Origin of the sequence: Sphaerisporangium flaviroseum (assembly GCF_039537005.1) — a bacterium.
Lineage (GTDB): Bacteria > Actinomycetota > Actinomycetes > Streptosporangiales > Streptosporangiaceae > Sphaerisporangium > Sphaerisporangium flaviroseum.
Genome location: NZ_BAAAZR010000006.1, coordinates 57,672 through 115,342, shown reverse-complemented (window position 1 = coordinate 115,342; position 57,671 = coordinate 57,672). Strand labels below are relative to the sequence as shown.

General features: G+C 70.0%; 49 protein-coding genes and 2 tRNA genes (2 of these 51 cut by a window edge). 21 read left to right on the top strand and 30 right to left on the bottom strand.

The genetic code is table 11. The features are described 5' to 3' along the window. Positions 1–390, top strand: partial view of a transcriptional repressor LexA gene (gene lexA, locus ABD810_RS14985; protein ID WP_344939361.1) — the 3' portion only. The gene continues 324 nt to the left of window position 1, outside the view; only the last 390 of its 714 coding nucleotides appear in the window; its start codon lies beyond the left edge, outside the window; it ends in the stop codon at positions 388–390. Positions 391–470: 80 nt separating this feature from the next. Here lexA and leuS read toward each other — a convergent pair whose 3' ends face one another. Then, positions 471–2,939, bottom strand: a complete 2,469-nt coding sequence (leuS, locus tag ABD810_RS14980; protein ID WP_344939359.1) for a leucine--tRNA ligase — start codon at positions 2,937–2,939, stop codon at positions 471–473. A gap of 470 nt (positions 2,940–3,409) precedes the next feature. Between leuS and ABD810_RS14975 the strand changes: the two genes are divergently transcribed. Beyond that, entirely contained in the window at positions 3,410–5,083 is a 1,674-nt protein-coding gene (locus tag ABD810_RS14975; protein WP_344939357.1) for a hypothetical protein, read from the top strand. A gap of 13 nt (positions 5,084–5,096) precedes the next feature. On the opposite strand, the gene ABD810_RS14970 is transcribed toward ABD810_RS14975, so the two are convergent. From ABD810_RS14970 to ABD810_RS14955, 4 genes are read right to left on the bottom strand one after another with little or no spacing between them, the layout of a single operon-like run. Next, the gene (locus tag ABD810_RS14970) at positions 5,097–6,377 is read right to left on the bottom strand and encodes a cytochrome P450 (RefSeq protein ID WP_344939354.1); all 1,281 of its coding nucleotides are present in this window, start codon (positions 6,375–6,377) and stop codon (positions 5,097–5,099) included. 46 nt (positions 6,378–6,423) lie between these two features. Next, complete coding sequence (locus ABD810_RS14965) at positions 6,424–7,284, bottom strand: alpha/beta fold hydrolase (protein ID WP_344939352.1); 861 nt, start codon at positions 7,282–7,284, stop codon at positions 6,424–6,426. 28 nt (positions 7,285–7,312) lie between these two features. Continuing rightward, on the bottom strand, positions 7,313–8,572 hold the full coding sequence (locus tag ABD810_RS14960; RefSeq protein ID WP_344939350.1) for a cytochrome P450: 1,260 nt from the start codon (positions 8,570–8,572) through the stop codon (positions 7,313–7,315). A 47-nt stretch (positions 8,573–8,619) separates the two neighbouring features. Then, on the bottom strand, positions 8,620–10,167 hold the full coding sequence (locus tag ABD810_RS14955; protein WP_344939347.1) for a GMC family oxidoreductase: 1,548 nt from the start codon (positions 10,165–10,167) through the stop codon (positions 8,620–8,622). Positions 10,168–10,347: 180 nt separating this feature from the next. On the opposite strand from ABD810_RS14955, the gene ABD810_RS14950 reads away from it, so the two are divergent. Continuing rightward, positions 10,348–11,901: a long-chain-fatty-acid--CoA ligase gene (locus tag ABD810_RS14950; RefSeq protein WP_344939345.1), complete on the top strand. Its 1,554-nt coding sequence runs from the start codon at positions 10,348–10,350 to the stop codon at positions 11,899–11,901. 139 nt (positions 11,902–12,040) lie between these two features. Beyond that, entirely contained in the window at positions 12,041–13,348 is a 1,308-nt protein-coding gene (locus ABD810_RS14945) for a M14 family zinc carboxypeptidase (RefSeq protein ID WP_344939343.1), read from the top strand. Between the two features lie 208 nt (positions 13,349–13,556). On the opposite strand, the gene ABD810_RS14940 is transcribed toward ABD810_RS14945, so the two are convergent. Together ABD810_RS14940 and ABD810_RS14935 are read right to left on the bottom strand one after the other, a co-directional pair. Then, positions 13,557–14,816: a class I SAM-dependent methyltransferase gene (locus ABD810_RS14940; RefSeq protein ID WP_344939341.1), complete on the bottom strand. Its 1,260-nt coding sequence runs from the start codon at positions 14,814–14,816 to the stop codon at positions 13,557–13,559. A 13-nt stretch (positions 14,817–14,829) separates the two neighbouring features. Beyond that, positions 14,830–16,179 (bottom strand): FAD-binding oxidoreductase, encoded by a 1,350-nt coding sequence (locus tag ABD810_RS14935; RefSeq protein WP_344939339.1) that lies wholly within the window; start codon positions 16,177–16,179, stop codon positions 14,830–14,832. A gap of 278 nt (positions 16,180–16,457) precedes the next feature. Between ABD810_RS14935 and ABD810_RS14930 the strand changes: the two genes are divergently transcribed. Next, on the top strand, positions 16,458–17,585 hold the full coding sequence (locus ABD810_RS14930; protein ID WP_344939337.1) for a CaiB/BaiF CoA transferase family protein: 1,128 nt from the start codon (positions 16,458–16,460) through the stop codon (positions 17,583–17,585). A gap of 114 nt (positions 17,586–17,699) precedes the next feature. Continuing rightward, positions 17,700–18,878 carry a cytochrome P450 gene (locus ABD810_RS14925; RefSeq protein ID WP_344939335.1) on the top strand — a complete coding sequence of 393 codons (1,179 nt, stop codon included), beginning with the start codon at positions 17,700–17,702 and terminating at the stop codon, positions 18,876–18,878. Positions 18,879–18,929: 51 nt separating this feature from the next. Here ABD810_RS14925 and ABD810_RS14920 read toward each other — a convergent pair whose 3' ends face one another. Beyond that, positions 18,930–19,436, bottom strand: coding sequence for a GyrI-like domain-containing protein (locus tag ABD810_RS14920; RefSeq protein ID WP_344939333.1), 507 nt, complete (start codon positions 19,434–19,436; stop codon positions 18,930–18,932). A 196-nt stretch (positions 19,437–19,632) separates the two neighbouring features. On the opposite strand from ABD810_RS14920, the gene ABD810_RS14915 reads away from it, so the two are divergent. The 5 genes from ABD810_RS14915 to ABD810_RS14895 all read left to right on the top strand — a co-directional run bounded on the left by ABD810_RS14915 (position 19,633) and on the right by ABD810_RS14895 (position 27,665). Next, positions 19,633–21,072 carry a GuaB1 family IMP dehydrogenase-related protein gene (locus ABD810_RS14915; RefSeq protein WP_344939331.1) on the top strand — a complete coding sequence of 480 codons (1,440 nt, stop codon included), beginning with the start codon at positions 19,633–19,635 and terminating at the stop codon, positions 21,070–21,072. Between the two features lie 591 nt (positions 21,073–21,663). Beyond that, positions 21,664–23,748: a general stress protein gene (locus ABD810_RS14910; RefSeq protein ID WP_344939329.1), complete on the top strand. Its 2,085-nt coding sequence runs from the start codon at positions 21,664–21,666 to the stop codon at positions 23,746–23,748. Positions 23,749–24,251: 503 nt separating this feature from the next. Continuing rightward, a complete protein-coding gene (locus ABD810_RS14905; RefSeq protein ID WP_344939327.1) occupies positions 24,252–24,626 on the top strand; it encodes an FKBP-type peptidyl-prolyl cis-trans isomerase in 375 nt (124 codons plus the stop codon). Positions 24,627–24,865: 239 nt separating this feature from the next. Further along, complete coding sequence (locus tag ABD810_RS14900; protein WP_344939325.1) at positions 24,866–26,404, top strand: ATP-dependent DNA ligase; 1,539 nt, start codon at positions 24,866–24,868, stop codon at positions 26,402–26,404. 532 nt (positions 26,405–26,936) lie between these two features. Then, positions 26,937–27,665 carry a septal ring lytic transglycosylase RlpA family protein gene (locus ABD810_RS14895; RefSeq protein WP_344939321.1) on the top strand — a complete coding sequence of 243 codons (729 nt, stop codon included), beginning with the start codon at positions 26,937–26,939 and terminating at the stop codon, positions 27,663–27,665. A gap of 94 nt (positions 27,666–27,759) precedes the next feature. Here ABD810_RS14895 and ABD810_RS14890 read toward each other — a convergent pair whose 3' ends face one another. Beyond that, positions 27,760–28,293 (bottom strand): magnetosome magnetite crystal formation protein family, encoded by a 534-nt coding sequence (locus ABD810_RS14890; RefSeq protein ID WP_344939318.1) that lies wholly within the window; start codon positions 28,291–28,293, stop codon positions 27,760–27,762. A gap of 218 nt (positions 28,294–28,511) precedes the next feature. On the opposite strand from ABD810_RS14890, the gene ABD810_RS14885 reads away from it, so the two are divergent. Next, positions 28,512–28,856: a hypothetical protein gene (locus ABD810_RS14885; protein WP_344939315.1), complete on the top strand. Its 345-nt coding sequence runs from the start codon at positions 28,512–28,514 to the stop codon at positions 28,854–28,856. Between the two features lie 297 nt (positions 28,857–29,153). On the opposite strand, the gene ABD810_RS14880 is transcribed toward ABD810_RS14885, so the two are convergent. From ABD810_RS14880 to ABD810_RS14850, 7 genes are all read right to left on the bottom strand, one after another. Beyond that, complete coding sequence (locus tag ABD810_RS14880) at positions 29,154–29,849, bottom strand: lipase family protein (RefSeq protein WP_344939312.1); 696 nt, start codon at positions 29,847–29,849, stop codon at positions 29,154–29,156. Between the two features lie 267 nt (positions 29,850–30,116). After that, complete coding sequence (locus tag ABD810_RS14875) at positions 30,117–31,199, bottom strand: DUF4192 domain-containing protein (protein WP_344939309.1); 1,083 nt, start codon at positions 31,197–31,199, stop codon at positions 30,117–30,119. A 229-nt stretch (positions 31,200–31,428) separates the two neighbouring features. Continuing rightward, positions 31,429–32,220 (bottom strand): EI24 domain-containing protein, encoded by a 792-nt coding sequence (locus ABD810_RS14870; RefSeq protein WP_344939306.1) that lies wholly within the window; start codon positions 32,218–32,220, stop codon positions 31,429–31,431. Between the two features lie 49 nt (positions 32,221–32,269). Next, positions 32,270–32,872, bottom strand: a complete 603-nt coding sequence (locus tag ABD810_RS14865) for a Maf family protein (RefSeq protein WP_344939303.1) — start codon at positions 32,870–32,872, stop codon at positions 32,270–32,272. Positions 32,873–33,234: 362 nt separating this feature from the next. Further along, positions 33,235–34,329 carry a hypothetical protein gene (locus tag ABD810_RS14860; RefSeq protein ID WP_344939300.1) on the bottom strand — a complete coding sequence of 365 codons (1,095 nt, stop codon included), beginning with the start codon at positions 34,327–34,329 and terminating at the stop codon, positions 33,235–33,237. A gap of 184 nt (positions 34,330–34,513) precedes the next feature. Further along, on the bottom strand, positions 34,514–35,221 hold the full coding sequence (locus ABD810_RS14855) for a peptidyl-tRNA hydrolase (RefSeq protein ID WP_344939297.1): 708 nt from the start codon (positions 35,219–35,221) through the stop codon (positions 34,514–34,516). A gap of 229 nt (positions 35,222–35,450) precedes the next feature. Next, on the bottom strand, positions 35,451–36,986 hold the full coding sequence (locus tag ABD810_RS14850) for an MFS transporter (protein WP_344939294.1): 1,536 nt from the start codon (positions 36,984–36,986) through the stop codon (positions 35,451–35,453). A 71-nt stretch (positions 36,987–37,057) separates the two neighbouring features. On the opposite strand from ABD810_RS14850, the gene ABD810_RS14845 reads away from it, so the two are divergent. Next, positions 37,058–38,077: a GlxA family transcriptional regulator gene (locus tag ABD810_RS14845; RefSeq protein WP_344939291.1), complete on the top strand. Its 1,020-nt coding sequence runs from the start codon at positions 37,058–37,060 to the stop codon at positions 38,075–38,077. Between the two features lie 37 nt (positions 38,078–38,114). After that, complete coding sequence (locus tag ABD810_RS14840) at positions 38,115–39,995, top strand: propionyl-CoA synthetase (protein ID WP_344939287.1); 1,881 nt, start codon at positions 38,115–38,117, stop codon at positions 39,993–39,995. Positions 39,996–40,053: 58 nt separating this feature from the next. Here ABD810_RS14840 and ABD810_RS14835 read toward each other — a convergent pair. Next, positions 40,054–40,126, bottom strand: a tRNA-Ala gene (locus ABD810_RS14835). A gap of 175 nt (positions 40,127–40,301) precedes the next feature. Between ABD810_RS14835 and ABD810_RS14830 the strand changes: the two genes are divergently transcribed. Both ABD810_RS14830 and ABD810_RS14825 read left to right on the top strand, forming a co-directional pair. Continuing rightward, entirely contained in the window at positions 40,302–40,997 is a 696-nt protein-coding gene (locus ABD810_RS14830; RefSeq protein WP_344939283.1) for a tRNA-dependent cyclodipeptide synthase, read from the top strand. A gap of 40 nt (positions 40,998–41,037) precedes the next feature. Further along, complete coding sequence (locus ABD810_RS14825; protein ID WP_344939280.1) at positions 41,038–41,586, top strand: EF-hand domain-containing protein; 549 nt, start codon at positions 41,038–41,040, stop codon at positions 41,584–41,586. 87 nt (positions 41,587–41,673) lie between these two features. Here the strand turns inward: ABD810_RS14825 and ABD810_RS14820 are convergent, their stop codons facing one another. Continuing rightward, a complete protein-coding gene (locus tag ABD810_RS14820; RefSeq protein ID WP_344939277.1) occupies positions 41,674–43,176 on the bottom strand; it encodes a vWA domain-containing protein in 1,503 nt (500 codons plus the stop codon). Positions 43,177–43,360: 184 nt separating this feature from the next. Here ABD810_RS14820 and ABD810_RS14815 point away from each other — a divergent pair, with 184 nt between their 5' ends. Beyond that, complete coding sequence (locus ABD810_RS14815) at positions 43,361–44,758, top strand: selenium-binding protein SBP56-related protein (RefSeq protein ID WP_344939274.1); 1,398 nt, start codon at positions 43,361–43,363, stop codon at positions 44,756–44,758. A gap of 12 nt (positions 44,759–44,770) precedes the next feature. Beyond that, positions 44,771–45,373: a hypothetical protein gene (locus ABD810_RS14810; protein WP_344939271.1), complete on the top strand. Its 603-nt coding sequence runs from the start codon at positions 44,771–44,773 to the stop codon at positions 45,371–45,373. A 48-nt stretch (positions 45,374–45,421) separates the two neighbouring features. Here the strand turns inward: ABD810_RS14810 and ABD810_RS14805 are convergent, their stop codons facing one another. From ABD810_RS14805 to ABD810_RS14780, 6 genes are all read right to left on the bottom strand, one after another. Continuing rightward, entirely contained in the window at positions 45,422–46,261 is an 840-nt protein-coding gene (locus tag ABD810_RS14805) for an SCO6745 family protein (RefSeq protein ID WP_344939268.1), read from the bottom strand. A 5-nt stretch (positions 46,262–46,266) separates the two neighbouring features. Then, positions 46,267–47,055 (bottom strand): SDR family oxidoreductase, encoded by a 789-nt coding sequence (locus ABD810_RS14800; protein ID WP_344939265.1) that lies wholly within the window; start codon positions 47,053–47,055, stop codon positions 46,267–46,269. A gap of 147 nt (positions 47,056–47,202) precedes the next feature. Further along, positions 47,203–47,856, bottom strand: a complete 654-nt coding sequence (locus ABD810_RS14795; RefSeq protein WP_344939262.1) for a class I SAM-dependent DNA methyltransferase — start codon at positions 47,854–47,856, stop codon at positions 47,203–47,205. A gap of 259 nt (positions 47,857–48,115) precedes the next feature. Beyond that, a complete protein-coding gene (locus ABD810_RS14790) occupies positions 48,116–48,940 on the bottom strand; it encodes a GNAT family N-acetyltransferase (protein ID WP_344939259.1) in 825 nt (274 codons plus the stop codon). Between the two features lie 81 nt (positions 48,941–49,021). Beyond that, positions 49,022–49,582, bottom strand: a complete 561-nt coding sequence (locus ABD810_RS14785) for a GntR family transcriptional regulator (RefSeq protein WP_344939256.1) — start codon at positions 49,580–49,582, stop codon at positions 49,022–49,024. Between the two features lie 121 nt (positions 49,583–49,703). Continuing rightward, a tRNA-Ala gene (locus ABD810_RS14780) sits at positions 49,704–49,776 on the bottom strand. 129 nt (positions 49,777–49,905) lie between these two features. On the opposite strand from ABD810_RS14780, the gene ABD810_RS14775 reads away from it, so the two are divergent. The 3 genes from ABD810_RS14775 (at position 49,906) to sigJ (ending at position 52,892) form a co-directional block, all read left to right on the top strand. Next, entirely contained in the window at positions 49,906–51,348 is a 1,443-nt protein-coding gene (locus ABD810_RS14775; RefSeq protein ID WP_344939253.1) for a hypothetical protein, read from the top strand. 71 nt (positions 51,349–51,419) lie between these two features. After that, positions 51,420–51,812: a hypothetical protein gene (locus ABD810_RS14770; protein ID WP_344939250.1), complete on the top strand. Its 393-nt coding sequence runs from the start codon at positions 51,420–51,422 to the stop codon at positions 51,810–51,812. 93 nt (positions 51,813–51,905) lie between these two features. Continuing rightward, on the top strand, positions 51,906–52,892 hold the full coding sequence (sigJ, locus tag ABD810_RS14765) for an RNA polymerase sigma factor SigJ (protein WP_344939247.1): 987 nt from the start codon (positions 51,906–51,908) through the stop codon (positions 52,890–52,892). 134 nt (positions 52,893–53,026) lie between these two features. Here the strand turns inward: sigJ and ABD810_RS14760 are convergent, their stop codons facing one another. From ABD810_RS14760 to ABD810_RS14735, 6 genes are all read right to left on the bottom strand, one after another. Continuing rightward, the gene (locus ABD810_RS14760) at positions 53,027–54,265 is read right to left on the bottom strand and encodes an MFS transporter (RefSeq protein ID WP_344939244.1); all 1,239 of its coding nucleotides are present in this window, start codon (positions 54,263–54,265) and stop codon (positions 53,027–53,029) included. A 205-nt stretch (positions 54,266–54,470) separates the two neighbouring features. Next, positions 54,471–55,208: an SRPBCC family protein gene (locus ABD810_RS14755; protein WP_344939241.1), complete on the bottom strand. Its 738-nt coding sequence runs from the start codon at positions 55,206–55,208 to the stop codon at positions 54,471–54,473. 56 nt (positions 55,209–55,264) lie between these two features. Beyond that, positions 55,265–55,654, bottom strand: coding sequence for a hypothetical protein (locus ABD810_RS14750; protein ID WP_344939238.1), 390 nt, complete (start codon positions 55,652–55,654; stop codon positions 55,265–55,267). Beyond that, positions 55,651–56,013: a hypothetical protein gene (locus tag ABD810_RS14745; protein WP_344939236.1), complete on the bottom strand. Its 363-nt coding sequence runs from the start codon at positions 56,011–56,013 to the stop codon at positions 55,651–55,653. Before ABD810_RS14745 ends, ABD810_RS14750 begins: the two co-directional genes overlap by 4 nt. A 114-nt stretch (positions 56,014–56,127) precedes the next feature. Continuing rightward, entirely contained in the window at positions 56,128–56,994 is an 867-nt protein-coding gene (locus tag ABD810_RS14740) for a hypothetical protein (RefSeq protein WP_344939233.1), read from the bottom strand. Between the two features lie 121 nt (positions 56,995–57,115). After that, positions 57,116–57,671, bottom strand: partial view of an aldehyde dehydrogenase family protein gene (locus ABD810_RS14735; RefSeq protein ID WP_344939230.1) — the 3' portion only. 1,022 nt of this gene lie beyond the right edge of the window; the window shows 556 of its 1,578 coding nt (coding positions 1,023–1,578); its start codon lies beyond the right edge, outside the window — the gene reads right to left on this strand; its stop codon occupies positions 57,116–57,118.

Sequence of the window (57,671 nt, the reverse complement as noted above, 5' to 3'; positions counted from 1 at the left end):
CTGGTCAGCCGGCCGACGGCCACGTTCGTCCCTCTCGTGGGGCGCATCGCCGCCGGTGGGCCCATCCTGGCCGAGGAGCGCGTGGAGGACGTCTTCGCCCTTCCCAAGCAACTCGTGGGTGAAGGCACGCTCTTCCTGCTCCAGGTCGCCGGTGACTCGATGATCGAGGCGGCCATCGCCGACGGCGACTGGGTCGTGGTGCGCCAGCAGCCGGTGGCCGACAACGGCGACATCGTCGCGGCCATGATCGACGGCGAGGCCACGGTGAAGACCTTCAAGCGCAAGGACGGCCACGTCTGGCTGGTCCCCCACAACGCCAACTACGACCCGATCCCCGGCGACGAGGCCACCGTCCTGGGCAAGGTCGTGGCGGTCCTTCGCAAGCTCTGACCCGCCCGACCCCGCACCTGCCCCGCCCCCGCCTGAGCGCCCACCCTGGGTGAGCGCTCGGGCGGTCGTGCTTTGGGGGGTCAGGGAACGATGTTGACCAGCTTGGGGGCTCGGACGATCACCTTGCGGGGAGCCCCGGTCAGGTGCGAGCGCACCTTCTCCGAGGCCAGCGCCAGCTCCTCCAGGTCCGCCGCGGAGATCGACGGAGCGACCTCCAGGCGGTCCCTGACCTTGCCCGCCACCTGCACGACGCAGGTGACCGAGTCCTGGACCAGCAGGGCGGGCTCGGCGACCGGCCAGCCCACCCGCGAGATCGTGGGGCCGTGCCCCAGCCGCTCCCAGCCCTCCTCCGCGACGTACGGCGCGACCAGCGACAGCATGACCGCCAGGGTCTCGGCGGCCTCGCGCACGGCCGGGTCGGCCGCCCCCGGGCCGGAGTCGATGGCCTTGCGGGCCGCGGAGGTCAGCTCCATCATGCGGGCGACGGCCACGTTGAACCGGTAGGAGTCCAGCAGCCGGGTGACCTCTTCGATGGTGCGGTGGGTGACCTTGCGCAGCTCCACGTCGCCGGTGGCGAAGTCGACGCCGGACGCCGAGGCCGCGCCGGCCTCGGTCATCACGCGGAACGCCCGGGCCAGGAACTTCTGCGAGGCGGCAGGCGAGACGTCGGCCCAGTCGATGTCGTCTTCGGGCGGGCCCGCGAAGACCATGGTCAGGCGGACGGCGTCGACACCGAACGCGTCGATCTGCTCACCCAGGTCGACGCCGTTGCCCAGCGACTTGGACATGGACTTGCCCTGGTTGATCACCTGGCCCTGGTTCAGCAGGCGCAGGAACGGCTCGGTGAAGTCGACCATGCCCATGTCGTGCAGGACCTTGGTGAAGAACCGCGCGTACAGCAGGTGCAGCACGGCGTGCTCGACGCCGCCGACGTACTGGTCGATCGGGCCCCAGCGCCTGACCTGCTCGACGTCGAACGCGCCGTTCTCGAAGCGCGGCGAGCAGTACCGCAGGAAGTACCACGAGGAGTCGACGAAGGTGTCCATGGTGTCGGTGTCGCGCTGGGCGCGGCCGCCGCACTTCGGACAGGAGACGTTGACCCACTCGGTGGCGCTGGCCAGGGGCGAGACGCCCTTGGGAGCCAGCGCCTCTCCGCGCAGGTCGGGCAGCGTCACCGGCAGCTGGTCGTCGGGGACGGGGACCTCACCGCAGTCGGGGCAGTGGATGATCGGGATCGGGGTGCCCCAGAAGCGCTGGCGGGACAGCAGCCAGTCGCGCAGCCGGTAGTTGACGGAGGCCTTGCCGGTGCCGCGCTCGCGCAGGATCTCGGTGATGCGGGTGATCGCCTCGGCCTTCGACAGGCCGTCCAGCGGCCCGGAGTTGACCAGCCGGCCCTCGCCGGCGGTCGCGGCCCCGCTCTCGCCCGGGTCGGCCAGCCCGGTGTGCACGACCACCCGCACGGGCAGGTCGAACTTCAGCGCGAAGTCCAGGTCTCGCTGGTCGTGCGCGGGCACCGCCATGATCGCGCCGTGGCCGTAGTCGGACAGCACGTAGTCGGCGGCCCAGACGGGCATGCGCTCGCCGTTGACCGGGTTGACGGCGTACCGCCCCAGGAAGACGCCGGTCTTCTCCTTGTCGGTGGCCAGCCGCTCGATGTCGCTCAGCTTGGCGACCTCGGCGCGGTAGGCCTCCAGGGCGGGCAGCTGCTCGGGCGAGCAGATCTCCTCGGCCAGCTGCGCGTCGGCGGCGACCACGAAGAACGTCGCGCCGTACAGGGTGTCGGGGCGGGTCGTGTAGACCGTGACCGGCTCGTCGCGGCCCTCGATCTCGAACTGGACGTCGGCGCCCTCGGAGCGGCCGATCCAGTTGCGCTGCATGGCCAGCACGCGGTCGGGCCAGCCGTCCTCCAGGCCGTCCATGTCGTCCAGCAGCCGGTCGGCATAGTCGGTGATCTTGAAGTACCACTGGGTCAGCTCGCGCCGGATGACCTCGGACCCGCACCGCTCGCACCGGCCGGCGACGACCTGCTCGTTCGCCAGCACGGTCTGGTCCTTCGGGCACCAGTTGACCAGGCCGCCCTTGCGGTAGGCCAGGCCGCGCTCGAAGAAGCGGTTGAACAGCCATTGGTTCCAGCGGTAGTACTCCGGGTCGCTGGTGTGCAGGCGCCGTGACCAGTCGAAGGAGATGCCGTACCTCTTGAACGAGGTCGCCTGGGTGTCGATGTTGGCGTAGGTCCACTCGGCGGGGTGCGCGTTGCGCTTGATGGCGGCGTTCTCCGCGGGCAGCCCGAAGGAGTCCCACCCGATGGGGTGCAGCACGTTGTAGCCGAGCTGAAACCAGTAGCGGGCGACCACGTCGGCGATCGCGAAGACCTCGCCGTGACCCATGTGCAGGTCACCGGAGGGGTAGGGGAACATGTCGCACATGTACCTGCGGGGGCGCTCGTCATCCGCGTCCTCGCCCGCACGGAACGGGTCCAGTTCCTCCCACCGCGGCTGCCACTTCGCCTGCAGCGCCTGCGGATCGTACTGCTCGTCACTCACGGCCATGTCCCTCGGTTGACTCAGCGCGGATGGCTCGACCAATAAAGAAACCCCCCGTGTCCACGAGGGGCAGCCGCGTCGACCGGTGTCTCACCTCGGTCGCCGCGGCCCGCCAAGAAGCAGGGTCCTGCCACGCATAGCTCAAGGGTAGCGCAGCGAGCAATCGGTCCTCGTACGGATTTCGCCACATCCCTGGTGGCTACGGGAAACAGTCACAGGGAGACCCGATGGTGATAGATCCGTTGTGACCTCATATGTCCCTTTAGTTTAACCTTTTCGCCGTGGTGAACTCGTATGAACCGGAGCCCAGCCCGGAATCCGCGGTCCAGGGCCTGCCGATGCAGGATCCGCCGACCGACCCGACGGGCCTGCAGTTCCGCGGGGCTTTCTCGGATTCTCCTGCGGACACCCCCGCTTCGCATGAGATCATGCCGAGCACCCCCAATCCGGGCATGATGTCGGGAGGTTCGCCAGCGATGGCTCCTGAGCACACCAGCCAGCCCACGCGGCCTCCGGCATGGCCGGAGAACCCACCGGCATGGCCGGAAATGCCCCCGCCACCGCCCCCGCCCCCGCCGGCGCCCTCCGCGTCCGTGTTCGACCCCGCTCCGTACGGCAACCGCACGACGTCCGACCCCTCCCACGAGGTCTCGCAGTACGCCCCTCAGGGGCACACGCAGACGTCGTTCCCCCCGCCGCCGCCGATGCCCTCCTCCCCGTACGCCCCCCAGCCCACCGGCCCTCAGCAGTACGCCCCCCAGCCCACCGGTCCCCACCAGTACGCCCCGCAGCCCGGTGACTCCCGGTCCACCGGCCGGCGGCAGTACGAACCTCAGAACACCGGGCCGGAGGCCATGGGCCCCCAGCAGACGGGCCCCCAGCAGACGGGCCCCCAGCAGTACGCGCCCCAGCCCGCCGGCCGGCCGGAGTACGCCCCCCAGGGCACCGGGCCGCAGCCATCCGGGCACCAGCAGTACGCTCCCCAGCCGTACGCGCCTGCGGCCACCGGGCCTCAGGTGTTCCCCCAGCAGGACCCCGGCCGGCAGGTCGCCGACCGGCAGGTCGCGGGCCATCAGCAGTACGCGCCCGAGGCGCCGGCGCACTCCTCCCGGGTCGCCGACGAGCCCGCGCCCGCCTACACCCCGCCCGGCACCGAGACCACCGTCCGGGTGTCCGCCCCGTCGTCACCTGAGCAGCCGCGCGGGCGAAGGGGGCAGCGCCATGCGGCGCCTCCCCGCGAGCCCGACGATCCCTACAAGCCGTTCGTCACCGCCGGTCAGATCAGCGGGCCCAAGACGCCTCCTCCCGAGCGTCAGCAGGAGCTCTGGAACACCGTCTTCGGTGACAACTACGAGGCGATCGGCGACGAGGCCGAGGCCGCCGGGGGCGGCAAGCGGGTGTGGCTGTTCGCGCTCGTCGCCTCGGTCGGGGTCGCCCTGGTGGCGGCCCTGCTGTGGGCCGTCCTGGCGGGGCCGTTGCGCTCGGCGCCGGCCGAGACCGAGGCGAGCAAGGGGAAGGGCACGCCCAAGGCCTCCACCTCGTCGGCGGGCAAGGCGGGCACCGGCACCACCAAGCCGCAGTCCATCGGCAGGCTGCCGAGGTATCCCGGCGACGCCTCCCCGCGCGCCGGCGTCCTCACCGACAAGGTGTCGGCCATCAGCCTGGCCAGGCTGGGCGGTCCGTGGCGGCTCGACCTGGACACGCAGCGCGTGCAGTCGACCTATGGCTTCAGCACCAGGCAGTACGTCGCCGCCGGGACCGACGCGGCCGGTACGCCCCGGTTCGCCCAGGTGATGACCGGCCCGCTGGCCACCGCCCTGGCCGGCAAGTACTCCGCGTCCGCGCCCGGCAAGCTCACTCCGGTGATCAGCTCCGTCGCGTTCGCGGCCCGCAACAAGTTCTTCCCTCCGGGGAACAAGGTCGTGAAGACCGCCGAGCAGCGCCTGTCCGCCGGAGGCCGCCCCGCGCGCGTCGTGGCGTACCAGATCCTGGCGGGCCGCACCAAGACCACGCTGGTGGTCGGCGCGGTGAGCACGGGCGCGGAACGGCCGGTGATCGTCTACATGTCGGTGCCGGACAGCAAGAAGGAGCTGCTGCCCGACATCAACACGATCTTCTCCTCGATCCGGCCGGTGGCCACGGCCTCCTAGCGACGCGCCGCGGCTAGAAGTCGCAGGGCAGGTGCTTGATGCCGTTGATGAAGCTGGAGAACAGCCTCTTCGGGCGGCCCGCCTGGATCTCCGGCACCCGGTGGAGCAGCTCGCGGAACATCACCGTGATCTCCCGCCGGGCCAGGTGCGCGCCCAGGCAGAAGTGCGGGCCGGGGCCGCCGAACCCGACGTGCGGGTTGGGGTCACGGGTGATGTCGAAGCGGTACGGGTCGGCGAACACCGCGCGGTCGCGGTTGGCGGACCAGTAGTACAGAACGGTCTTGTCCCCCTGCTTGTAGAGGGTGCCGTTCATCTCGAAGTCCCTGGTGACCTTGCGGCGCATGTAGTTGACGGGTGCGGCGAGCCGTACGATCTCCTCGACCGCCTTGGGGGCGTGGCCGTCGATGTCGGTCAGCCACCGGGCCTTCTGGTCGGGGTTGCGGGTCAGCATGAGCAGGCCCTGCGAGATGGCGTTGCGCGTGGTCTCGTTGCCGGCCACGACGAGCAGGATGAAGAACGACCCGAGCTCCTGGAGGGTGAGCCGCTCACCGTCGAGGTTGGCGCTGACCAGCGAGGAGGTCAGGTCCCCCGTGGGGTTCTCGGCGCGGTGGGCGGCGAGGTCCTGTACCAGCTGCTGCAGCTCCAGCCCGGCGTTGAGCATGGCGGCCACGACGCTGTCCATGTCGCCCGCGGGAACGTACTCGGGGTCGGAGGCGCCGAGGATGATGTTCGAACGGTCGAAGACGAACCGGTAGTCCTTCTCCGGGATGCCCATCATGTCGCAGATGATCTTCAGGGGCAGCCGGGCCGCCACCTCGGTGACGAAGTCGCAGCCGGGTCCGGTCTCCAGCAGGTCGTCGACGATGGCGACGGCCGCGGCCTGGACGTCCTCCTCGAATTTCTGGATCATCTTCGGGGTGAAGGCCCGGGAGACGATCCTCCTCAGGCGCGCGTGCCGGGGATCGTCCATATTGATCATCGAGCCGAAGTACTCGGCGAACTCCGGGGGCATGTCGGCGATGTTCGTCGCGCCGCCGTCACCGGAGCAGAAGACGTCAGGGTTGCGGCTGATCTCGATGATGTCGGCGTGCCTGACGATCGCGTGATAGCCCTGGCCTCTCGGCGCGAAGGAGAGCTCGGGCTCCTCGAAGAAAACGGGCGTCTCACGCTCCCGCAGCAGCTCGAACGCATGCTCGCGCTCGGCCATGGGCCGCGCCCAGAAATCCCAGTCCGACAGGTTGATCTGGTCGTACGACGTGATCGGCTTGCGTTCCGGGGGTGTCTCCACAGTCATGGTTCCATGATTGAGAAAAGCGGTCACTTACGTCAAACCGAGCGATTCACCTGTCGAGCCAGCGCAAGATGGCGTCGTTGACCTCGCGCGGGCGTTCGAGGTGCAGGAAGTGCCCCGCTCCCCGGAGCACCTGCACACGTGAACCCTTCGGCAGATGCGGTGCCGCGCCCTTCACCAGGTCGGCGCCCAGGCAGCCGTCGTCGTGGCCGTGGAGATACAGCACGGGCCGCTCCCCCACCCGCCCCACCGCCGCCTGCTCCTCCGCGTAGTGACCGGTCTGCGGCGTGGTGCCGAGCATGGCGCGGTAGTAGCCGATCGCTGCGGCCAGGTTCTCCGGGTCGCGCAGGCACTCCTTGACGTGGGCCACGTCCTCGCCTGCCGCGTAGCCCGGTGACCAGTCGCGCCACAGCCCCTCGATGAACCCCTCGGACGTGGCGGCGGTCTCGGCCAGGCCGGTCTGGAACAGGAAGATGTAGAACGACCGCTTGAGCTGCTCGTAGTCGAAGAAGCTCGTCAGCATCGCCCCGATCGGCGGCATGGCCATCGCGACGGCCCTGCGCCACCTGCCGGGCGCGAAGGCGACGGCTCCGTACACCGGAAGCGCCCCCCAGTCGTGGCCGATGAGAACGGCGTCGGCGTCACCGCCCAGGGCGTCGTGGAGCGCCACGGCGTCGGCGATGAGCGCCCCGCCCTCGTAGGCGCCGTCGGCGGGCACGCCGGTCGGCGCGTAGCCCCGCATGAAGGGCGCGACGGCGTGGTACCCGCGCTCGGCCAGTTCGGGGAGCAGGTGGCGCCAGGTGTGGGCCGAGTCGGGGAACCCGTGGAGGCAGAGCGCGAGCGGCCCCGAGCCCATCGAGAGGTAACCGAACTCGATGCCGTTCGCCTTTACCGTCCTGACGCGATCCATCGATGCCTCCCGGCCGTCCGCGGACCGGTCAGCCGGTCCGGTAGCTCATGTGCTTGACGCCGTTGATGAAGTTCGAGAGGAGGTAGTCGGGTTCGCCGGTGGAGCGGATGGCCGGCAGCCGGGTGAACAGCTCGCGGAACATCACCGTCACCTCGCGCCGGGCCAGGTGCGCGCCCAGGCAGTAGTGCGGGCCGGGGCCGCCGAACCCGACATGGGGGTTGGGGCTGCGGGTGATGTCGAAGGTGTCGGGGTCGGCGAACACCGTCTCGTCACGGTTGGCGGAATTGTAGAACAGCAGGACCTTGTCCCCCTTCTTGTACGCCTGCCCGTTCATCTCGTAGTCCTGGGTGAGCGTGCGGCGGAACTGGATCACCGGGGTCGAGCACCGGATGATCTCCTCCACCGCGCCGGGGATGTGGGTCTCGAAGTCGCCCAGCAGCAGTTCCCGCTGCTCGGGGTTGTCGGTGAAGAACTTCAGGCCGTGGGAGATGGCGTTGCGCGTGGTCTCGCTGCCCGCGACGACCAGGAGGATGAAGAACGACCCGAGTTCCTGCGAGGTGAGGTGCTCCTCGCCGTTCACCAGCAAGCTGGTCAGGTCGGCCGTGGGGTTGCCGCGCCGCTCCCGGCCGAGCCGGCGTGCCAGGGTGCTGAGCTCGTGCCCGGCACGGAGCAGCTTCACCAGGCCCTTGGCCACGTTCCACCGCGTGATGTCGGGGCGGATGCCGGTGTACTCGGCGTCCGCGTTGCCGAGGACGACGTTCGTGTTCCGCAACACCATGTCATGATATTTCGGCGGAACGCCCATCATGTCGCAGATGACCTGGACGGGGAGCCGGGCGGCGATCTGGAGGACGAAGTCCCCCGGACCCTCGGAGATCGCCCGGTCGACGATCTCGCGCGCCGCCCGGGCGAGGTCCTCCTCCATCTTCGCCAGAATCCTGGGGGTGAAGGCACGCGAGACGATCCTTCTGAGCCTCGCGTGCCGGGGGTCGTCCATATTGATCATCGAGCCGAAGTAGACCGCCAGCCATCTCGGCATGTCCGGAATGCTGTTGGAGGTGGGCTCGCTGCTGAACACGCCGGCGTTGCGGCTCGCCTCGCTCACGTCGGCGTGCCGCACCAGCGCGTAGAACCCGGGTCCGTGGCCGATGAAGGGAATGTGGTTCTCTTTCATGAAGACCGGCCGGTCGAGCCGCCTGAGCCGCCTGAAGGCGTCGTTCCGCTCGGCCTGGGGCAGCCCCCAGAAGGGGATCTCGGAGAGATCGATGTCAGTCGCGTCTATCGTCATCCCGGACGCACCTCCGGCCTTCATGGTTTAGAAAGTGACCACTTACGTCAAGAGGCCCGGAGAAGATCCGCCGCCTTTTCGGCGATCATGATGGCCGGGGCGTGGGTGTGCCCGCGGTTGAGCGTCGGCATGACCGAGGCGTCCACCACGCGCAGCCCCGGGACGCCGATGACGCGAAGCGAGGGGTCGACCACGGCGTCGTCGTCGATGCCCATCTTGCAGGTGCCCACCGGGTGGTAGAGCGTCTCGCTGTGCTCGCGCACGTACCGGGCCAGCTCCTCGTCGGTCTCCGCGCCCTCGTACGGCTTCATCGGCTCGCCCGTGTACGGCCTGAACGCCTCGGTCGCGAACACCTCCTGGGCCTTCTTCAGCCCCGCCACCAGCCGTCGCACATCGGCCTCCGCGGTCAGGTAGCAGGGGTCGATCGTCACCTCGCCGTCCGCGCCCAGCGTGATCCGCCCCCGGCTCTCCGGCTGCAGCAGGATGGTGCCGATCGTGATGCCGTGCCCGGGCGGCGGCGTCATCCCGTGGTCGACGAACGGCGCGGGCGCGAACAGCAGCTCGATGTCGGGGGCGGGCTCGTCGGGGCCGGTCCTGATGAACGCGACCGCCTCGCCGACGTTGGAGGTCAGCGGGCCGGTACGGCGGAACAAATAGCGCGCGAGGTTGCCGACCGACTCCGCCGAGGCCAGGGTGACCGGTTCGGGGCAGTACATCATGACTGCCGAGGCCAGGTGGTCCATGAGGTTGCGCCCCACCCCCGGCAGCTCGTGCCGCGGCTCGACGCCCGCGGCGCGCAGGTCGTCCGGGTCACCGATCCCCGACAGCAGCAGCAGATGCGGCGACCCGATCGCCCCCGCCGACACGATCACCTCCCTGGCCGCCGTCACGCGCCGCCCCTCGCCGTACTCGACGCCGGTGGCCCGGCCCTCCTCGTCGAACAGGATCCTGCGGGCCTGCGCGGCGGTGAGCACGGTCAGGTTGGGGCGGCCCATCGCGGGCCGCAGGTACGCGTCGGCCGCGCTCCACCTCCGGCCGCGGTCCTGGGTGACCGGGGTCTGCGAGTAGCCCTCGTTGGAGGGGCCGTTGAGCTCGTCCAGCCGGGTGAGCCCGATCTCCTCGCAGGCACGCAGGAACGCCTTGGTCGTCACGTTGGGGGCGCGCAGGTCGGAGATGTAGATGGGGCCGTCCGTGCCGTACACGTCGCCCTGGTTGGAGCCGACCCGGCGCTCGGAGCGCTTGAAGTACGGCAGGACCTCGTCGTAGGACCAGCCGGGCAGGTTCCAGCCGTCGTAGTCGGCGCGGTGGCCGCGTACCCACATCTGGGCGTTGATGGACGAGGATCCGCCGAGGGTCCTGCCCCGCGGCCAGTAGAGCTCGCGCCCGAACATCTCCGTCTGCTTGGCGGTGCTGAAGTTCCAGTCATAGGGGGACTTGAACAGCTTCGAGAAGCCGGCGGGGATGCGGATCTCCTTCTTGCGGTCGGCGCCGCCCGCTTCCAGCAGGGCCACCCGCACCGAGGGGTCCGCCGAGAGCCTGTTGGCGAGGACGCAACCCGCCGAACCGGCTCCGACGATGACGTAGTCGTATTCCATTGATGCCTCCGGGGGATGGTCAGCAACCAATCACGTACTTACGCCGGTTCTGGGGCCACGTCCACGCTCGTTACCGATTAGTAGCTGTCGGCTGCCAAGATGACGCCAACCGGAGGGGCCGGTGACCTCGGTCACGGGCCTCGAACGGAGGCAGCCTGCCCCAGCGAGGAGGAACCATCCATGCTCAACCTGTCGGTCGTCCTGGAGGACAGCGCCCGGGAGCGTCCCGACCGTACAGCCGTGGTGTTCGGTGAGGTACGGATGCCGTACTCCCTGGTCGACATCCTGGCGAACCAGGTGGCGAACCTCCTGGCGTCCCGGGGCATCGGCAAGGGCGACAAGGTGGCACTGGCGTGCCCGAACCTGCCGTACTTCCCGTTCGTCTACTTCGGCATCCTGAAGGCCGGCGCCACGGTCGTCCCGCTGAACGTGCTGCTGCAACAGCGGGAGATCGCCTATCACCTGCGCGACTCCGAGGCCAAGGCGCTGTTCTGCTTCGAGGGCGGCCCCGAACTCCCGCTCGGGGCACGCGGCCACGCGGCGTTCCGTGAGGCCGTCCCGGAAGGCGACCCGCACGCCGCCGACTTCTTCCTGCTGCCCGCCACCGCCTTCGCCACCGACTCCCCCATCGAGGGCGCCCAGTCGCTGTGGAGCGCGCTCGACGGCCAGCCCAGCGAGTTCGAGACCGTGGCCACCGCGCCGGACGACACGGCGGTGATCCTCTACACCAGCGGCACCACCGGGCAGCCCAAGGGCGCGGAGCTGAGCCACCAGAACATGCTCATGAACGCGATCGTCTCCGACGAGATGTTCGAGGTCACGGGGAACGACGTGTACCTCGCGACGCTCCCGCTCTTCCACTCGTTCGGCCAGACCGTCATCATGAACGCCGGCTTCCGCCGCAGGGCGACCCTGGTGCTGATGCCGCGCTTCGAGCCGGCGGGCGCCCTGGCGCTGATGCGCGACGAGGGCGTCACGCTGTTCGCGGGCGTCCCGACGATGTACTGGGCCATGCTCACCTCGATCCACGCCGACGGCGCCGAGGTGCCCGTCACCCTGCGGACCGCGGCCGCGGGCGGCGCCTCGCTGCCCGTCGAGGTGCTCAAGGACTTCGAGAGGACCTTCAGCGTGCCGGTCCTCGAGGGGTACGGCCTGTCGGAGACCTCGCCGGTGGCCAGCTTCAACCAGCCGGGCAGGCCCGCCAAGCCCGGCACGATCGGCACCCCGGTCTGGGGCGTGGAGATGAAGCTGGTCGACACCGACTGGACGACCATCGAGGGTGAGGGACCCGGCGAGATCGCGATCCGCGGGCACAACGTGATGAAGGGGTACTACAACCGGCCCGACGCCACCGCCGAGGTCATGAGCGACGGCTGGTTCCGCACCGGCGACATCGCCACCCGGGACGCCGACGGCTACTACTCCATCATCGACCGGGCCAAGGACCTGATCATCCGTGGTGGGTTCAACGTCTACCCGCGTGAGCTGGAAGAGGTCCTCATGACCCACGAGGCGGTCTCGCTGGCCGCCGTCGTCGGCGTCGCGCACGAGTCGCACGGCGAGGAGATCAAGGCGTACGTCATCCGGAAGGCGGGCGCGGCGCTCACCGAGGAGGCCCTGATCGACTGGTGCAAGGAGAACATGGCGGCCTACAAGTACCCGCGCCTGGTGGAGTTCCGCGAGTCCTTCCCGATGACAGCGAGCGGCAAGATCCTCAAGCGCGAGCTCCGCTGACACGCTCCCCTGGGTGACCCCGCATGGCGCGCGGGGCCACCCAGGTTCCCGCGATCTGCCACCGTCGAACTCCGTCAAATAGGGCAAAACTACGAGAGGCCGGTCAAGGAGCCCGGGGCTAGCAACTGGAGGCGATGCCATGGACGTTCGCGAGCAGATGCGGCGGGTCCCGGACTTCGACAGGTTTCCCAGCGTGGACGAGATGCACGCCGAGCTTGACGAACTCGCCGCCCGCCACCCCGGCCTCGTACGGCTGCGCTCCATCGGCACCTCGCGGCTGGGCGAGCCGCTGCGGGCGCTCACCCTCGGGTCAGGACCACGCGACGCCCTCGTCATCGGCGGCCCGCACCCCAACGAGCCGATCGGCTCGCTCACCGTCAGCCAGCTCATCCGGCGGCTGTGCGAGGACGCGGAGCTTCGGGACTCGCTGGGCTACCGCTGGCACCTGATCCCGTGCGTGGACCCGGACGGCGCGCGCCTCAACGAGGGGTGGTACGCCGGCCCGGGCGACCGCCGCCACTACGCCCGGCACTTCTACCGGCCGGCCTGGAACGACCAGGTCGAGTGGACCTTCCCGCTCACCGGGGACGGCTACTCCTTCCACGGCAGCCTGCCGGAGACCGAGGCGCTGATGCGGCTCATGGACGAGGTGCGGCCCTCGTTCGTCTACTCCCTGCACAACGGGGAGTACAGCGGCGCGTACTACTACGTGAACCGCCACGACCCCGACCTGGCGGCGCGGCTGATCGAGCTGCCGGGCTGGGAAGGCATCCCGATGCACCATGGCGAGCCGGAGCTACCCGGCGCCATCGCCATCGCCCCAGCCGTCTACCTCACCCCGGGTGGCGCGGGGCAGGCCAAGCAGTTCGGCGCAGGAGGCGGCAGCGCGGACTACGCGGCCAGGTTCGGCGCGCTGCACCTGATCACCGAGCTCCCCTACTGGGCGGACGAGCGGATCTCCGACACGACTCCGACCGCGACCCCCTACGGTGACGTGCTGAAAACCGGGCTCGCCGCCCAGGGGGAGTTGCTCGACGTCCTGCGGTCCGCCATGGACTCGGTGCGGCGCGACCTCACCGTCTACTCGCCGTTCCGCCGCTCGGCCGAGGACATGTTCGACACCTACCGGAAGTTCGCCGACGGCTGGGAGGACCTGCCCGGCGCCGACCGGCCCGCGACCGTGGCCGAGCTGTTCGGCAACCGGCAGACGCTCCACATGCGCCGCCTCCGCTTCGCCGGGACGCTGTGCCGCATGCTGGACGCCGAGGCCGCCGCGGGCAACCTCACTCCGGCCGTCCGCGAGCAGCGCGCCCGGCTGCGCGAGCTGTTCGAAGGCTGGTGCGACGAGGCGGAAGCCGAGTCCGCGGGGCGTCCGATCCCCATCCGGAAACTGGTCGCCGTCCAGCTCGCCGCCGCGCTGGTCACCGCGGAACACGCGCGCGGCTGAGCGGACGTACAGCGGACGTACAGGTGTGCCGAGCCAGTGCGGGCCGCGCCGACGTACGCGAGTGCGTGCGGCGGGCCGCCGGATGAGAAACGGCGCCCCGCCGGCGGGGCAGGCGGGGCGCCCATGGTTCGGACCTTGCGGGGCGCTGGTCGGATCGCCCGGCGTCCGGCTCGAGCGAAGCCGGGCGGCCGATCAGCTTGGGCTCAGGTCAGGGCCAGTCGCGCGAGGGGCGCAGGGAGACGCCGGACTCGCCGTTCGGGCCCAGCTTGACGCCCAGCACCTGGTGGAGCTGGACCTTGTTGCGCTCGAATCCGACGACGCAGCCGGCCATGTAGAGCCGCCATACCCGCGCCGTGCCCTGGCCGACCTCCTGGACCGCCTCGTCCCAGTGGTCGTCGAGGTTGGCGCACCACTTCACGAGGGTCTTGGCGTAGTGCTCCCGGAGGTTCTCCTCGTGCCGGATCTCGAACCCGATGTCCTCCATCTCGCGGACGAGGTGGCCGACGGACTCCAGCTCCCCGTCGGGGAAGACGTACCGGTTGATGAAGCCGCCCTTGTTGATGGTCCGCTCTGTGCCGGTGGGCCGGGTGATGCAGTGGTTGAGCAGCCGCCCGCCCGGCTTGAGCTTGCCGTAGAGGAACCGGAAGTAGCCGGGGAGCTGGTTCTTGCCGATGTGCTCGGTCAGGCCGATCGAGCTGACCGCGTCGAAGCCCTCCTCGGTGACGTCGCGGTAGTCGAGATGGCGCACCTCGGCGAGCTCGGAGAGCCCGGCCTCGGCGATCGCCTTCTGCGCCCACTCGGCCTGCTGGCGCGACAGCGTGACCCCGAGGACCTTCACGCCGTACTGCTTGGCGGCGTGCACCACCATGCCGCCCCAGCCACAGCCGACGTCGAGCAGGCGCATGCCCGGCTTGAGGTCGAGCTTCTTGGCGACGAGGTCGAACTTGGCGTACTGCGCCTCCTCCAGCGACGAGCCGTCCTCCGGGAACACCGCGCAGGTGTAGGCCATGGACGGGCCGAGCACCCACTCGTAGAACCGGTTGGAGACGTCGTAGTGGTGGTGGATCGCCTCGGCGTCACGCTGCTTGGCGTGCCGGCTGCCGAGCTTGGCGAGCGTGCTGTGGCGGACCTCCTGGGGTGGTGGAGGGACGCGCATCAGCAACGGCTTCGGTCCCAGCGACCGGGCGACGGAGATCTTCTCCTTCAACGGCAGGTCGTCGAGGGTGAGCCGCGCCATCTCCGACAGCAGGGTGTACATGTCCCCGTGCACGTCGATGTGGCCCCCGATGTAGGCCCTGGCGAGCCCCATCTCCCCAGGGGACTGAGCCAGGTAGGCGACCGCTATCGGGGTCTTCACCTCGATACGGACGGCCGCCTCCGACGGCCCGGCCTTGCTGCCGTCGTACGCGGCGAACTCGACGTTCGCCTCGGGCCCAACGATCTTTCCGAAGATCTGGGCTAGTGTCATCTGATCAACCTCCTCAACGCCCCCGTACGCACTTGTCATAGAGGTCGAGCAACCGCCCTCCCGGGTCGTAGGCCCGTTTGACCGGCCAGTAGGCGTCCCCGTTGTAGAGACGCCAGAACTCCTCACGGGGGTAGAACGATGTCGAATACAGGGACTTGTGGCCGCCCAGCTCGTGCACGGAGTGCTCGATGAGCCGGTTGTGGTAACCGTCGAACTGTCCGCGTGGCAGGGCGACCATGCCCCAGAACCCGAAGTTCACGTAGAGCTTGCCCGGCTCCAGCGGGTAGACCGGCCACTCTCCGGTGGCCTTCAGCGGGCACATCCAGACCGGCGTCATGCCGACCTTGTCATGGAAGAACTCCAGGAAGTCGGCGCCGTTGTCCACCGGCACCTCGACGTCCTGGATGACCGACTCGTGGACCGGGTTGTTCCGCCACCGATCGACCCGGGCCGTCACGCCGTACTTCTGGTCGAGCCCGACGAGCTTGCGGTAGACGTCGGAGCGCAACCAGCGCCGCGGCATCAGCGAGCGGACGAGCGGCTGCTGCACCCCGAACGCCCGTGAGCACCAGAACCAGTCGGTGTCCCAGCGCCAGAGGTAGTCGCGGACGGTCAGCCAGTCGCGGGTGCGGGTGCGGATCGACTGGTAGTAGATGCGCATCCCGGTGTAGTCGGAGGCGTACGGCGCCCGTTCGGCGAACTGTCCGACGGTGATGTACATCTCGCCGGGGTCGAAGAACGTGCCGTCGATGAAGTCGATCTTCTCGCCGTCGTACTCCCCGCTGTCGCAGATCTCCTGCATCGCCAGCATGCACTTGCCGGCGTCGGAGAAGGGGATGTGCGTCAGCCGGACGAACGGCTGGACGGGCAGCAGCTTGATGCGCAGCCGCAGAGCGTACCCGAGGGTGCCGTAGGAGTTGGGGAACGCATTGAACAGGTCGCGGTGCTCGTTGTCCTGCCGGGCGACCACGATGCGGCCGTCACCGGTGAGGATCTCCATCTCCTCGACCGACTCGTGCGGCAACCCGTGCCGGAAGCTGGAGGACTCGATGCCGAGCCCGGTGACCGCCCCGCCAAGGGTGATCGTCTTCAGCTGCGGCACGACGTACGGCATCAGTCCGGACGGCAGCGTGGCATCCACGAGCCGCTCGTATGTCGTCATACCCTGGACCTCGGCGGTCCTGGTCTCCGGGTCGACCTGGATCACCTTGTCGAGGTCCCGTGCGGACAGTTTGGCCACCTTGCCTGCCTCGCGGAAGCGGAACAGGTTGGTGGTCGGCTTCGACAGCCGCGGGGAGGCACCCTCGGGGAGTGCGGTGTAGGACTCCCTGATCTGCTCGACGGCCCTTCGATGAGCTGTCATTTGGGCGGTCGTCCTCACCGTGCGATCTGGCATGCCACCACCCCCTAGTACTAAGTGTGTGGAGATCGACGCTAGAACGCTATCTCCTGAGTTGACCACCGACCAGAGTAGACACGTTAAACCCGCGCAAACTCAGGGCCCCCCGTCAAACCGGTGTCACGCAGGGGTTAGCGTCATGTTGCCGGGTGACCGGAGATCGATTCCATCCGCTCAGCACCAAGCGTTTGCTTGCCCACGTGATGCCGTCTATCGTCGGCATCGCACCTAGGGAGATACCGATGAGTCAGAACGGCGGTCCCCTGGCCGGGGTACGCGTGCTCGAACTGGCCGGTCTCGCGCCAGGGCCCTTCGCGGGCATGATGCTCGCCGACCACGGCGCCGAGGTCCTGCGCGTCGACCGGGTGAGCGCGGTCGCCAAGAGCGGCGACCGCCCTCGTACGGACGTCATGGATCGCGGCAAGCGGACCATCGGGCTCGACCTGAAATCACCCGAGGGAGTGGCCGCCTTCAAGGAACTCGCCGCCAACGCCGACGTGGTGATCGAGGTGTTCCGTCCCGGGGTCGCCGAGCGGCTCGGCATAGGTCCCGACGACCTCCACGAGGTCAACGAGCGGCTCATCTACGGCCGGATGACCGGCTGGGGCCAGGACGGCCCGCTCGCGCCCACCGCCGGGCACGACATCGACTACATCGCGATGGCCGGCGTGCTGTCGCTGCTCGGCCGCGAGGGCGACAAGCCCACTCCCCCCATCAACATCCTCGGCGACTTCGCCGGCGGCGGCCTGATGCTGGCGTACGGCGTGCTGCTCGCCCTGATCGAGCGCGGGCGCACCGGACGCGGCAAGGTGATAGACGCCGCGATGGTGGACGGGGCCGCCATCCTGTTCGCGATGTTCTGCCACAGCGCGCAGAGCGGCCTGTGGGGCCCCCGCGGCACCAACCTGCTCGACACGGGCGCGCCGATGTACGACACGTACGAGACCGCCGACGGACGCCACCTCGCGGTCGGCGCCCTGGAGCCCGCCTTCTGGGCCGAACTGCTCGCCAGGACCGGGCTCACGGACCTGCCCAGCCGGGACGACCGCGCCAACTGGCCGGAGATCCGCGACCGGCTCGCGGCGACGTTCAAGTCCAAGACCCGTGCGGAGTGGGAGGAGATCTTCGAGGGGTCCGACGCGTGCGTCTCACCCGTGCTCGACATGGGCGAGGCGGCCCGGCACCCGCACAACACCGCGAGAGGGACGTTCGTCGAGGTCGGCGGCGTCACCCAGCCCGCACCCGCGCCCCGTCTGATCGGCAGCGACCGTGGCGATCTCGCCCAGGCCACCCGCCTGCACGACCTCACCTCATGGGGCATACCGGACGCCCGCGCCAAGACCCTCCGCGACGCCGGAGTCCTCGCCTGATGAGCCCCATGCGGGGTGCGGCCCGCATGAGAGGAGCGATCTGACCTCCCAGCCCACCACCCTGCCCGCTCGTGTGGCGCGACCGGCCGGGCGCTCTTCCCTCAGGAGCGGCTCATGCTTGATCACCAGCCTCCCGTCCACCGGATCGACCTCCTCGACGGCGACCTGTACGCCGCGGACCCCCGTCCCACGTACGCCTGGCTGCGGGCCAACGCCCCCGTCTACTTCGACGAGGTCAACCAGCTGTGGGGCATCTCCCGTCACGCCGACGTCTGCGCCATCGAGCGCGATCCCCAGCTGTGGTCGAGCACGGGAGGCTACCGGCCGCAGCTTCCCTCCGACCCCTCGATGATCGGGCTGGACGACCCCGAGCACGCCGAGCGGCGGCGCCTGGTCTACCGCCGCTTCACCCCCCGCTACGTGAGCGAGCGGTACGCCGAGCGGGTGAGACAGGTGGTCACCGAGCTGATCGACAAGGCGCTGGACGCCGGGACGGTGGACGCGGTGCCCGCCCTGGCCGCGCCGCTGCCCGCCCGGATGATCGGCTGGCTGCTGGGCTTCCCCGACGAGGACTGGCCCAGGCTGATGCACTGGTCGGAGACCACCATCGTCGCCGGCGGCGGCCTGCGGTACGTCACCCATGACGCGGCGGTCGCGGCGGGCGAGTTCGGCCTGGCGGTGCAGGACATGGCGGCCGAACGGCGCGAGTGCCCCCGGGACGACCTGCTGTCGCTGTGGTCGGCCCAGGCGTCCTACGACGACGAGCACCTGGCCAGCGAGGCGCTGCTCCTGCTCGACGGCGGGGCCGAGACCACCCGGACCGTCATCGCCACCTCCATCGACGCCCTGATCCGCCACCCCGCCCAGTGGGCCCTGCTGCGCGAATCGCCCGAACTGATGGACAACGCGATCGAGGAGTTCATCCGCTGGACCACCCCGGTGCTGAACATGTGCAGAGCCGCGACGACCGACACCGTGTTCGGCGGACAGCGGATCGCGAAGGGCATGCAGGTGCTGCTGATGTACGGCTCGGCCAACCAGGACGAGGCGGTGTTCACCGACCCGAACACCTTCGACGTGACCCGGCCGGCGGGCCGGCACATCGCCTTCGGGCTCGGTACCCACTTCTGCCTGGGAGCGTCGCTCGCCCGGTTGGAGCTGAAGATCTTCTTCGAGGAGTTCGTCAAACGCGTCGGCTCAGCCTCCTGGGCCGACGACCAGGGACCGCGGATCCTGAAGAACTCCTTCGTCAGAGGCATAACCTCCTTCCCCCTGACCCTCCACCCCCGCTGACCCCCGACCACGGCACGGTGCCGCTGGTGCGATGTTCGTCTCGTGACGGCGCTAGGCCTGGGTGCGCTCTCTGCCGTGGCCCGCCGGGATGGGGCTGTGACCGGGGAGTACGGCAAGGTAGAGATCGACGCCCGCTCGGTGGTGGACCTCCAGGTCGGTGGTGAAGGCCCGCGCAGGAACCCCACCACCCTCGGTGTGCCTCCACACCTGCTGCCACGCCTCGATCAACGCCTGGGGCATCGGGCCGTGCGCCTCGACCTTGAGCGACTGCACCCCCGGCACGCGCACCGCGACCATGCCCTCCGGCAGCCCCGCCGCCGTGCGGACCGCCACTCCCACGATCTGCGTGTACGCGCCCTGGTGACCGCTCTCGTAGTCGATCAGCACGGCGTACAGGTTCTCGTCGACGCGCCCCGGCACGTGGGCGAAGGCTCCTGGCGCTCCGGCCCGAGCCCACAAGCCTGGCAACTGCGCTCGTGAGGGGTCGGCCTCGGCCGCGTTGGTGGTGCGCACGGCGTGACCGACGACAAGCACCTCCGGACGTTCAACGATGATCATATCGCCTCCAACTCCAGGTCCGCCCCGTCCCCCTACTCGATCGCGCCGTCAATGTATCCGCACTGGACGATCGCCGTCTCGATCATCGCGCACAGAGAAACGGAGAGGGATGACCGATGGTCTCAATCAAGGACATATCGCCCAGCTGGCCTGGGAAATCCTATTGTTCACCATGAATCGCATAGGCTGAACCAACGTGCGATATCTCAACGATCAGGCCCCGATCTACGACCTGACCTACAGCGACGTGTTCATGGTTCCCTCGCGGTCGGCCGTCGGCTCACGGCTCGCCGTAGACCTGTCCAGCGGTGACGGCACCGGCACCACGATTCCCATCGTCGTCGCGAACATGACCGCGGTGGCCGGCCGTCGTATGGCCGAGACCATCGCCAGGCGCGGCGGGATCACCGTCATCCCGCAGGACATCCCCATGGACGTCGTCGCCGACGTGATCGACTGGGTGAAGAAGCGGGACCTGGTCCACGACACGCCCATCACCCTCACGGCCCACGAAACCGTCGGCGAGGCGCTGAACCTCCTGCCCAAGCGGGCGCACGGCGCCGTCATCGTGGTCGACTGGGAGAACCGGCCGATCGGCGTCGTCACCGACGCCGACTGCCATGGGGTCGACATGTTCACCCAGCTCTCTCAGGTGATGTCGGTGTCGCCGATGACCATCCCCGCCGGCACGGACCCGCGCGCGGCCTTCGAGATGCTGCACAGCGGGCGGCACCGGCTCGCCCCCGTCGTGGACGAGGAAGGACGGCTGGTCGGCGTCCTCACCCGCACGGGCGCGCTCCGCGCCACGCTGTACGACCCCGCGGTCGACGCCCAGGGACGCCTTCGCATCGCCGCCGCCGTCGGCATCAACGGCGACGTCGTGGCCAAGGCCAAGGAACTGCTGGAAGCCGGGGTCGACTGCCTCGTCGTCGACACCGCGCACGGCCACCAGGAGAAGATGCTCTCCGTCCTTTCGGCCGTACGGGCCCTGGACCCGGGCGTGCCCGTGGCGGGGGGGAACGTCGTGACCGCCGCCGGCGTACGGGACCTCGTCGAGGCGGGCGCCGACATCGTCAAGGTGGGGGTCGGGCCCGGCGCCATGTGCACCACCAGGATGATGACCGGGGTCGGCCGGCCGCAGTTCTCCGCCGTCCTCGAATGCGCCGCCGAAGCTCACAGGCTGGGCCGGCACGTGTGGGCCGACGGCGGGGTACGCCACCCCCGCGACGTCGCCCTGGCGCTCGCGGCCGGCGCCTCCAACGTGATGATCGGATCCTGGTTCGCGGGCACGTACGAGTCGCCTGGGGACGCGCACACCGACGCCAACGGGCGCCTGTACAAGGAGAACTTCGGCATGGCCTCCGCACGGGCCGTACGACTCCGCACCGCCGAGGACACTCCCTTCGACAGAGCACGCAAGGCGCTGTTCGAGGAAGGGATCTCGACCTCGCGGATGTACCTCGACCCCGTCAGGCCGAGCGTCGAGGATCAGATCGACGCGATCGTCGCCGGCCTGCGATCGTCCCTCACGTACGCGGGCGCCACCACACTCGAGGAGTTCCACGAAAAGGCCGTCATCGGCATCCAAAGCTCCTCCGGCTACTCAGAAGGCCTCCCCCTACACCAAAGCTGGTAACACCCCCCACCCACACCCGGCCCACCGACACCCGGCGACACCCACACCTATACCGCCGCCTCACCCCGGCCTCCCTCCGGTCGGACACGACGGCCCGCCCAGGCGCCATCACGGCCCCTGGTCAGGGGTCGCCGATCGCGGGTCACGGTTCCCAGGCGGTCGGCCGTCGGCCGCGGGCGCGCCTTCCTTGTTCGTCGCCGTGGTGTCGTTGTAGTCGGCGCCGATGCGGTGAGGTGGGGTACGGCGAGGGCGGCGCCGGCGTACGGCGGGTGGCCTGTTGACCTTCGCGGCGGCTTCTGAGGGCCTCGGGTGCGCATGCCTTACACAATGGCTCGCTACCGCCCACAGTCCCAGAACTCATCCGAAATCACGCTACTAACACAAAACTGGTAAGAACTCATCAGGCAAGAGCCCGTTCCAACTGGACACGAGCTCGTCGCTGCATCGAAGCTCATAACCTCATCAACACCCGGGGCTCATCGAGCCGCCCGGAAGGCACGTCACCGCGAACACTGCTGCGTGACAACTCGCCTATGCCGGGTAGGCCGGAACCTCAGGTAACCCCCCTAACCGCGGAGGCGGAATCCCCCCATGATTGGTTCGTCACCCGGGCTGACCCCACCTCCCGCCGTCGACAGACGGCTCCTGGTCAGCTATGACAATTACCCGGCCGCGCAGCGCGCCGTGGACACCCTCTCGGACTCCGGATATCCCGTCCACAACGTCGCCATCGTCGGCAGCGACCTGCGCATGGAGGAGACGGTCACCGGACGGCTGACCAACGCGCGGGCGGCCCTCTCGGGCGCCATCAGCGGTGCCGTCTTCGGACTGGTCGTGGGCCTGTTCCTCGGGCTGTTCACTACGACCACCGCCTCCTTCTTCGCGCTCGTCGTGTGGGCCTTGCTGTGGGGCGCCGTGATGGGCGCCGCTTTCGGGTTCGTCAGCCACGCGTTCAAGGGCGGTACGCGGGACTTCACCTCGCGCAGCCTGATCGTCGCCGGCCGGTACGACGTGCTCGTACCGGCGTCCGCGCTGGACGAAGCGCTCGCCGTGCTCGAAGGCGGCAACCGCCCCGCCGACACCGTCGTGGTCGCGCGTCCTCCGTCCAGCGGCCCGCTCCCGACCCCGAACGCGACCCTCCCCCACCACCCCTCTCCCAGTACCCCACCCTCGACCCCGGACAGCGCCGACACCCCATCCACCGAAAGCGCCACCCCATCCGCATCCAGCGGGGGCACTTCCACGTCGACCGGCACCGACACCCCCTCCCCATCGACCGGCCCCACCGGCGCTTCCACGTCCACCGGCCCCAGCGGCACTTCCACGTCCACCGGCACCACCGGCGCTTCCACGTCGACCGACACCGACACCCCCTCCCCATCCACCGGCCCCACCGGCGCTTCCACGTCCACCGGCACCGACGCTCCCTCCACGTCCGCCGAGACCGGCACCGCTCCGCCCTCCGGCTCCGGCCCGGCATCATCTCCGTCCCCCGGTGCCAGTGCCAGTGCCACCACCTTCAAGGCCACCGGCGCGACCTCCTCACAGGCTGAGCCGAAGCAGGCCGGTACCGAACCAGTGGGCCCTGCCCCCGTCAGCACCGACCCGGCAGGCCGCACATCCGCCGATGCCGAGCCGGTCTCGGACGGCCCCGGTTCCGCCGCCGGTCCCGGTTCCTCCGCAGGCCCCGGTTCCTCCGCCGGGGCCGGTTCCTCCGCCGGGGCCGATGCCGACACCATTTTCGTCGCCGCACCCGACCCCGACGCCGTGTCCGACGCCGACAGGGCGAGCACCGGCACATCCGAGGCCAGCGGTTCAGGCTCCGGCTCGGCCGACACCAGCCGGACCAGCGTTGGACGCAGCACCAAGCGCTCCAGCACGGTGAGGCGGGCCGCCACGCGCGCCGAGGCCATGGAGGAGGCGACCGTCGCCATCCCCATGTCCTCCGTACGCGCTGCCACGGCGGTCCCCGCGCCCGAACGCATCATGTCCGACTCCCCCGTCGCCGGACCCGCCGCATCCCAGCCCGACGCCGGACCCGGCACATCCGAGCCCGACATCACCGGGTCGTCCACGTCCACGCCGCTCGGCAGCGAGGCGGTGACCTCCGAGCCGGTTGGCACCTCAGCTGACGCCAAGCCCACGAGGTCGGCCCGCTCGAGCCGGACCGCCAAGGCGAAGACCACGACCGGCGACCCGTCCGCCGACGTCACGCCGAAGGCGGCTCCTCCCAGGCGCCGGACCACCAAGGCCAAGCCTCCGGCATCGGACACCGCGTCCGGTTCCGCGATCGTGCCCGAGCCCGCGACCTCGGACTCCGTCCCTCCCCTGTCCACGGCCGGCTCCTCGACCGACGCGTCCGCTGCGGTCGCCGAGCCCACCGCGTACGAGCCGGCCACGTCGGCGTCTACGGCCGTGGACCCCGCCGAGCCGGCGGCCGGCGCGGACACGTCCAGCACCCCGGCAGCGGCGAAGCCCGCTCGGACGAGGCGTACCACGACCCGGACCACCAAGCCGAAGACGGTCACCTCGCAACCATCGGCAGCCGAGTCCACCGACCCCGGTCCTGTCACCGACTCCGGTCCGGCCACCGATCCCGGTCCGGCTGTCGACTCCGGTCCTGGCACCGACCCCGGTCCTGCCGCCGACAGTGAGGACACGCCTCCGAAGCCGTGATCAGCTCATGCCGGGCTCACCGGTGATCGCGGATACCTGACCTCGCCTCCCTGCGGAGGACGCCGCGACACCGGTTCCCCGGCCGTTCAGTCGGCTCGGCAGCCGCGAACCGACGACGTCGCCATGGGCCTCCAGGGATACCGATGGTGTGGGTGGACATCCCAGGGTGGGAGGACACCCTTACGTGGGTGGACACCGATTGGCGGGTGGACACCATGGGGTGGGAGGACACCTTTACGTGGGTGGACACCGATTGGCGGGTGGACACCCATTGGTGGGTGGACACCATGGGGTGGGACGGCACAGAGCAGGGCGTGACGGGCAGAGGGGTACGAGGGCGTCTACCAGCACACGCTTGTTGGAGAGATCACATAATGCGCCCTCGCCGCCCGCTCGTCGCCCAGACCCCGTAGAGTCGTTCGGTCGGCCGGAGAGCGGCTGATACCCAGTTCAGGGCACATCCCATCCCACGCAGGGATGCGCATTCCAATCAAGGAGCACACGTGGCACTCGAGAAGCCCGAGATCGACTTTCCGGAGGGCGACGCGCCGGCGGATCTCGAGATCGTAGACATCACCGTTGGGGACGGCGAGGAGGCCAAGCCGGGGCACATGGTGAACGTGCACTACGTCGGCGTGGCGTTCTCCACCGGTGAGGAGTTCGACGCGTCGTGGAACCGCGGTGACTCCTTCCAGTTCCCGCTGGGTGCCGGTCGCGTCATCGCGGGCTGGGACCAGGGCGTCGCGGGGATGCGGGTCGGCGGCCGTCGCCGGCTCACGATCCCGCCCCACCTCGGTTACGGCAACCGTGGCGCCGGCAACGCCATCAAGCCGGGCGAGACGTTGATCTTCGTGGTCGACCTCCTCGGCCTGAGCTGATCCCAGATCCGCTGACCGGGCAGCCCGTGGCCCCACGACTGCTGGGGCCACGACCACCCTTGGTCGCACATCCGCCGCCACATGTCCGACGTGACCGAGATACCGGGCAGGTGGCGCCACGACCACCCTTGGTCGCACATCCGCCGCCACGTGTCCGTTGTGGCCTGATACCGGGCGTTCGTCCCCCATCTCACCCATATCGCGACCTGCGGCAGCGCGCCCGGCGCTGAACTGGCACGATGAGAGCTGTGTTGCTCATCGACCTCGCCCGTACCTCGGCCGCCGTCGCGGCGGACTCGGCCCGCCTCGCCAAGATCCGGCACCTCGCCGAGTTGCTGAGCAGGGTCGAGCCGGCAGAGGCCGAGATCGCCGTGGCGTACCTCTCGGGTGAGCTTCCCCAGCGCCAGATCGGCGTGGGCTGGCGTACTCTCCAGGATCTCCCCGAGCCTCGCCAGATAGCCAGCGCCAGCCTCAGCCAGGTCGACGATCTGCTCACCCGCATCAAGGCCCAGACCGGGCCCGGTTCCCAGGCCGCCAGAAAAGACCTGGTGTACGAGCTGTTCCGCTCGGTGACCCGCCAGGAGCAGTCCTTCCTCCTCCGCCTGCTGGGAGGCGAGCTACGGCAGGGCGCCCTGAACGGAGTGATGATCGAGGCTGTCGCCAAGGCGGCGGCGACGCCCGCGGCCGAGGTGCGGCGTGCCCTCACCCTGCGGGGCTGGCTGCCCGCGGTGGGCGCCGCGGCCCTGACCGGCGGCGTGGAGGCTCTGCGGGCGTTCCACCTCGAAGTCGGGCAGCCCGTCTCTCCCATGCTGGCCCAGAGCGCTCCGAACGTCACGGCGGCCCTGGAGAAGCTGGGCGGCGGCGCCGTCGCCCTGGAGTGGAAGCTCGACGGGGTGCGCGTGCAGGCCCACCGCTCCGGCTCCTCGGTCAGCGTGTTCACCCGGACCCTCGACGACATCACGGCCCAGGTCCCCGAGCTGGTCGAGGCCGTGCTCGGGCTGAGCGCCGACGACATCGTGCTCGACGGAGAGGTGATCGCACTCCGGCCGGACGGCCGTCCCGAGCCGTTCCAGGTCACCGCCGGACGGGTGGCGAGCAAGATCGATATTTCGCGGCTGCGGGAGACGACACCGCTGAGCGTGTTCTTCTTCGACGCGCTGCGCGTGGGCGGTGTGGACCTGCTCGACCTGCCCGACAGCGAGCGTCACGCGGCGCTGGTGGCGGCCGTGCCCGCCGAGTTGCTGACCCCGCGCCTGGTCACCGCCGACCCCGAGGAAGGCATGACGTTCTTCGCCGACGTCCTCCGGCGGGGGCACGAAGGCGTGGTGATGAAGTCACCCGCCACGCCGTACGCGGCGGGAAGGCGCGGCGCGGGCTGGATCAAGGTCAAGCCCCGTCACACCCTCGATCTCGTCGTGCTCGCCGCCGAGTGGGGGCACGGGCGGCGCCAGGGCAAGCTCTCGAACCTGCATCTGGGCGCGCGCGACCCGGAGTCGGGCGACTTCGTGATGCTCGGCAAGACGTTCAAGGGCCTCACCGACGAGCTACTTACCTGGCAGACCGAGAGGTTCCTCGCACTGGCGGACGGGCCGAGCGACGAGTGGGTCGTCAAGGTACGGCCCGAACTGGTGGTCGAGGTCGCCTTCGACGGGGTCCAGCGTTCACCGCGCTACCCGGGCGGCATGGCATTGAGGTTCGCCCGCGTGCTGCGCTATCGCCCGGACAAGCGCGCCGAGGACGCCGACACCGTCGCCTCGGTCCGCGACCTCCTCTACTGACCGCCGCATCCACGGCCGAAGTAGTCGCCTGTCAACACCACAAGGCCAATGCCGACCGGCCGGCTCCATCCCGAAGTGGCGATGTTCGTCAACGCTCCCGCGGCCACGGCGAGAACGGCGGAGAGCCCGGCCAACAGGCCGTGACGGGCGAACCTGCCCCGCATATCAGCCACCTCGCCAGGCCACGGACGGTGATCGGCATCTGCCTGACCGCAAGTTGAGAATGCCTTACCAACGGGGTCCCGCCTAGAGGCGTGGCGTCATCGAGGGCTATGGGCGCGCCTCGTCGACCGCCCTGCGAACGTTCCGGCCGCCGTCTTGGGCGATCACCTTGAGTGTGACTTAAGTCACTTTGCGTGCACTTTGCTCACTTTGCTCCCTATTTGTCCGTTATCGTGCTGGACATTGCGAAGTGGGCGTTTTATTCCTACTGCGTAATTGGGACGGTCGGTCGGCACTCCCCGGTGCCGCCCTCGCTTCCCCGTGCGAGCCGTCCTGTGTCCTTGCCGCCTATCTAGGACCGTGATTCCCCTTGGGCCTGCACGCCTCCCCCAGCCGTTGGCACCAGAAGGTTCTTCCCCGTGTACTCCCGGCCGCCAAGCGGCACTGGACCTCCGCCGTCGTCGTGACCGCCGTGGTGGCGGCCTCGTCGGCGGGGGCCTGGGCGATGACGGCCGGCGATGAGCCCCCGCCCGTCACCGCGGGTGCCGCCCTCAGCGCGGCGAGCCGTACGATCCCCAGCCCTTTCACGGCCCGCACGACGAACGACGCGATCAACACTGCGAACCGCTTCGGTTCGGCCGCTCCCCGACTTTCGGCCCCTCCCTCCGCGCCCGCCCCCGTACGGGAAACGAAAGCCGCCGACGCCAAGCGGTCCCCCGAGAAAGAGGCGGCGACCGCGGCTGCGACCGCGCCTGAGAAGCCGTCTGAGCCGAAGAAGGCCGAGAAGAAGCGCAGCACCCAGCGGAAGGTCATCTCCTCAGGCCGGTGCGGAGCGTCGTTCTACGACGAGGGCCAGATGACGGCCAACGGTGAGCGGTTCGACCCGAACGCGATGACGGCGGCTCACAAGACGCTCCCCATGGGGAGCAAAGTGCGGGTGACCAATCCTCGCAACGGCAGAGTCGTGACCGTCCGCATCAACGACCGCGGACCCTTCATCGCGGGTCGCTGCCTGGACCTGTCACGCGCCGCCTTCAACGCCATCGGAAGCCTGAGCACCGGCGCCATGACCGTGAAGTACGACGTCTTCGCCAAGTAGCGACCGTCTGCCCGGAGGAGCCGCCGGCCCGTCCGGCGGCACTCCAGACCTGGGCCACAGGTCAGACGGACGGTCTCGGCGGTCGAGAGGTGGGTTACTTGATGAGGCGGACGGTCAGCGGGTAGCGGAAGTGGGTGTCACCGACCACGGCGACCGTGGCGACGACACCGAGGACGAACGCCGCTATCCAGATGAACGGGATGAGGATGATCCCGATGATGGTGAACGGCAGCAGCATGGTCGCGCCGAGCACTGTCAGGTGGAAGTTGAGCGACTCCACCGCATGGTGACGGACGTAGGGCGAGTTCTTTCCCGCGGTCAGCAGCATGATCAAGGGGCCGATGAAGGACAGGCCGCAGAGCGGAAGCAGGTGAGCGGCGGCGGCGGCGACGCGGTCGGAACCCGTCACCGGTCCTGCGTAGCGCGTTTCCCGTGCTGGTAGCGGTTGGTGCAGGTGCGGCATCGGCCGCACGGGGTACAGGTCGCGCATGATCGGCACGAAGTCGGCATGGGTGCGCGCCGTCATCGCGAGGTGAAGCCGCTCGTCGAACTCCCCCTTGTCGAGCCGGCCTTCGGCATAGGCGGCGGTGACGTGCTCCACCACCTGGTCGCGATCATGGTTGGTCACTCGAAGCTGAGGGTGAGGCGTCGGCCCCCACCCTCCGACGGACGGTGTCGCCAAAGGTCTCACTACCCCTGCCATTGGTGGTCGCACCCTTTCACTGGAGCTGTCGTCTTTTCATTCTTGGCCTTACGACGACAGGGGTCTATCCGGAACATCCCCGACACGACCCCGATGTGGCCCGGAGCCCCCCATTTGTCGGCTCCTCCGGGTATACAAGGGATATGGGATGGCGAGATCGCTATGGACTTCGTCGGCTGCGTGGCCCGAAGATCGCTAAGTTCGACCGTGAAGCCAACGACGGCGACATCGAGGCGTTGATCGCCTTTGCCAAGTCGCGGCGTGGCGTGGAGTTCTACGTCGAGCCTGAAACCTTCGCCACCGACACCACAGCCGTGGCCGTGGCACATGACGGCGAGTGGACCCGCCGGAGGGTCGGCTCGCCTGCCGTCATCATCAAGGTGGCGAGGAACCTGGCTCTCCCGGTGTACGACGTCCAGCTCACCGGCTACCCGGGCAGGATGCGCGCCTACAACGAACGCCGCCGCGACAGCCCCACCCTCGACTAACCCACCCCTCCTGGCCCCCACCCTCGACCAACCCACCCACCAAGCCAGGCCACCCCTCCTGGCCCCACCCTCGACCAACCCACCCACCAAGCCAGGCCGCCCTTCCTAGCCCTCACGCGCCGAGGAAGGCCGCTCCTCCCGGCCCTCACCCTCCTCTAACCCAGCCACCCCGGCGAGGCCACCTCTCCCGCCCCCTCGACTAACCCACCCACCCGGGCCACCTCTCCCAGCCTCACCCTCGACCAACCCCCCTTCCCAGCCATGCCGCTCCTCCTAAGGGCGTGTATCGGAGGTGGATCAAGTCGTGGTGACGAGCTCGATGAGCTGCCGGGCGGTGCCGGCAGGATCGATGATCTGATGGAGGTGCGCGCCGGGCAGGTGTGCCACGCGCCAGCCGCGTTCGCGCGCTTCGACGGACAGGTCGTCATACGGAGGGCCGAACAGCAAATAGGAGCAGGGATGGTCGTCCCAGCCGTCGGGGACCGGAATCTGCTGCTCGTAGTAGGACAGCGGCAGGGTGGGCTGCTCCTCGATGACTGTCTGCCGCACCGTCGGATCGGTGAACATGGGTGCGATGTCTGCCTCGTCCCACCAGTCGGTCCAGCGCGGCAGCCTGCCGTTCACCGCCATCGGGCGGAGAAACTCCAGCAACTCGGTTGGGGCGACGGGGGTCGCTCCGCTCCGGGCCGGTAGTGCGGCATCGACGAAGATCGAGTTGGTGACCCGATGGGCCAGACCGGAGCGGATCACGGGGAGAAACAAGCCCGCATTGCTGTGCGCCACCAACGTGACGGGGTTGTGGGCAGGGACCTGCCGGAGGTCGTCGCGGACGGCGTTGACGACGCGAGGCCAGAAGGGCGGAGCGCCGGCGCCTATGTGCAGAAGGGACGGCACCCGTACCTGGTATCCCGCCGCCGTCAGGTGTTCGGCCACAGGGCGCCACGTCGACGGACCCACGGATGGACTGTGCACGAGAACGAAGATCGACTGCATGCGACGATCCTGTCGCCCACGCCATCGAAGGCGCGACCATCTTGGCCGACAGCAGAACGCTCCGCGCGGTAACAAGCCCATGCGCTGGCACAACACGACCCGCTCACAACCATCAGGTTGATGACCGCGACCAGCACGGTGGCTCGTCACAGCAGAACGCTCCGCGCGGTAACAAGCCCATGCGCTGGCACAACACGGCCGTTCACGACCATCGCGTTGATGACCGCGACCAGCACGGTGGCTCGTCGCAGATCGTGAGTGCGTGGCTCATCGGGTGAGCAGGGTGTGGTCGTCGAGGAGGCTCAGCATGGGATGTAGCCATTCCATCTTGGGTGGGCCCATGCTCGCGTCCAGTTCCTCCGGGGTGGGCATGCGCCGGCGCAGGATCTCGGGACTGACGAGTGCCCGGAGACCACGGGCGAGCAGATTGGCCATGGAGTAGGACGGGTCGGCCGCCAGCGCGCGCTCGACGGCGATGCCCGCCAATGCGCAGTCGCCGCGTCGCCAGGCCGCAGCGCTCAGCAGCGATGCGACAGGAGGAACGAACGAGGGCTCCAGCCTTCGGGTGAGGTCGGCCCACAGGGCGATGTGGGTGTCCTGTGTGTCGTCGTCCATAAGCGTCCACGCCTCGTCGCGGACCCGGACCACGGCGAGATCGACCCCGAGCCGGGCGGCTTCGTGGTCGGGCAGTCGCCCACGACCGTGGAACCTCTCAACGGATCGGCGCACACGGGCCAGGCCCTCGGCGACGAACTCGCCGGGGACCTGGTCTGGGTCGGGCGTGCCGATGAGCCGTGCGCGCACGTCGGCTGCCACCAGCCGGGTCGCCTCACGCATTTTGGCCCGCGCCCCTCCTTGGACCGGCGCGACCGACCGCTCAAGGGTCTCGCGATCGGGCAGCGCGACCAGCCCTCCGATCGTGGCCCGTGCCGCCACCTCCCCCGCCACCGCGTCGTAGGGCCGGCCCTCAGGCGGGCAGCACTCAAGCTGGTTGCACACGTACGACCAGTAGCGGGAGCCCTCCGCGCGGAGCGCTTCTATGACACCGATGCCCGCGTCGGTGAGCAACCGTACGGCCTCGTCGATGGCCGGAGTCACGAGCGTCCCCTCGCCGAACCCGGCAAGGATCGTGTGGGTGACCTCCTCGCGCCGGAGCAGCGGCACCAGCTGGTCGAGCGCTCCGGGCGGGAACGGCAGATCCCACCGGGTGGTGACCCTCAGCCTGCCACGAGCGCCTCTGCCCGCGAACGCGATGACGACAAGGCTGTCGGCTGGATGAAAGCCGAGCAGATAGGGCACGGCTCCGAGGATGTCGTCGGGGGAGGTGAGAAGAATCGATGATGGCGTCATGGGCGCCAAGCATCACGCAACGGCGACCGGCCGATCACAGAGAGCGATGTTCTGTGGAAAACCCATCGACCATCGTTCAGCTTGTGAACGGATCAGTGAACGCCCGCAGGAGCGGAAGACGGAATGCGGGTATGCGAATCGGAGGTGAAGCCTCCGGCCGTGTGCGACCCCGGATACAACCTCCCGGCCACTCCAACGTGCACGTCAGAGTTCACCGGCACGATCCCGATCACAAGGCGGTCTGATCCTGGGTGGGGTGGTGGGGGGCGAGGCGGGTGCGGACCATGATGGTGGCGCCGGCGACGGCGGCGGGCATGGCGAAGACCGCGCCGAAGGGGATCAGGAAGATCAGGAACACCAGCACGCCGAACCCGAGTGCCGGCGACCTGTCACCGCGAAGTATGGCGAAACGCTGCTTGCGCGCGAGGCCACGGCGCTCCATGGCGAGCGTGGTCAGCTCCACCGTGAGAAAGAACCCGGACACGGCGGCGCCGAGCACCGGCACCACCGTCTGCCCGATCACCGGTACGAAGCCCAGGATGAACAGCGGGATCGTGAATAACAGCACGTACCCGAGGGTGATCAGGCTGTCCCGCACGGACCGGATGATCGACCGCCAGACCGGGATGTCGGCCGCCTTGCGTACCCCGCCCATGTCCTCTTCGACGTGCTCGGAGAGCTTCTCGTAGAAGGGTTCCCCGATCAGCAGCGTGACGGCCGTGAACGTGATGACGGCCAGCACGAGGCCGAGCCCGAAGATGACGATGCCCAGGAGGAAGCGCAGGGCGTCGCGGGCGCCGGAGCTCCAGCCGTCGGCGAACGGAGTCACCCAGGCCGCGAGATCGCCGGCGTAGGTGCCCAGCAGCACCAGGGCGACGATGTAGAGCGCCAGCGCGATGAGCGCGGGGATGAGCCCGAAGAGCCACTGGCGCGGGTGCCGGGCGACCCAGCCGAGCCCTTGGAAGAAGTATTTGATCCCGTCGGCGAAGCCACCGATCCCACGTCGGGTGGGCTGGCCCATGCTGTTCATGCCCGGCAGGCTAACGCCTGCCGTCCGAGTCGTCGAAAGATCAGCGGAAAGATCCTTGTTTCCAGATCGATGTCACGGAGACCCCGAGATCGGCGAACAGACGCCGGACGAGGGGCAACGAGATGCCGAGCACGTTTCCGTGGTCGCCCTCGATGCCGTCGATGAACCAGCCGCCAAGACCGTCGAGCGTGAAGGCGCCCGCTACGTGCAGGGGCTCACCAGTGCCGACATAGGCCATGATCTCCTCGTCGCTCGGCGTGCCGAAGTGCACCACCGTCGAGCCGACCTCGGCGACCTCGGCCCCCGTCGCGGCGTCGATCACGCAGTGCCCGGTGAGGAGCCTGCCCGTACGGCCGCGCATCGACCGCCAGCGCGCCAATGCCTCCTCGGGCGTGCGAGGTTTGCCGTACGCCTGGCCGTCGAGCTCGAGAACCGAGTCGCAGCCGATCACGAGGCCTTCGGCGAACCCCTTGGCCACAACGGCGGCCTTGGCGCGCGCGAGGACGAGGCACAGCTCCGCGGGCGATTCGGCGGTCACGGCCTCTTCGTCGACACCGCTGACGAAGACCTTGGGGTCGAGACCTGCACTACGCAGGAGCGCGAGCCGGGCGGTGGAGGAGGAGGCGAGGACGATCTCGGTCATGTCTTCCGAGCCTAGGGCAGCCGAGCGACAGTGTGAGCCGATTCCGTGAGCAGACGGGCAGCTAAGCGGTGACGGAACAAGACATCACTCCATCCGACCAACACCACAATCGGCAGAAACAACGCCAGAAGACACACAAACCAAGAAATCAGCCTTAGCCCCATCCAGCCCGCACCACAGAACACGCGAACAAGCCGGTTCTCGGCCCGATGCGGGGCCGCGACCGGAGGAGCGGGGACTGCAAGCCGGGACCGGGAAGCGGGAGGCCAGTACAGCGGAGGCGGGGACCACGGACCGGGACCCTGGGGCCGGGACCGCACGCTGGAGGCCGGGGAGCGGGAGGCTAGTAGAGCGGGGGCGGGTTAGAGGGGGTGTAGGTGGGACATGATGGTGTTGATGTCGGCCCAGCGCTTCTTTTGGGCGTCGGGGATGGTGATGAAGACCAGCCCCGGCTTGGAGGAGGGCACCTCGACCAGCGCGACCGCCGCGGCCGACATGCGCTTCTTGCCGTCGACCTTGTAGTGCACGCGGTACCCGAGCAGCCAGCCGTCGCGCTTGCCTACCTTGATGGGCCGCGAAGCCGTCCAGTTGATCTCGGAGCCGACGGGATGGTAGTTCAGGGTCCAGCGGGCGGCGAGGAAGGCGGTGTCCTTGAGCTTCTCCTGCACCGCGATGGGCACCGGGCAGGACGCCAGTATCGCCCGGTGCCCCGCCCCCTTGGTGGCGGCGAGCATGCGGCGCGTGGCGAACGGCGAGGACCTGACGAGCTTCCACGCCTTGACGAAGCGCGGGAACGTGACGCCGGACCGCTTGTCCCTCACGCGCCCCTTCGTGGGGGTGGAGTCCCCGCGGAAGTCGGCCAGCTTCCGGTTGGGAGGCAGCTTGGGCACGCGCGGGTCCGCCTGGGCGGCGGTGAGCGCGCTTCTGCCTGGCATCGGTGTGGGCACCGGCGAGGCCACGCCCTGCGCGGAGACCGAGGTCGATCCGGACGACGAGGCCGACGGGACGGCGGAGGTGGCGGTCGCGGACGACCCCGGAGTGGCCGAAGGCTCCACGCCGCCAGAGGACTCCGACGTGGCCGAAGGCTCCACGGCGCCAGAGGATTCAGAAGCAGCCGAGGGATCCGACCCGCCGGAAGGCGTCGGAACGACCGCGGGCGCCGAGGAGGCCGCGCCTGGCCCGGCCGGGGCGCCGGTGGTCGCGCCCGGTCCGGCCGGGGCGCCGGTCACCACGGGCCCGGCGGCCGTCGAGGTCCCCTTGCCCCCACCTGTCACGAAGAACACGGTGGCGGCCACCACGACGGCGAGGGAGGCGACGGCGCCGACGACGATGCGGTAGATCACACGCATCGGCAGGTCACCCAGCCGGGAGACCAGTGAGCGTTTGACGGCCGGTGGTGGTGGCGGAGGCTCCTCGATGGTGATCTTCGGCAGCGGCGCGGTGTCCGCCTCCGCCATTACGTACGTTGGGACGGCCTTGGTCCCGTAGTTCCCACCCACCCCATTTGGCACGATGGGAGCGTACGGCAAATCACCCATCCGCGTCTGAGTTCCCGATCACACTTCGGGAACGAGTCCTTTCCTCATGGAGCTTTGCGTACGCTCTGACCTTTGCGTTCGCTCTCCCGTCAATGGCCGCGCGCTACTGGGCGGGGTTACGGAGCGGACCCCAGCCGGCGGGCCGGTGCCCACCCGCACGCAGCCAGGGCGCGTCGGCGACGACCGTGCGCGAGCCCGGCTCGATCTCGGTGAACCCGGCGTCGCGCACGACCGGCAACCCGCTGTCCGCGAGCGCCGCCCACCGATGCGGCCCCGCGGTTCGCACGGCGATCGGCAGCCCTTCGGCGTGCCATGCGGCGCGGGCGGGCTCGTCGGTGCCCCACCAGGCGAGCTGCGCGGCGTGACCGGCCTGGGCCATGGCCTTGCCGGCGGACATCTCCAGTGACGGGTTGAACCACAGCACGGCCGAGCCGGGCGCCGGCGCCTCCGGTGGCGCGGTGTCCGTCAGGTCGGTGCCGGAGACCTGCAGCCGGGACAGCTCCTTCGGCCAGGCGTCGAGCGGGATCGGCGGGTGCACCCGGACCTCGGCCGAACGCACCTGGACCGTGATGCCCGGCAACTCCAGCACGCGACGCCACTCGGTGCCCCTGGCGCGACGCACGACCTTCCTGATGCCGATGGTCTCCCACGCCTGCACGGACTCCGCCCACTCGCCGCTCGCGGCCCGCTCGTCGGTCAGCAAGGTGAGCACCGCGAGCGCCGCCGCCTCCAGGGCGTCGGTGCGCTCAGGCGGGGTGGCACGCTCGATCCGGACGACAAGGGGAAGCACTCTCTGGTCTGGCTGGCTCACGCCCCAAGGATCTCAGGCCCACCGGGGTGCCGGTCCGACCCGTCCGTACCTTGGGACGGAAGCGGGGCTCACAGCGGCACGCCCACACCCGGTAGCCAACAAGAACCGGCCCACGACCACCAGAGCTCACGGCGGCACGCCCGCGAACAAGAACGCCCACGACCGCAAGAGCTCACGGCGGCACACCCGCACCCGGTAGCGAGGAAGGACCGGCCCTCGGTCGCAAGGGTTAGGGCGGCGTGCCAGTGCCGGCGGTCACCACCGGCTGCGGGAGGGGATCGGCCTTGGGCGGCGTGCCACCGCCCTTGGCGACCCGCAGTGACATGATCGCGGCGAAGGCGCAGAGCAGGCCGGCCCCGTACCAGGCCGCGTTGTAGTGGCCGAGGTGGTCGCGGGTCACGCCGGCGGCCACGGCAGCGATCGCCGCGCCGATCTGGTGGGAAGCGAACACCCATCCGAACACCACGGCGCCATCCGGGCCGTAGATGGTGCGGCACAGCGCCACGGTCGGCGGCACGGTGGCCACCCAGTCGAGGCCGTAGAAGATGATGAAGATCAGCATGCTGGGCTCGGTCGTCGCCGCGAACAACATGGGCAGGACCAGCAGGGAGGCGCCACGCAGGGCGTAGTACGAGGCCAGCAGGATCCTCGGGTCGACGCGGTCGCTGAGCCAGCCGGAGAAGATCGTCCCGGCGATGTCGAAGATGCCGATGAGGGCCAGGAGGCCGGCGGCGGTCGTCTGAGGCATCCCGTGGTCGTGCGCGGCCGGGATGAAGTGGGTGCCGACGAGTCCGTTGGTGCTGGCGCCGCAGATGGCGAAGCCACCGGCGAGGAACCAGAACGACCGGGTGCGCGCGGCCGATCTCAGCACGGTCAGCGCCCGCACCGCCGCACTGCCCGAGCGAACCCCCCCGCCCCGCGCCGCCGCACTGCCCGAGCGAACCCCCCCGCCCCGCGCCGCCGCCGTAACACCAGAGCGCACCCCCACGCCCTCGTCACGCACTCCCGAGCGCCCGGTACGCGCCTCCGTCGCCTCGGGACGCGGCTCCGCGCCACCCAAAGGCGCCCCGGAGCCTCCGGCACCCGGTTCCGCCTTTCCCAAGCGAACCGCGCCGTCGACGGCCCCCGTACGGGCAGGCTCGGCGCCGAGGGCGGTCAGGCCGACGTCCTCAGGACGGTCGCGGAGCAGGAGCCAGACCAGCGGTACGACCGCCAGCGCAGCGGCGGCGACCACCGTCGCCGCCACCCGCCATCCCGGCCCTTCGGCGATCAGCGCCAGGACGGGCAGGAAGACGAGCTGGCCCGCCGCTCCCCCGGCGGTCAGCACGCCGGTGACGATGCCCCGGTGCCGTACGAACCACCGGTCGGTGACCGTGGCCACGAAGACCAGTGCCATCGACCCCGTGCCGAGGCCGACCAGCACCCCCCAGCACGCCACCAGCTGCCAGCTCGCGGTCATGAACACCGTGAGCCCGCTGCCGAGCGCCACGAGCAGCAGCGCGCAGGCCACGACACGGCGCATGCCGAGGCGGTCCATCAGGGCCGCCGCGAAGGGAGCGGTGAGGCCGTACAACACGAGGTTGACCGAGACGGCGAGCGAGATCGTCCCCCGGGTCCACCCGAACTCCTCTTCCAGCGGGGTGATCAGGACCCCCGGCGTGGCACGGAACCCGGCGGCTCCCACGATCGCCACGAAGGCCACCCCCGCCACCAGCCAGGCCCTGTGGAGCCGCCGCCTCCGCTTCACGTCAACCATCAGCGTCATGTCCACAATGATGGATTTCGGCCCCAGACCAGACGAGTGGCTTGATAGCCAATATGTGAAAGAATCCAGCCATGGTTCACCGCATCGCCGTCGTCGTGCTGGACGATTTCGCCACCCTCGACCTCGGCATCCCCGGGCAGGTCTTCTGGATCGCCGAGGACGCCGCCGGGCGGCGCCTGTACGAGGTGGTCACCTGCACGCCCGGCGGGCGTCCCGTCCGCGGCTCGGCGGGGTACAGCGTGGTGCCCGACCACGATCTGTCGGTCCTGCGCACGGCGGACACCGTGATCCTGCCCGGGATCCACGGCGGCTCGCCGTTGATCGACGGCACGGTCGACGGGGAACTGCGCGAGGCCCTGCGGGAGGCGGCGGCTCGCTCCCGGCTGATGTCGATCTGCACGGGGGCGTTCGTCCTGGCCGCGGCGGGCCTTCTCGACGGCCGGCCCGCCACGACCCACTGGCGCAACGCCGACCGGTTCCGATCGCTGTTCCCCGGGGTACTGCTCGACCCCGACGTGCTGTTCATCGACGACGGCGACCTGCTCACCAGCGCGGGCGTCGCCGCCGGCATCGACCTGTGCCTCCACGTCATCCGCCGCGACCACGGGAGCGAGGTGGCGAACCGTGTGGCCAGGCGGTGCGTGACCCCGCCCTGGCGCGAGGGCGGGCAGGCGCAGTTCATCGAACGGCCGCTCCCGGAGCCGGGAGGCGCCACCACCGCCCCCACCCGGGCCTGGATGCTGGAGCGGCTGGGAGAGCCGTTGGACCTGGCCACCCAGGCCAAGCACGCGCGCATGAGCGTCCGCACGTTCACCCGGCGGTTCCGGGAGGAGACCGGTCTGAGCCCCGCGCGGTGGCTCATCCGGCAGCGGGTCGAGCATGCCCGGCACCTGCTGGAGACCACCGACCTGCCCGTCGACCAGGTGGCCGTGCGGTCGGGCTTCGGCACGGCCGTCTCCCTGCGGCAGCATCTGCACGCCACGGTCGGGGTGGCGCCCCTGACCTACCGGCACACCTTCAAGCCGTCTGTCCCCATCGGCCAGGGCCACCGCCTCGCCGGGCCTGTCGCGGTCACGCCAGGTGAGTCATGATGGCGGTCGTCGATCGATTGGCAGGTGACAGGCGACCATGTCGTACGCGGACGTCTACACGAAGGGCATCACCGATCCCGACGGCTTCTGGGGCCACGCCGCCAAGGCCGTGACCTGGGACCAGCCCCCCGGCACGGTGCTGGACGCGAAGGGCGCGCCGTTCTACCGGTGGTTCACCGACGGGGTGCTGAACACCTGCCACAACGCCGTCGACCGGCACGTGGCCGACGGGCGCGGCGACCAGGCCGCCCTCATCTACGACAGCCCGGTCACCGGCACGTCCCGCACGTACACCTACGCCGAATTGCTCGCCCAGGTGGCCCGGTTCGCCGGGGTCCTCAAGGGGCTCGGCGTCGGCAAGGGCGACCGGGTCGTCGTCTACATGCCGATGGTGCCGGAGGCGGTCGTCGTCATGCTGGCCTGCGCCCGCCTCGGCGCGGTCCACTCGGTGGTGTTCGGCGGCTTCGCGCCCCGCGAGTTGGCCATCCGCATCGACGACGCCCGGCCCGCGGTGGTCGTGTCCGCCTCCTGCGGCATCGAGCCCGGCAGGATCATCGAGTACAAACCGATGCTGGACAGCGCGCTCGGCATGGCGGAGCACAAGCCGAGCAGATGCGTGATCCTGCAGCGCGAGCAGGCCCCCGCCGCGCTGGTGCCCGGCCGCGACCTCGACTGGGACGAGGCGATGGCCACGGCGGCGCCCGCACCCTGCGTGCCGGTGGCGGCCACCGATCCGCTCTACATCCTCTACACCAGCGGCACCACCGGGAAGCCGAAGGGGGTCGTGCGCGACAACGGCGGGCACGCGGTCGCGCTGCTGTGGAGCATGCGCAACGTCTACGACACCGCGGCCGGCGAGGTGTTCTGGGCCGCCTCCGACGTCGGGTGGGTGGTCGGCCACTCCTACATCGTGTACGGGCCGCTGCTGCTGGGCGCGACGACGGTCCTGTACGAGGGCAAGCCGGTGGGCACGCCGGACGCCGGCGCCTTCTGGCGGGTGGTCTCCGACCACGGGGTGAACGTGCTGTTCACCGCCCCCACGGCGTTCCGGGCCATCAGGAAGGAGGACCCGGCGGCCGCATTCCTCGCCAAACACGATATTTCGTCGCTTAAGACGTTGTTCCTGGCAGGCGAGCGGCTCGACCCGGACACCTACCACTGGGCCACCGAGAAGCTCGGCATCCCCGTGGTGGACCACTGGTGGCAGACCGAGACCGGCTGGCCGATCGCCGCCAACCTGCGCGGCCTCGATCCCATGCCGATCAAACCCGGCTCCCCCACGGTCCCGGTGCCGGGATACGACGTGCACGTGCTCGATCCGAGCGGACGGCGCTGCGCGCCCGGGGAGGAGGGCGCGATCTGCGTGCGGCTGCCGCTTCCCCCGGGCACGCTGCCCACCCTCTGGCAGGACGACGAACGCTACGTCGCCTCCTACCTGTCGGCCTATCCCGGTTTCTACCTCACCGGCGACGGGGGCCATGTCGACGAGGACGGCTACCTGTTCGTCATGGGCCGCACCGACGACGTCATCAACGTGGCCGGGCACCGCCTGTCCACCGGGTCGATGGAGGCCGTGCTGGCCGGCCATCCCGCCGTGGCCGAGTGCGCGGTGATCGGCGTGGCCGACGAGCTGAAGGGCCAGGTGCCGCGTGGGTTCGTGGTGCTCAAGAGCGGTGTGGACGCCGACCCGGGCACGCTGCGTGAGGAGCTCGTACGGCTGGTCCGCGACCAGGTCGGCGCCGTGGCGAGCCTGAAGCGGGTGGACATCGTGCCAGGCCTGCCCAAGACCCGTTCGGGGAAGATCCTGCGCAAGACCATGCGGGGCATCGCCGACGGGGCCGACGAGCAGGTGCCCTCCACGATCGAGGACGCCTCGGTGCTCGATGTCCTGCGGCCGGTGCTGAGGGCCCGGGTCTGATTCGCCCGGGGAGACCGATGCCGCCCGCGAAGGGCGGCATCGGGAGGGAACGCAGGTGTGGAGCTATGGGGATTCGAACCCCAGACCTCCTCCATGCCATGGAGGCGCGCTACCAGCTGCGCCATAGCCCCTGGTGGCACCACGGTCGACGACCACCGCCCGAGGTGCCCCGCCAGTGTATCGGACATCGACCGGCGCGCCGAACCGCCGAAGATCTAGCCGCCGCACACCATCCGGTATAAGGATTCGACTACCTTCAGCATCTAATTAGCTACCAAACGTGTTCGTCTTTGCTAATTTCCGTTCATGAGGAAAGTCACCAGCCGGCCGCTGACGAGCACGTGCTCACGCATCGTCGCCGGACGCGAGCACGCTCTCGTCGGGATCAGCGCGCTCAACGGCTACTTCTCCCAGGCGACCATCACCGAGCTCCTGCGCTGGGCGCTGAAGACCTTCTCCCGGGTCGACGTGCTCCTGCCGGGCAGGGAACTGGAGGACACCCTCAGAGGACGGGGCCACGCGGCGGGCAGGGTGCGGCGCAAGGCGCGGATGGCGATCAACAACACGCGCAACCGGGTCGGCCGCGCGCTCGGGGACCTCGGCGCCGACGCGGGGACGGTCACCGTCTTCAGCTGGTCCGACCTCACCGCCAACCGGCCCTACATGGCCATGCGCGGCATGGTCGAGAGGTTGTACGCGACCGACACGCGCTTCCGGGACGAGTGCCTGCGGGCGGTCGTGCCGGTGATCTGCGGCGACCCCGAGGAGCCCGTGAGCCGCGAGAGGGCCGAGGCAGCGGTGCCGTTCCTGCTCGGCGAGCTACCGCTCGTGGTGGACACCCCGGCGATTCTCGGCACCCGCTCGTCGGTGTTCTGCTATCCCCGGCCGATGCCGCTCGTCACCCGCCTTTACGGGGGTCTTCTGCCCCTCTCACGAGCCCCGGGACAGGGTTTCTTGGTCACGCGCCTATCGCGCGTTGACAGGGACGCTTACTCAGGGTAACGATTAGTCGCCCAAAGTAAACATCACGCGAGGAGCCGAGATGCATCCGAGCCCCCATGAGCTCAACGCCGGATCCGCATTCGACACGAGCGACGTCAATCAGGACGGCTACATCGACAAGGAGGACATGTACCTCGTCGGCCTCCTGCTGGCCGACCGCCTGGGCCTTCCCTCCGACGCCCCGGCCCGCGGCCGTCTCCAGGACGCCTACGCCCAGGTTTGGGAGAACGTCGTCGCGGCGGTGGGCACGGACGACGAAGGCCGCATCAGCCGGCAACGGTACGTCGAGTACGCCGTCTCCCCCAACCTGGACCGGACCGCGTTCATCGTCGGCATCGTCTGGCCCATCACCGACGCCCTGTGGGACGCCCTCGACGCCGACGGCGACCAGAAGCTCAGCATGGAGGAGTACCTCCACCTGTGGTCCGCCTACGACGTGGAGACCTCCGAGGCGCGCGAGGCGTTCATCCTCCTCGACACCGACGGCGACCGGCACCTCGCCAAGGACGAGTTCGCCCAGGCGATGTACGACTTCTACTTCAGCGAGGACCCTCGGAAGGCCGCCATCCCGATCCTCGGCCGATCCTGACGCCGGCCCGCCGTCACTCCCGAGGCACTTCCCCATCACGGCGGGCGGCCACGCCGGCCTGTTCTCTCCTCCCAGCGGGCCGGCCGCTCACTCCAGCGAGCCGGCCGCGCGGATCAGCTCCGCCAGCTCGGTGACCATGGGATCCTCGGTCGCGGTCGCCAGCCGCCTCGCGTGCTCCGCCAGACCGTCGAGGTTCTCCACGAACAGCTCGTTCTCCGCGCGCCTCAGCCGTTCGGCGAAGGCGGCGACCACCGCGTCCACCTGCAGCCTCTGCGGCGACCCCTCCCACAGCGTGCCCGACAGCTCCGCCAGGTCCACCGCGCGGCTCGTCTCGGCCGGCTCACGCGTGTCGGGGTCCTGCCATCGCACCGTCGCCATGGCGACCTGTCCAGAGGTCCCCGGGCGCAGCCGCACGGCGTAGAGCGCGGTGACCGCGTGCCCGGGGCCCACCTCGCCGCCGTCCTTGGCGTCGTCGCGGAAGTCCTCCTGCGCGAGCCTCCGGTTCTCGTACCCCAGCAGCCGGTACGACTCGACGGTGGCCGGGTTGAACACGACCTGGGCCTTGGCGTCGCGCGCCCGCACGTCGAGGCTGGCCGGCAGCCGCTCCACGAAGATCTTGCGTGCCTCCTCAGGAGAGCTGACGTAGACCGCGGCGCCGTCCCCGTTGTCGGCGAGCTGCTCCATCAGCGCGTCGCCGTAGTCGCGTCCGACGCCGACGCACAGCAGCGTGATCTGGCGTCCGGCCTGCTCCTCGACCCGGTCGAGGATCCCCTGCCAGGTGGTGTCCCCGGTGTTGGCCAGGCCGTCGGAGAGCAGGATCACCCGGTTGGTGGCGACCGGCCGGAAGGCCCGTGCGGCCTCCTCGTATCCGGTGACGAGTCCCGCTTCGAGGTTGGTGGAGCCTTCCGTGCCGAGCGCGTCGACCGTCGCGTGCAGCTCACGGCGCTCGCTCGCGGGGGTCATGGAGACGCGCAGCCGTGCCTGGTCGCTGAAGGAGACGATCGACACCTGGTCGCCGGGCCCGAGCTGGTCGACCAGCGTGTGCAGGGCGTCGCGTACGAGGTCGAGCCGGCCGGGATCGCCCATCGAGCCGGAGACGTCCACCACGAAGGTGAGGTTGGCCGGCCTGCGGGCGGTGGCCTCGGCAGTCCTGGTCTGCAGCCCGACACGCAACAGGGCGGACCCGTCCGCCGCCCCCCTGGCCCCGTCGAGCTGGACGGTGAAGCCGTCACCCGGAGGCTCCGGGTATCCCTGCTGGAAGGCGTTGACGAACTCCTCCGGCCTGACCTGCGCCGGGTCGGGCAGCCTGCCCTGCTTCAGGGTGCCGCGCGCGTACCCGTAGGAGGCGGTGTCGACGTCCAGGGCGAACGTGGAGATCTTGTCGGCGGGCTCGGTGCCGGCGCTGGGCCGCGGGACGGGCACGGCGGGTGCCGTGCCGCCGCCGGTCATGCCGCTCGGCGCACGCTTCGCGCCGTTTGGATAGGAGGGTTCGTGGGCCTTGGTCGCCTCGTGCGACGTCGAGCCACCGCCGCAGGCGGAGATGAGCAGGACCAGCGCCACCAGCACACAGGCGAGGATTCGGGACTTCATCGGGGACCTCCCTCGGGTCACCCCCTACGACGGTGCCGGGAAGGCTCTGGCCTGAGCCGTCATCCAAGCGACGGCGAACCGTGCCCGGGGCGTGACCAGCATGGGCCGAATACATCGTCCCCCTGGACAAGACCAGGTTTCCCTATGAGATTGGTGGGTTATTAGTCTTCCCTAAGGGGGCACCGTGCTCATCCAACCCGATCCCACGTTCTATCCGTCCGCGAGGGAAGCCATGCAGGCGCCTCCGGAACAGCTCGCGTACGTCGTGCTCCTCGACACCGAGGGCCAGGGCCGGCCCGACGGGCTCGCGACGATCGATCTCGATCCCGGCTCCTCCGGTTACGGCACGGTGGTCGGCGTCCACGACATGCCCGTGCCCGGGGACGAACTGCACCACTTCGGATGGAACGTCTGCAGCGCCGCGCTGTGCCCCTACGCACCGCACCCCCACGTGGAGCGGCGCTACCTGGTCGTCCCGGGGCTACGGTCCTCACGCATCTACATCTTCGACGTCAAGGACGACCCCGCGCGCCCGAAGCTGGTCAAGACCATCGAGCCGGAGACCCTGTTCGAGCGCACCGGATACAGCCGCCCGCACACCGTGCACTGCGGGACGGACGCCATCTACGTCAGCGCGCTCGGGAACGTCGACGGCGACGCTCCGGGCGGCGTGTTCATGCTCGACCACGAGACCTTCGAGCCCCTCGGCCAGTGGGAGGCCGACCGCGGACCGCAGCGGCTGCACTACGACTTCTGGTGGCATCTCGGGCACGACACGATGCTCAGCAGCGAGTGGGGCACGCCGAACATGATCGAGGCGGGTCCCGACCTCGATCTCCTGGTCAACCGCCGGTACGGCCACAAGCTGCACGTCTGGGATCTTCGCAAGCGCACCCACTTGCAGGAGATCGACCTCGGCGACCAGCACCAGATGGCCCTGGAGCTCCGCCCCGCGCACGACCCGACCAAGACCTACGGCTTCGTCAACACCGTGATCAGCGTCGAGGACCTGTCGGCCAACATCTTCACGTGGTACCTGGAGGACGGGGTCTGGAAGGCCAGGAAAACCATCACGATCCCGGCCGAGCCCGCCGACCCCGACAGCCTGCCCGAGCCGCTCAAGCAGTTCGGCGCGGTCCCGCCGCTGGTCAGCGACATCTCGCTGACGCTGGACGACCGGATCCTGCTCGTCTCCGCCTGGGGCACCGGTGAGCTGCTGGCGTACGACGTCTCGGATCCGCTGAACCCCCGGCGGACCGGGTCCGTGCGCATCGGCGGCATCGTGCGGCGCGCGGCGCATCCGCGCACGCCCGGCAGGGCGCTCAACGGCGGTCCGCAGATGGTCGAGGTCAGCAGGGACGGCAAGCGTGTCTACTTCACCAACTCCCTCTACCGCTCATGGGACGAGGTCTTCTATCCGGAAGGCATCTCCGGGTGGATGGCCAAGGTGGACATCGCCGACGACGGCTCGATCGCCCTCGACCCCGGATTCCTGATCGACTTCGCCGGCGACGGGCGCAGGCCCCACCAGGTAAGGCTCCAAGGCGGCGACTCCTCCTCCGACTCGTTCTGCTACCCCTGACCGGCGCCGCCCATGGAACTCACGCAGTGGCTCGTCCTCGCCGGCTTCGGCGCCTTCCACGGCCTGAACCCCGCCATGGGGTGGCTGTTCGCGGTCGCGCTCGGACTGCAGGAGAGGTCACGCCGTGCCGTGCTCAGGGCGCTGCCGCCCATCGTCGCCGGGCACGCCGGGTCGGTGCTCGTCACGCTGGCGCTCGTGGCGGCGGCACGGGTCGCCACACCGCCCAAGGTTGTCTCCTATGGTGTGGCGGCGCTCGTGTGCGGGTTCGGCGTGTGGAAGCTGCTGCGACGGCGCCATCCCCGCTGGGTCGGCATGCGTGTCACCCGATGGCAGCTCGCGGGCTGGTCGTTCCTGATGGCGACGGCTCACGGCGCGGGGCTGATGCTGCTCCCGGTCGCGCTGACCGGGCACGACGACGCCGCGCTCGCTCTGAGCCTGCAGGCGCTGGTCTTCACCGCCGTGCACACGCTGGCGATGCTGACGGTCACGGCGACGCTCGCGGTGGTGGTGTACGAGCGGCTAGGGGTCGCGGTGCTGCGCCGCGCGTGGTTCAACCTCGATCTCGCCTGGGGGGTGGCGCTCATCGGAGCCGGTGCCTTCGCCGCGCTCACCTGAGGGTTTCGCCGCGCTCACCTGAGGGTTTCGCCGCGCTTACCTGAGGGTTCAGCGCGCCAGGTTCAGCAGGCCGCTGTCGACCACGGTGCGGCCGAAGGAACGCGCGATCTCGGCCAGGCGCTCGCACCCCTCCTCCCCCAGCGAGGCGTAGGCCGGCAGCGCGAGCACGTCGGTGCGCTCCTCGATCCGCCGGCGCAGCGCCTCACCCTCGCCCGTGAGGGTCAGCCCCTCGCCGAGCAGGCCGCGGCCCCGCAGGTCGTCCTCGGTGGCGTCCCACTCGGCCGCGCTCCAGCCCCGGCTGATCTTGAGGAAGATCGCCGGCAGCTCTCCGCTCGCGGCGTGCAGGACCAGGGCCTCACGACCGCTGAGCCCTTCCACCGTGAGCGCCGCGATGTGCCCGTCGCCCCGGAACTCGCGCAGCAGGGTCTGCGCGTGCCACAGCACCAGGTGCGGTTCCTCGGGCCAGGGCAGCGTGGTGTGCGCCGCGAAGAGCGGGCGGCCCTCCAGGTGCTCGCGGGCCGCCTCGGCGGCCCGGCGTGCGAGGGTGACGATCTCGGCCAGGTCGGGGTGCTGGTCCAGTCCCGCACGCTTGAGCGCGGCGCCCGCGGCTCGCAGCCGCGCGTCCAGCAGGCGCTCAGGGGTCACGATGTCCCACGCGGCGGGCAGGGCTCGCCGTACGAGATCGGGGCAGAAGTTGAAGAACGTGGCGATCACCACCTCGGCGCTCGCCCGGCCGAAGGCGGCCGCCCGGGAGGCGAAGTAGCCCATCTGCCGGTCGGTGATACCCACGGCGGCGAACTGCTCGACCGTCTCGGGAACGAAGTAGATCATGCCGTGAACGGGTTCCAGCCGGCGCCAGGCCTTCCTGGCGGTGTGCGTGCTTACCACGAGCCTCACCCTTCGAGCGAGTCGACGAATCTGGCCATGCCGGCGAGCCAGCGGTCCGGGTCCTCGGCCTTGCGGCGGACGTACTCGGCGACCTCGGGATGCGGCAGGATGTGGAACCGCTCGGCGTCGAGGCCCTCGATCACGGCGTCCGCCACCGCCTCCGGCTCCAGGATCGCGCCGGACGCGCTCACCGCGCGTGCGGTGACATGGTCTTCCGAGCCGCGTCCGAGCATCCCGGTGCGCACACCCTGCGGGCACAGCACGCTCACCCCGAGGCCCTTGGTGCGGTAGTGGATGGACAGCCATTCGGCGAAGGAGATCGCGGCCGCCTTGGTCACCGCGTACGGCGCGTCTCCCGGGCAGCTGATCATTCCCGCGGCCGAGCAGGTGTTGAGCAGGTAGCCCTCGCCTCGCTCGACCATGCGGGGCACCACCACGCGAGCGGCGTACACGTGGGCGAGCACGTTCACCGCGATGGTCCTGGTCCATTCGAGGTCGTCGGCGGCCAGGCCCTGGCCGGTGATCACGCCGGCGTTGGAGCAGAACAGGCCGACGGGGCCGAACGCCTCCTCGGCGGTGTCGACCAGGGCGCGGACCTCGTCCTGGACGGACACGTCCGTCCGGACGGCTATCGCCTGGTCGCCGATGTCCTTGGCGACCTGGGTGGCGCCCGCCTCGTCCAGGTCGGCGACGACCACTCCCGCGGCGCCCTCCTGCGCGAACCGCCGGGCCATGGCCCGCCCGATTCCGCTAGCCGCCCCGGTCACGACGACGACCCGGTCTCGCACCCGCATACGCGTTCTCCGTTTCAAACCGACCAGTCGGTATCCGGAACTTAAGCGCCTGGGTCCCCGCCCGTCAAACATCGACGCGCTCGGCGGGCCATTATGCGCCACCGTTCCGTCACCGAAGGCACGGCGACGGCGTTCCCTGCGCGCGGGTCAGAAGGTGTTTCTCCGGCAGTTGAGGAAGAGCTGCATTTCCAACGGCTCCCGCTCGCTCGCGGGGACGTAGGCCAGGTCCATCTGCTCGCGCACGCTGAACCCGGCTTCCTGCACCACCGCCCGCAGCGCGCACCTGGCGTACCCGGTCATCCGGATCGGCGTGCCGAGGATGTGGACCGGCGCGTTGTCGACGTCGATCTCCACCATGCCGAGGGCGAGCAGGCCGCCGGGCAGGAGGAGTTCGTGCAGCGTGAGCAACGTCACCATGATCTCGTCCCGGCGCAGCATCGACAGCGAGAAGTACGCCACGATCGCGTCGAACCGTCCGAGGGTCGCGTCCAGGTCGACCACGTCGAGCCTGCGCAGATCGGCCTCCGGCACGTTCTTCTCGGCGAGGGCCAGCATGACGGGCGAGATGTCGATGCCCGTCACCTTGCATCCGGCGTCCAAGAACTGCCTGGCCGTCGGCAGGCCCGTGCCGCAGCCGACGTCGAGCACGCGTGCGCCGGGGCGGAGCTTTCGCAGTATCCACTCGGCCGACGCGATTTGACCGCCCTTGTAAGGGAAGGCCTCGTCATAACGCTCGCCGATGCGGTCGAACGCTTCGGCCTGTGCCGCCCGGTGTGCCGCCCGAGAGCCTCCCGTTGCCATTCGGTCCACCCAACGCTGAGACGTTTATCCGACTCTCCCTAGATAGAGGGACATTACCCACTTAGTCAACCCCAGTCAGAAAATGTGTTGACATCGGGGGCGACGATTACTCAACTTGGGGGTCATAAACCGCAATTGCGGTCCTGTCATCGGACCGTTTCCACAATTGCCGCAGAGATCACACAGGCGCTTCGACGCCTACTCGACCCCCGGCGGCCCCTTAGCGGCGAGGCCCCGCGACGAGATCACACCGGCACGGTCAGCCGCGCCGGGCCAGGGAGATGATGGCGTAGTCGGTGACCGGGCGATAGCCGAGGGCCTGGTAGATGGAGTTCGACGTCGGGTTGGCCAGGTCGGTGAAGAGCAGCACCAGGTCGGCCCCCGCCTCCTGCGCCGCGCGGGTGGCGGCGTGGGTCACCACCGAGCCGTACCCGCGCCTGCGTAGCTCCGGCGGGGTGTACACCGGGCCGATCCGCGACATCCCCATGATGGGGGTGAAGAACCCCGCCAGCGCCACCGGCTGCCCTCCGTCCTCCCACAGCACGAACTCACCGTGCCCGATGCGCTCCTCGACCTGGGGGAGGAGGTTGTCGGAAGGGCTCAGCGGGTCCGCCTCCGCCTGGAACTCCCCCATCCAGCGGACGGCCAGCCCGGTGTCCGCCTCGCCCGCCAGGCGTGAGGTGCCGCCTGGAGACGGCGGCCGCTGGAGCGTCTCCAGCCGGTAGAGGCGGTGCGAGATGCGGGAGGTCTCTGGACGGCCACAGACGGCGACGAAGGCCTCGACCTGTGTCAACGGCCCGTTCACGCCCGAGAGGTCGCGTTCGCCCAGCGCGTCGGCGAGGGAGGGCACCGAGTCGAGCGGGATGTCGCCGAGAAGCAGGGGGTAGGGCGGCGTGTGGAGGACGGCACCGCGCACCTCGCCGCCGGTGGTGAGCCAGCCGAGCATGGCCCCCTCGCGCCACAGGCCATGCTGAAGGCGGCGGATCACGGTCAGCGGGACCGTGTTGCGGACGGGGTCGCGGCGCAGCCACGCCGCGGCGGCGTCGGGGAACTCGTCGAGATCCGAGGTGAAGGTCCAGGCCATGCGGGACAGTGTGCCAACGGGCCCTTCGCGGGAGCGACCCCTTTTCGGCCACTCACCCGAGGCTCGGCGCGCCCGATGCCCTCAGAACTCGTCCGCGCCGGTGACCTGGCCGATGGGGAAGACGTGGCGCGAGGCCGCGCAGATGGTCTCCAGCACGTGGACGGGGGTGCCGTCGACGGAGTACCCCGCCCGCACGATCTGGACGATCCACTCCCCCGGGTCGAGCCGCAGCGTGCCGGCCTCGAACTCCGACGGCGGGCGCGCGAGCAACTCCTCTTCGGCGTGGCCGAAGCGGTGGCCGAGTGCCTCGATGCCGGCCTGCAGGCTGGGCCGGATGAAGTCGGGGGCGCAGATCGGGGTGCCGGCGAAGAGGTCGAGGCGGAAGTAGCTGGTCGCGATGCGGACGGGAACGTCGTCGGCCGACAGCAGCTTGCGCCGCGCCAGCACGTCGGCTCCGGGCTCGACGCGCAGCGCGGCGGCGACGTGCTCGCTCGCGGGCTCGGGACCGACGTGGAGCATGCGCCTCCCGGCGCGGATGCCCTGCCGCTCGGCCTCGGCGGCGAACAGCGACGCCGACGCCCGAACGGCGGGCTCCGTCGGCAGCGCCCGCCGCACCACCACGCGTGGCGTCCTGTGGTCCACGAGCTTCCCGGCCTCCCAGCGGTCCGGTCTCCGATGGCCACTCGGCCAGGCCGGGACGAGCATCGGGTCCGGTAAACAGAGATACCGCCCTTGTGGGGGCGGTATCCGGTCAACGCGAGGGTGGAGCTATGGGGATTCGAACCCCAGACCTCCTCCATGCCATGGAGGCGCGCTACCAGCTGCGCCATAGCCCCTTGCGATGCGCGGACAGTCTATAGGAATCTGACCACCGCGGGGAAACCCAAAAGCGACGGCCATCCTCGGCCCACCGGCGATGATCAGCGTGACCCGTTACGCTCGCGACCGGCGAAGGGGGGTCGACCATGCAGGCGTTGGTCGCCGTGGTGTTCGGGGTCACCTGGTGGCTGGGTCTGTACGTGATCGCCCGGGAGCCCGGTGAGGCGGGATCGCGCCGGGCGGGCCTCGGGCTGATCGCCTACGCGCTGGCGTTGCTGGTCCACCACCTCGCCGGCACCGGCGTGACCGCCGGGAGCACCCTGGGCGCCGAAGTGGTGGCCGGCCTGGAGACGGTCCTGGTGTGCCTGCCCATGATCCTGTGGACCGGGGCGTGTGTGACCCTGCTCCCCGAAGGCCGCAGAGAGCGGCTCGACATTCTGTGGCGCCGCGCGCTGGTGCCCGTGACCCTGGCCACGCTGGCGGTGGTGACGGCGCAGGGCGGGATCGTCCCCCTCCGGGGGCCGGTCGCGCTTCACGACCCCACCGGTTCCGCCGGCCTCGGAGCCGTCCTCGCGGGGTCGCCGTCGCGTGTGGTGCCTCTCGTGCTGCTCGGCGCGCTCCTGCTGGCTCCGCTGGCCACCGTCCTTGTGCTCCTGGCGAGATCGCGGCTACCGCGGATCGGCTGGCTCCTCACGACGGCCACCCTGTTCTTCTGTCTCGGCACCGCTCTGGTGCTGTTCCCCGTGCTCGGCGCGCCGGCTCCGCCGGCGCTGCTCGCGATGGACGTGGACGTGATCCTGCTGGGTGTCGCGATCGCGATGTCGAGCGCCTTCCAGGCCGGCGAGGCGCTCTGGCGGGACATGGGACGGGCGTTCCTCGGCGCCGTGTTCACCGTCACGGTCTTCGCCGGCCAGGTGGGCGTGGCCATGGTCCTCGGTGGCCCGTCCCTCCAGCTCACCCTCCTTCTGTTCGGGCTGATCGCCGCCGCGACGGCCGTGCGGACGCTGTCGGCTCCGGTGCACCGGCTGCTCGACCGTCTGGCGTTTCCCGCCGACGGCGAGCTCAGGCGCGAGCGGGCCGAGTTGCACGACTCCGCCGAGGCCCTTCCCCGCCGCGCCGAGGGCCCGCCGCCGATGGGCGACGCCGAGTTCGTACGGCTGACGCGACGCGCGCTCGCGGGATACGGCGACCTGGCCAAGCTCATGAGCAGCCCGCTTGTGAACCTCCCGGTCATCGACACGCGGCTCAAGGCCAGGGGCGCCTGCGACCGGCCGCTTGAGCGGGCGACCGAGCTGCGGACCCTGCTGCGCGAGAGCATCCTGCGGCTCAAGCCGCGTGACGGCGAGTTCGGCACGAGCGAGGAGTGGCGGTACTACAACGTTCTGTACTTCCCCTACGTCGCCGGACTGCGGCCGTACCGGCGGGGCGCGAGCCGTACGGGGCTGGACGCGCTGGAGCGGCAGGCGTTCGACTGGTTCCTCACTCAGGTGCCGGAGCGGACGCTCTACAACTGGCAGACGGCCGCCGCGAAGCTGATCGCAGATGATTTGAGGGGGTTTGTCCGGGTCGATGGAGAGAATCGGCAGTGAATGGCAGTGCCATGTCTGCAGGTGGCAGTGGGTTCCGCGGTCCTGTGGAGGGGATCGAAAGGAGCACCATCATGATCACTTCCACTGTCACCCGGACCCCCCTTCTCAAGCGCGTCCTGCAGGTCGACGCGATCGCCACGGGGCTGATCGGCCTCCTCCTCGCCGTCGCCGCCGGGCCGCTCGCCGATCTGACGCACCTGCCGGTGACGCTCCTGCGGGGTTGCGGCATCTTCCTGGTCCCGGTGGCCGCGTTCGTCGCCTGGATGGCGGCGCGGCCGGCGGCGCCACGGAACGGAGTCTGGGCCCTGATCGCGCTGAACGTCCTCTGGTTCGCCGACAGCGTCGCGCTGCTGTTCACCGGCTGGGTCGACCCGAACGGGCTGGGTGTCGCCTTCGTCCTGGTCCAGGCGGTGGTCGTGGCCGTGTTCGCCGAGTTCCAGTACCTGGGCCTGCGCCGGGCCTGACGACCGTGACCGAGCGGCGTTCATCCGCCGGGGCCACCTCGCGGATGAACGCCGCATGTCACGCTGCCCGGGTGGCGAACCGTCAGGTAAGACATGTCCGTTGAGATCTTCGAGGAGAATCGCCGTGTCCTCGCCGGCGTCGCGTACAGGATCCTCGGCAGCGCGGTGGACGCCGAGGACGTGGTGCAGGAGGCGTGGCTGCGCTGGTCCGAGGTGGACACCACGCGGGTCGACGACCCGAGGGCCTACCTGATCCGGGTGACCAGCAGGCTCGCCATCGACCGGCTGCGCAGGGTGAAGGCCCGCCGCGAGGCGTACGTCGGCCCGTGGCTGCCCGAGCCCATCAGCACCGAGCCCGACCTGTCCGAGCACGTCGAACTGGCCGACTCGGTCGACCTCGCCCTGCTGGTGGTCCTGGAGACCCTGTCGCCCCTGGAACGGGCGGTCTTCGTCCTCCACGAGGCGTTCGGCATGTCCTACACCGAGATCGGGGAGGTGATCGGCCGCGCGGAGCCCGCGACGCGGCAGCTCGCCCGGCGGGCCCGCGACCACGTGCGGGAGCGCAGGCCGCGCTTCGACGTGAACCGGGCGGAACGCCGGCAGGTGACCCGGCGCTTCATCGAAGCCTGCACGGAAGGCGACCTGGAAGGGCTGCTGGAGCTGCTCTCCCAGAACGTCACGCTCGTCGGGGACGGCGGCGGGAAGGCACGGGCGCCCGTTCGCGTCATCGAGGGAGCCACCAAGGTCGCACGCTTCCTCGCCGGAATCGCCTCCGAGGGGCAGACCCGGCGCTTCCTGGCGTCGATCGGCCTGCCCGAGGACGTGACGCTCGGCGTCGAACTGGCCGAGGTGAACGGCGGCCCCGCCATGGTCGTGACCCTGGAGGGCAGGCCGGTCACGGTGATCGCCCTGCTGGTCGCCGACGGAGCCGTCCAGACCGTCTACCTCATCGCGAACCCCGAGAAGATCTCACGGCTCGGGAGGGCCGGCACGGCCGAACTCCCGGTGAGCCCGCCGGCGGATGACCACCCGGAGGCCGATGTCACGGACGAGCGCTCCGATACGTCCGGAGGGGCATGACTCTCCGGGCAGCCCGGCCCAGGCGCCGCCGGTTCCCATGCCTCCTCACGAGGCATGGGAACGGGAGACCAGCGGCTTGCGCCGCCCCCGATGGGGCGCAAGCCCGCTCCTGCGGCGGTTGGCGGAGCCGCGGCTCAGGCGGCGAGCTCGTCCTCCAGATAGCGGTCGCCCGCGGCGTACCAGCCGGTGAGGACCTGCGCGCCGACGACCACGAACAGCAGCGCGAACGGCACCGCCCAGCCCCCGGTGGCGGAGTAGAGCATGCCCACCACGAGCGGCCCGGCGCCGGCGATGAGGTATCCGGCGCTCTGCCCGAAGGCGGACAGCGCGGCGGTCACCTCCGCCGTGCGGGTGCGGAGCGCGAGCAGCGTGAGCGCCAGCGGGAACGAGCCCATCCCCACGCCGACCACCGTCACCCAGATCCACAGCGTCGAGACGGGCCCGATCAGCATGCCGGTGAATCCGACGAGGTACAGCAAGGAGAAGCCCACGATCAACGGCCGCTGGCTCGCGGCACGGGCCGCGATGGCCGGCACCGCCAGCGCGACGGGGATGCCGAGAGCCGAGAACAGCCCCAGGCTGATCCCCGCCTGGCCGCTGGTGTACCCGCGGTCCTGCAGCAACTGGGGCAGCCAGCCGAACATCACGTAGGCGATGAGCGACTGGGTGCCGAAGTAACCGGCGATCGCCCAGGCCAGACGGGTGCGCACCAGAGCTCGCGTACCGGTTTGGTCTCGCCCGCTGTCCCGCTCCGGCTCACTGCGCAAGAGCGCAAGCCACGGAATGGCGGCCACAGCGGCGAGTGCCGCCCACACACCGAGGGCGACGTGCCAGTTGCCGTCGGCGGCCCGCTGGATCGGGACCGTCGCGGCGGCGGCGAGCATGGTGCCGACGGCCAGGGCCGTCGCGTACAGGGTGGTCATGGCGCCGGTACGGCGAGGGAAATGGCGCTTGATGAGGGTCGGGATCAGCACGTTGCCGATCGCGCCCCCGGAGAGCGCCACCACGCTGGCCGCCAGGAAGACCACGGATGAGTCGATCATGACGCGTGCGAGCAGCCCGAGACCGAGCAGCACGAGCGAGGCGAGCAACAGACGATGTTCGCCGATGCGCCGGGACAAAGACGGGGTCGCCGCGCCGAACACCGCGAAACACAGCACCGGCAGGCTAGTGAGCAGTCCCGTGACCACTCCGGACATGCCGAGCGCCTGGCTGACCTGGTCGAGGACGGGACCCACGCTGGTGACGGCGGTGCGCAGGTTGAGCGATGCCAGCACGATGCCGAGCACGACCAGCCATGCGACCGACCCCGTGCGGCCCGGTCTCCGTTCCGGTGCGGTCGTCGTGAACCGATCCGTGGCGAGCACGCTCATGCGGGGGTCGTTCCTCCATCTTTACCGGGGGGTCATCGAATCATGGGATGATTGGATGTCCCTTAGCGTAACAGAGGTTCCGGCCCGCCCTTAACCCGCTCAAGGACAGGGGCGCGCACACCAAGAGGGGACAGGTGAGAGCCTGTCCCCTCTTGTCACGGCTCTGCCACTGCCCTGGCATGAGGCCAGGGCAGCACGCCGGCCGTCAGGCCAGACGCTCGGGGGTGAGCGGCGGCTCGTCGTCCCAGCGCGGGGTGCCCTGCGGGGAGACCGGGCCGCTGCCCGGCGCCGGGAGCGGGGTCTCCGGCGGGTACTCCCGCTGCACCGGCTGCGGCGGCATCGGCTCACCGGCGGCGTACGCCGAGCCCGTGCCGGTGGTCGCGCCCGGGACGGCGCCCGGCGTCACTCCGGGACCCGAGGTGGTGCCCGTCCCGGCCATCACGTCCGCGTCCGGGGCCGTACGGGCCGCCGCGCCGTGGTCGTTGTCGAGGGGCGCCGGCACCTCGCCGCGCCACCCGCCGGTCTCGAATCCCTTGGACTCGATGAACTTCTTGAAGCGCTCGAGGTCGCCGTGGACCCGCATGCGGACAAGCTGGAGCTTGTCACCGACCTGCTCCACGATGCCCTCGGGGTCGAACTCCATCTCGAGCATGACCCGGGTCGTGTCGTCGGTGATGCGGTGGAACGTCACCACACCGGCCTGGCGGGGCTCCTCCAGCGAGCGCCACGCCACCCTCTCGTCGGGGCGCTGCTCGGTGATCTCCGCCTCGAACTCACGGTGCACGCCGGCGACCTGGACGTTCCAGACCAGACGCGTGTCGTCGATCTGCTTGATCGACTCCACGCCTTCCATGAACTCGGGGAAGCTCTCGAACTGGGTCCACTGGTTGTAGGCCGTCCGCACGGGCACGGCCACGTCGACCGAATGCTCGATGGTGCTCATCGGGCTTCCTCCCTTTCTGTGGGTACGGAGACCTGCCCTGCCCGCGAAGGAGCGGCCTATTCGGACTTTCGACTGCGAAAAATCCAGTACAGGCCGACCAGCGGCAGCACCAGCGGGATGAAACCGTAACCGCTCCCGAATCCGGACCACACGGTGGCCTGCGGGAACGCGGCCGGATCGATCGCGCTCAGCGTGCCGACCACCAGGACTCCGGCAAGCTCGATCGCGCAGGCCGCGAGGGCCGTGCGGCGGGCGCCGCGCGCGAGCGCCACGGTCAGCACGATGTACACGGCCGCCGCGAACGCCGACAACACGTACGCGAGAGGGGCCTCGTGGTACCTGGTCGCGATCTGGACGGCCGCGCGGGCCCCGGCCGCGAGGGCGAAGACCCCGTACACGGCGACGAGAAGGCGGCCCGGCCCGGTGTTCACCGGCACACCGGTCACGGCGTCCCCTGCCAGATCTGGAGCAGCCTGCCGACCATGGCCGGGATCGCGAAGCAGGCGACGGCGGCCACCGCGGGCCCCCACCGGGTGCGCTCGCCGAGCCCCCAGAACACCGCGACGGGCGGGATCACGATCGTGCCCGCGAGGTAGCCGATGAACGTCGCGGTCTCATCGGGGCCATGGCCGCCGACGACCTGGGCGATCCCGATGCCCGCCTGGACCAGCAGCCCGATCTCCAGCAGCCCGAGCCCGGCGAGCAGCACCACGCCCATCGGCCTGTCCCTGATCGCGAGGACGACGCCCAGCGCCGCCAGGAGCAGCGATCCGGCGATCAGCGAGGTGGCCAGCGGGCCGATCATCGCTCGGCCGTGAGACTCGGGGACATGGCAGGTAGGTTATCGGCCACCCACCTCGGGTCGCCGCCCGAGGAGCCCTCTCCCCGGCCCCTGCCCGGGGAGAGGACGGCGGGCCGGTCAGGCGCAGTTGACGAGGACGACGGAGACGACGGTGCACCGCACCTGGTCGGTGTCGTTCGCGCTCACGGGGTCGACGGGGTCCGACGAGGTGCGGGTGGCGGTGAAGGTGTAGGGCACGCCGATGTTCAGCAGCCCCACCGGGACCGTGAACTTCCTGGTCACCGAGGCTCCGATCCCCACCTGCCCGGTCGTACAGGTCACGGTGCCCGAACCGGTGGCGCAGTCGCCGGAGGCGGCGGTGAGCCCGGCGGGAAGCGGGGTGGTGACGGTCGCGGTGCGCAGCACGCCCGGGCCGTTGTCGGTGACCCGCACCGTGAACTCGATCTTCGGGACGAGCAGGCCGAGTCTGGGCGTCGCGGTGAGGTCCACGGCCGCGTCGGCCTCGCTGATGATGGTCAGTACGGGCCCGGAGACGATCTCGGAGGCGTAGTTCGAGCCGTGCAGCTGCCCCTGGAACGTCTGCTCGCCCGGCTGGGCGTTCTGCGCGATCGCCAGCGTGAAGGCGACGGTGGCCGAGGCCCCGCCCGACAGCGCTCCGACCGGAGCCGTGAAACCGATGGGCCCGCTGCCGTCGGAGACGGTGCCGCACGCCCCGATCGCCCCAGCGCATCCGGTCAGGGTGGCGTACGACGGGAGCGCGGAGGGGACGGTGAACACCCGGGCGGCGGCGTTCAGCACGGTGAAGCCGTGGATGTTGGTGACCGTGACGGTGACCGTCACCGAATCACCGGTGTTGACCGTGGCGGACGACAGGGACAGCGTCGCCTCGGGCGGGTCGGCGAGGGCGGGGGTGGCGAGGAGCGGGGACATGACCATCGCGACAGCCATGATCACGAGGGCGAGGGGGTGCCGGAGCGTTCTCATCGCGGCCTTTCGTTCTCGGGGACGTGAACCCTCCGACTATCTCCGCTGACACCCGAACCGGCGCCTGATTGCGGTTAATTGGTCACGATAAGTAGTGACCAATTGTGGACGTTGACCGCGGTCAACGATCGGCCTGTTCCAGGCGTCCATCCGGACCACTGAGGGCCGGCAGCAGGGTGTAGCCGGGAAAGTTGCCTGGAAGCCGCTCCCCCTCCGGCCCGCGTGTGACGGCGCGGACCAGCAGCTCGCCCCCGACGAACGCGCCGCGCCAGGACGCCCCCAGGCCGCCGAACAGCTCCTCGCGGTCGCCGCGCGACCGCGGCCCGTTGATCCCCACCTTGAACGCGCGGACCTCGGCGGCCAGCCGGCGGGCCGTCTCCTCCTGGTCACAGGAGATCGTCGCCACCAGGGCCCCGTTGCTCGCGTTCATCGCGGCCAGGAACTCGGCCTCGGTGTCCACCGGCACCACCGTGTCGACCGGGCCGAACGGCTCGGCGTGGAACAGCGGCGAGGAGCCGGGCGGGGTCAGCAGCGCGACCGGCGCCAGGTAGGCGGAGGTGTCCTGGCCGGGGAGGAACCTGCCGTCGTCCAGCGAGCCACGGTAGAGGGGAACGCCTCCCCTGGCGATCGCCTCGTCGACCTGGTCGGACAACTCCTTGGCCTTCGTGGCGTTGATC

Bases quoted from the DNA above. Each gene is read 5' to 3' on its own strand.
- ABD810_RS14770 (WP_344939250.1), top strand. From the start codon at position 51,420: ATGATCACTTCCACTGTCACCCGGACCCCCCTTCTCAAGCGCGTCCTG.
- ABD810_RS14930 (WP_344939337.1), top strand. From the start codon at position 16,458: ATGAGTCAGAACGGCGGTCCCCTGGCCGGGGTACGCGTGCTCGAACTG.
- ABD810_RS14840 (WP_344939287.1), top strand. From the start codon at position 38,115: ATGTCGTACGCGGACGTCTACACGAAGGGCATCACCGATCCCGACGGC.
- ABD810_RS14800 (WP_344939265.1), bottom strand. From the start codon at position 47,055: ATGCGGGTGCGAGACCGGGTCGTCGTCGTGACCGGGGCGGCTAGCGGA.
- ABD810_RS14760 (WP_344939244.1), bottom strand. From the start codon at position 54,265: ATGAGCGTGCTCGCCACGGATCGGTTCACGACGACCGCACCGGAACGG.
- ABD810_RS14845 (WP_344939291.1), top strand. From the start codon at position 37,058: ATGGTTCACCGCATCGCCGTCGTCGTGCTGGACGATTTCGCCACCCTC.
- ABD810_RS14870 (WP_344939306.1), bottom strand. From the start codon at position 32,220: ATGGGCCAGCCCACCCGACGTGGGATCGGTGGCTTCGCCGACGGGATC.
- ABD810_RS14945 (WP_344939343.1), top strand. From the start codon at position 12,041: ATGGACGTTCGCGAGCAGATGCGGCGGGTCCCGGACTTCGACAGGTTT.
- ABD810_RS14850 (WP_344939294.1), bottom strand. From the start codon at position 36,986: ATGACGCTGATGGTTGACGTGAAGCGGAGGCGGCGGCTCCACAGGGCC.
- ABD810_RS14875 (WP_344939309.1), bottom strand. From the start codon at position 31,199: ATGACGCCATCATCGATTCTTCTCACCTCCCCCGACGACATCCTCGGA.
- ABD810_RS14920 (WP_344939333.1), bottom strand. From the start codon at position 19,436: ATGATCATCGTTGAACGTCCGGAGGTGCTTGTCGTCGGTCACGCCGTG.
- ABD810_RS14820 (WP_344939277.1), bottom strand. From the start codon at position 43,176: ATGAAGTCCCGAATCCTCGCCTGTGTGCTGGTGGCGCTGGTCCTGCTC.
- ABD810_RS14955 (WP_344939347.1), bottom strand. From the start codon at position 10,167: ATGGAATACGACTACGTCATCGTCGGAGCCGGTTCGGCGGGTTGCGTC.
- ABD810_RS14965 (WP_344939352.1), bottom strand. From the start codon at position 7,284: ATGGATCGCGTCAGGACGGTAAAGGCGAACGGCATCGAGTTCGGTTAC.
- ABD810_RS14795 (WP_344939262.1), bottom strand. From the start codon at position 47,856: ATGGCAACGGGAGGCTCTCGGGCGGCACACCGGGCGGCACAGGCCGAA.
- ABD810_RS14900 (WP_344939325.1), top strand. From the start codon at position 24,866: ATGAGAGCTGTGTTGCTCATCGACCTCGCCCGTACCTCGGCCGCCGTC.
- ABD810_RS14935 (WP_344939339.1), bottom strand. From the start codon at position 16,179: ATGACAGCTCATCGAAGGGCCGTCGAGCAGATCAGGGAGTCCTACACC.
- sigJ (WP_344939247.1), top strand. From the start codon at position 51,906: ATGTCCGTTGAGATCTTCGAGGAGAATCGCCGTGTCCTCGCCGGCGTC.
- ABD810_RS14740 (WP_344939233.1), bottom strand. From the start codon at position 56,994: ATGAGAACGCTCCGGCACCCCCTCGCCCTCGTGATCATGGCTGTCGCG.
- ABD810_RS14940 (WP_344939341.1), bottom strand. From the start codon at position 14,816: ATGACACTAGCCCAGATCTTCGGAAAGATCGTTGGGCCCGAGGCGAAC.
- ABD810_RS14745 (WP_344939236.1), bottom strand. From the start codon at position 56,013: ATGATCGGCCCGCTGGCCACCTCGCTGATCGCCGGATCGCTGCTCCTG.
- ABD810_RS14910 (WP_344939329.1), top strand. From the start codon at position 21,664: ATGATTGGTTCGTCACCCGGGCTGACCCCACCTCCCGCCGTCGACAGA.
- ABD810_RS14880 (WP_344939312.1), bottom strand. From the start codon at position 29,849: ATGCAGTCGATCTTCGTTCTCGTGCACAGTCCATCCGTGGGTCCGTCG.
- ABD810_RS14925 (WP_344939335.1), top strand. From the start codon at position 17,700: ATGCTTGATCACCAGCCTCCCGTCCACCGGATCGACCTCCTCGACGGC.
- ABD810_RS14810 (WP_344939271.1), top strand. From the start codon at position 44,771: ATGGAACTCACGCAGTGGCTCGTCCTCGCCGGCTTCGGCGCCTTCCAC.
- ABD810_RS14885 (WP_344939315.1), top strand. From the start codon at position 28,512: ATGGGATGGCGAGATCGCTATGGACTTCGTCGGCTGCGTGGCCCGAAG.
- ABD810_RS14865 (WP_344939303.1), bottom strand. From the start codon at position 32,872: ATGACCGAGATCGTCCTCGCCTCCTCCTCCACCGCCCGGCTCGCGCTC.
- ABD810_RS14970 (WP_344939354.1), bottom strand. From the start codon at position 6,377: ATGACTGTGGAGACACCCCCGGAACGCAAGCCGATCACGTCGTACGAC.
- ABD810_RS14830 (WP_344939283.1), top strand. From the start codon at position 40,302: ATGAGGAAAGTCACCAGCCGGCCGCTGACGAGCACGTGCTCACGCATC.
- ABD810_RS14960 (WP_344939350.1), bottom strand. From the start codon at position 8,572: ATGACGATAGACGCGACTGACATCGATCTCTCCGAGATCCCCTTCTGG.
- ABD810_RS14775 (WP_344939253.1), top strand. From the start codon at position 49,906: ATGCAGGCGTTGGTCGCCGTGGTGTTCGGGGTCACCTGGTGGCTGGGT.
- ABD810_RS14950 (WP_344939345.1), top strand. From the start codon at position 10,348: ATGCTCAACCTGTCGGTCGTCCTGGAGGACAGCGCCCGGGAGCGTCCC.
- ABD810_RS14755 (WP_344939241.1), bottom strand. From the start codon at position 55,208: ATGAGCACCATCGAGCATTCGGTCGACGTGGCCGTGCCCGTGCGGACG.
- ABD810_RS14860 (WP_344939300.1), bottom strand. From the start codon at position 34,329: ATGGCGGAGGCGGACACCGCGCCGCTGCCGAAGATCACCATCGAGGAG.
- ABD810_RS14975 (WP_344939357.1), top strand. From the start codon at position 3,410: ATGGCTCCTGAGCACACCAGCCAGCCCACGCGGCCTCCGGCATGGCCG.
- ABD810_RS14825 (WP_344939280.1), top strand. From the start codon at position 41,038: ATGCATCCGAGCCCCCATGAGCTCAACGCCGGATCCGCATTCGACACG.
- leuS (WP_344939359.1), bottom strand. From the start codon at position 2,939: ATGGCCGTGAGTGACGAGCAGTACGATCCGCAGGCGCTGCAGGCGAAG.
- ABD810_RS14790 (WP_344939259.1), bottom strand. From the start codon at position 48,940: ATGGCCTGGACCTTCACCTCGGATCTCGACGAGTTCCCCGACGCCGCC.